Here is a 57,671-nt window from a genome sequence, read left to right on the forward strand (position 1 = left end):
AATAACCATTAAATAGGTTCGTAGTGAGGACTTCAGTCCGCATAAAATCAGAGGACTGAAGTCCGAACGATCGAACCTAATAACCATTAAATAGGTTCGTAGTGAGGACTTCAGTCCGCATAAAATCAGAGGACTGAAGTCCGAACGATCGAACCTAATAACCATTAAATAGGTTCGTAGTGAGGACTTCAGTCCGCATAAAATCCAAGGACTGAAGTCCTCACTACGAACCTAATAACGGTATTTTTACTATAAAATATCTCTCCCAAAATATAACTCACAAGTCTCTACCTCGGAGTAAAAACTGCACTAGGATAAGCAATCCGCTTGTGATTGAACTGTTCCCAAACCCGCACAAAAATCTCCGCAATTAAAGACATATCCTCCCGATTCAAACCCGAATCTAGCAACTGATTATCCTGCCAGCGAGCCCGCAAAATCCGATTAACCATATTCAAAGCTTCCTCATGAGTGGCATCCTTGAGCGATCGCAAAGCAGCTTCACAAGAATCAGCCAACATCAAAATTCCAGTTTCCCGCGACTGCGGAATCGGCCCGTCGTAGCGAAAATCCTGCTCTCTCACTTCCCGGGTTTCGATTGCTAACTTTGAATTATCCGCATCTGCCAAAGTAATATTTAAATTTTCAGGTTCTTTTGCAGCAATTTGCTGCGCTTGATGGTAGAAATAAGCAATTAACATTGTGCCTTGATGTTCAGGAATAAATGCCTGAATTGCCTTCGGCAATCGATGCTTGCGCGCCATCACCAAACCCTCAGTAACGTGCTTTTTAATAATTTCGGCGCTCTTCCAAGGGTTATTAATTGCATCGTGTTTGTTGCCCCCGCCCATTTGATTTTCGCAAAATCCGCTTGGGTCGTGCATTTTTCCAATATCGTGGTATAGCGTACCAGCTCTAACTAACTCAACATTGCAGCCGAGTTCCCTCGCCGCAGCCTCGGCCAAACTAGCCACAAACAGCGTGTGCTGAAAAGTCCCCGGAGCTTCGGCAGCCAACCTCTTTAACAGCGGGCGGTTGGGATTGGCAAGTTCCGCTAGCCGGATCGGGGTAATCAAGTCGAAAACGTGCTCTAAATAAGGGCTGATGCCGATCGCCACCACGCTCCAAGCCAAACCAGCCAAACTTTGGCAACCCACCGTACCGAGTACAACGTACCAAATCGCACCCGCAGCAGCGCTAGCAATCAAAGTCCCCACCAGATAGACACTGCCCTGAGCCAAGCCGACAGCCACGCCCAAAAGAGCCAATTCCTCGCGCGATCGCAATCTTCCGGCCATAAAAGCGCCCAGCAATCCCCCCGCCGCGCTAGCCACCAAATGAATCAACTCTACATCCAAGCCAATGGGTAGCAGCGCCGACAGCAGCCCCACCACAGTCACTCCCACCGCCGAACCGTAGAAGCCGCCTGCTAAAATCCCGATCGCCGGCAAAGTCGTCCAAGGCAGCCCCAAACTCACCAGCACCGGCGCGCTCAACGTCAGCAGCAGCAACAGCAAATGATCTCTCCGGCGCAAGCGGTAGTGCCTTTCTACCAGCAACACGATCGCAATTGCCCCCGCGACTAAACAAACAAAACCCGCCAGCCCCAACCAATTTACACCCCGCCGGCTCAAACCAAAATAGTCCAGCAATACAAAATCTTGCTGCGCGATAAGTTTTCCTTCTGCAACAATAATATCGCCCTTCTCTACGGCGATCGTCACCGGTTTCACCTTTTGCGCCGCCAATTCCGCTAGCTGTTTGGTTTCCTCGGGATCTCTCACCAGATTTGGCTGCAAAATCGCACTTAAAGCCTCAACCGCCAAAGCTTGGGACTCTAACGGCACTTCCTCTGCGACTTGCAGCTTCACAGCTTCTTTCAAAATCTCTTTTGGCAACCCCTGCGGGATACCTTGAGCCAGCATCATTTTTGCCACCCGACTCATACCCGTTTGGGTTTTCTGCCAAGCTGCATCCGACAAATCAAACAGGGAAGTATCATAAATTTTTCGGAGCGCGGAAACCGACGGTTTTTCAAGCGCCTCCACAGCATTCGCATAGCGCCGGCGAGCCTCGGAAATACTATCTGTCAGGCTTTGAAAATCTGCTGCCCGGACCGATCGGCTGTAAGCTTGCAATTGAGCGATCGCATCCTGCTGAGACTTGTTATCCGTCGGTGCAGCAATTGCCGGGGAATTCAAATTCAACCGCTCAAAATTTGCACTGTTGTCCCCTGCTTGCGCCAAAATCGATCGCCACTCCCACTCCGGACACCCCCTCAAGTAAACCTGAGCCGCATTTGAGAGCGCCGAGGGCGTCGCAAACGGAAACGGGCCTACCGCCCGCCGGAGTTGGCTCCCCTGTTGCCAAAATTGTTGCAATTCTCGCTCGATTTGTCGATCGACCGCGCGATCGAGCATTAATATCGGTACAGCCCCGATTCGTGCTGATGAACGGTGTTCTTCAGTAGTTTTGCGATCGGGAATGCTAACACTAGCAGGAGCCTTAATCGTCTGAGGAGCTTTCGTCCCCACATCCAATTTCGGCTGGTTGTAGAAGCGGTGGCCAAGAGTGCTGCTGAGGGAAACTACTGCTACCAGGGCCAACATCGGGGAACGAGCCTGATTTTTGAGGCTAGATTTTGAGGTTTTACTTGTCAATCTAATAAAAGTCTCGGGCCCAGGCCATTTCTGGCGCAAAAAACGGCTCAGGAGAGGCCCGCCAGGGCGATCGGCTGTTTTACTGTCACCATTTTGCACTTGAGCAATGTGTTGGCGCAGCGAGCGCGTAGCCCCTAACTGCTCAATCTGTCGCATTAATGAGGAGAGCGTATTCATTTGTGTCGAAGATATATCACTGTTACTCAGCAGCTTTGTCAGAAATTCTGACTGTGCATCTTGATTGAGTTTATCCGAACTACCGTACCTGAATATTCTAAACAAGCAGGCTAATTTACCAGACACTCGACAGCCGATCGATTTTCTATCTAAGTGTCGCCAACAACGCCAGCAGTGTCCTCAAGCTTCTGCTGCTTATTTCCTGCCTTTGTCTATCTCAAACAGCTCTCGTGCGGTGTGGCTAAAAACCCGCTTTCTCGGTCGATTCCTAGTTTCCCAATCCTATACTCTCCTAGAAATCTGGTTTGAGGAAGCAAGCGCCTCCAATTTAAGTTGTTACTTGTTGATTTTTAATTGTCGCTCTCCTTTGGCTGTCACTTGTGACTTGCTAATTGCTAATTGCTAATTGTTAACTGCTAATTCTTAATTGCTATAGCGGTTTTCACAAAGATTCGCGGACGTTGTTGGGAAGAGAGCCCTCTTGATTTCAGCGGTTATGTAAGCTGTCAGCCATACCTCATCTTTTTGAGAAAGGCTATAGTTTCTGCTTTCCCCTCCTGTTCAAAGCTCCCAACTTTATATGTTTCGAGGTCTAATGACATAAGGTGCAGCCACTGCGCGGGCTAGGGCTGCGGAATCCGGCTCCGCCGAAGGGTTGTAAACTCCAGCCCAAACAGCAAACAGGTTGCTTGCTAACTCCAAAATTTTTGCATCGCTGCCCGTTCCCCACAGGGAGGGTTCTCGCCCCTCGACTAGCGGCTGCGATTCAACCGCCGACAATACTTGTCGCCATTCTACAGGAATCGCAGCAGCGCCGTTGTAGGCTCCAGACAAAGCTCCCGTCAAAGCGCAGGTGAGTTGTCCCGCTATCCCGCAGCGGGCTGCCCGCACTACTGACAAGCGTAGGTGTTCTGGGGTGCTCAAGAAGCAGTAGAAAGCTAGGGCAATGGGAATAAAATTTCCTGGATTGACAATTGAGTCAGTTTCTGATTTTTTCTCGCCCTCTTCTGGTTTTCCTCGCAACGCTGTGGCGCTTTTGCACAGGTGAGTGGTGGCTGTTTCTAAATCTGCTCCCTGTTCTAGTAGTATTTGCACTTGCCGCAGCAACTCGGTTAAGGCAGTATCTATGTTTAGGTAGGCAATGGTTTGTTCGATCGCTGTGGCGGGGTCAAGTCTTTGTTTGAGCGATCGGGCGATCGCATATCCTGTAGCTAACACTGCTGTCTGCAATTCTGCCTGATTTTCCTTGGGCAAAACATCTGTCGCCAGCATTATTTTTTCTCGCAGCTTGGCTTTATTTTCGTGAAAAAACATCACGCATGGCAGCGCAGCAACCGCAGCTTCACTAGGGTTAAGCAGGCTTTGAAACTCTGTATTTGGAGACTGGTAGATTTCGGACTTTGCCAATAATTCCCAAGTATCGCGCCAATCTTTTAAATCTAAACCATTACACCGAATTAAACTTTGAGTCCACGCTACTGCAAGTCTCCCGCATTCGGAGTATTTGCCCCTGAGTATTTTGGTGTTGGGAGAATTCAGGGCTAATGTTGCCCCACTCAGGGTCAATAGTTGGTGTTTCGTCAGTTGTAAAATCGGCTGCAAGTCTTCTGTTTGGGGGGGGATACCCGCTAGTTGCCTCTGGTATTGCAGGCCTATAGAGTCTCCTAAAAGTGCCCCCAGGATGGTTCCTTGAAACTTGCTCAACAGGGAATGCCGCATTTGAATTCAACTCAAGTTGCTAGTAATTGGTAATCGGTAATTAGTAGGGAATTGGGAATAGGGAATTGCGAATTGGTCAAACAGGGAATTGGGAATAGGGAATTGCGAATTGGTCAAACAGGGAATTGCGAATTGGTTATTATAAAAATCACTAACAAGTAACTATTACCCATTACCCATTACCCATTACCCGATGCCCGATGCCCTCTTTAGCCGATGCCCATTACCAGAAAGAATTGGTTGAAAGCCCCAAGTCTTTGAGGGAGAAATTAAAATCAGACTATTTATTACTCTAATTCTCGGACTTAATGGTAGAGGTTGCCTTCAAACTGTCAACTGTCAACTGTCAACTGTCAACTGTTGAACCATTCTTCTGATTAATTTTAATTAAACCCAAACATATAAGGGCTGGTTTTCCATCTAAAACCGGCCCTCATCCGATCGGTACGCATCTAATCGCCTCTAATAGCGGACAAGAGTGGAAAACCCATACATATAACCATCATTGCGGTGAACAGTTTTGCAGTATTTGTGACGCACGGGGCTAATTTTTCCCCAAGCTGTCCTTAAATCAAAGACTCCACTCTCTCTAACTGCCAACCTACCAACATGAGTACCTGCAAATTTCCCACTCGGCAAAACTGCTCTCACCATATCTCCAGTCTGGAACCCAAAAAAAGTCTTACACCTAGTTCTATGCTTGTTGGGAAACCCGTATTTATTGGGCGTACACATTTGACGGTTACCCCATCCTTTAGCGGTTATCAGTAATGGTTGCCTTGTCAGTATCACCAGTTGTTCGACTTCACCTACACAGGCAGCATCCAGCCAGTGACTTTTAGGCAGTCCCATTCGAGTTCGATTGTACTGAGTGCGCCCTCCCGTACCCGTTGTTACTGGCAAGCCTGTTTGTTGGAGTTTCTCAAACAGCGACCATCGAGTAGAATTCACTACTGCTGCATCTTTCAATGGCAAGCAAGCAAATTTTAAAACTCTCGATAAAATGTCGGGTTTTTCCGAGAGAAAATCTTTGATATCTCGATTGCATTTAGCCAGATTGCAGTTTCTACAGGCAAGAGTCAGATTCGACACCCGCGAACTTCCTCCCTTTGACTTAGGGTGAATGTGTTCGACTTCTAAAGGGGTATTTTTTACACCGCAGTAAGCACATTTTCTGCCCCATTTTTCTAACAAATATTGTCGGATTTCATAACCTGCTAGTTCGCCTTGAGTATATTCAATTCCTGATATTTCAGGAGCCAACATGGCTTGGGTGTCGAATTTAACTAACTCTTGAGATATAGCTGTTACAGGAACATACCGTCGCAATCGATTCACCCAAGTCACAATATTCGATACTCTTGAGGCTAAACTAGGTGGCAACCATCCGGGAGTGCGAGTACGATTGAGAAACCTAGGTTGACGGTATCTAGTCTTGCGATTCCTGCGGTTGCGACGAATTGCGGATCGGGATGCTAAGTCACCAGTGATGTGATTTCCCCGATGAGCTAACTCGGCTGCCCAGATTACCTCGTCACCTTGCAGTAGTGCTAATCCTGTGGTTTTCGAGCCGGGATCGAGCTTAATTTCGTGTGACTTTGTTTGCGGTTTGTCACAGGAATACTTCAGGATTATTGTGAACGGATAACGTTTGTAAACTGCTGCTTTACCTTGAGTTAACATCCGTCTGGCAAGACCTGAAGTTACAGGATCTAACGGTTGTTTGTTTGTGTCTAAAACGAAGACAAAATTAGACATAATCGTCCTCCGATTGCTCGGGTAATGTTTTCCTCGCCAATGTTTTCAGGGCTTGTTGAGTCAACCGCACTTCTTTAACCAAATACAGATGTTTAACGATTGACGACAGAGCCACAGGCTGGAAAGTACCTGTAGGTGTCATCACCCTGAAAACGTAGTTGTAACTGAGGCTGGCTATCTCTTCACCTTTAGTTAATGGTTGTCCAGTTATGTCCGGTGATTGGTGGATAGCAAAAATCGGTGAAATTTTAATTTTTAATCAGATAACTAACTAGAGCTTGCAGCCCCAGCCGATAACTTTCTGAGCCAAAACCGCTGATTTGCCCGATCGCCACCGCTGCGATATACGAGTGGTGCCGAAAAGCTTCCCGTCGGTAAATATTGCTCAAATGAACTTCCACCGCAGGGATATTCACAGCGGCGATCGCGTCTCTAATTGCCACACTCGTATGAGTATAAGCTCCAGCGTTAATCAACAAGCCTTGGTGCTGCCCTAACATCGAGTGAATTGCATCCACCAAAACCCCTTCATGATTCGACTGCTGAATAGAGACTTGCACCTGGAGGGCTTGCGCTTCTCGTTCTAGCAACTTGTTGATATCATTTAAAGTCGCAGAACCATAAACTCCAGGTTCTCGCTGACCCAATAGATTCAGATTAGGGCCGTGAAGTACCAGGATATTTAACAATTTTAAAAATTCCAGCGCAACAAAGTTTAGGAGATTTATGAGAATTTTGACTTGGGATTTAGAACCAGCCTTCAACCTCAAACCTCAAACCTCAGATTTCACATCTAGTCCCGACTACCGGCGATGCCTGGGTTGGTTGACTGGAATAGGAATCGGTTCGAGTTCCGGTTGAGCTTCTGGATTCAGCAGTCCTTCTATCAGCTTGCGAACCCATTCTTTAATTTGTTCCAGCACCTTTTCAATGTCTTCCATTGAACGGATAGCTCCTTTTTTTATAGTCTAGATTGCTAAACCGACGGCTAAATCTCTGAAAATAAGCAAGCACGACTTTGAAATCCAAGGTCAAACTTGCTTTCTCGCTTGCTGGTTGTTGGGAGCAACGCTTTTAAGCAAAGCAGAGAGTCAGTATATTTGCCAATCAGCCCTATCTTATTATCATAACGAATCTTTACAGATAATCAATAGGCAAGGGGAAAATTACTGAAATATCTCGGATTGCAATTATTAAATAAAGCTTAAGCTTACGGCTGAGTATTGACAATTGACAAAGTGTTAGAGGTTTTCTATGCTTTTGCCAATAATAATTTACGCCGCAGCCGATCGAGCGCGGTACAGCTACTGAGATTTCTAATCCAATCGCGAGTGCGGGCATAGCCGAAGCGGTATTCAAAACTTTCAGCCTCGCCGTTGGGGCCCGCTAAACCGATATAAACCAGTCCGACAGGTTTAGCATCGGTGCCGCCTCCTGGCCCAGCGATGCCTGTAATGCTCAATCCCCAATCAGTGTTAAGGCTAGCGCGCACTCCCGCAGCCATTTGTTTTGCCACGCTGGTGCTGACTGCCCCAAATTCGGCTAAATCTTGGGGATTAACACCTAATAATCTTTCCTTAACCCGATCGTCATAGGAAATTACCCCGCCCAAAAAATATCTCGAACTGCCGGCAACACCAGTCAGCATCGCTCCCAACCCACCTCCCGTGCAGGATTCAGCCACGCTAAGAGTTTCGCCAGCCAACAGCAACAATTTACCGACAGTGGAGGCGAGGGTATCGGTATCGGCACCGTAACAGTCTAGGCCAGCAATCTGGAGCAACTGTTGTTCGATCGGCTCAATTAACTTTTTCGCCGCCACTTCCGACTCAGCGCGGGCGGAAATTCGCAGTTTGACCTCGCCGTGATTGGCGTAGGGAGCAACAGTAGGATTAGTTAAATTTAGAAAACTATCTACTTTTTCCGCGAGTGCAGACTCAGCAATTCCCCAAAATTTCAACGTGCGACTGCAAATAGTTGAGCTGCACCAACCGTTATTTTTCAAGTAAGGAACAGCTATTTCTTGCCACATCAAGTGCATTTCCGTCGGTACGCCGGGAAATGTCATTATTGTGACGTTGGGAACAGGCTGCCAAATAATCCCCGGTGCAGAACCTGTGCGGTTTGATAGAATGTCCGCACCTTCGGGGATTAAGGCTTGTTTGCGGTTGCTCTTGCTCATGGTGCGTCCCCGTTGAGCAAATTTTTGTTCGATATCGGCGATAATTTCCGGCCTTTCGATGAGAGGAACACCAAAATAATCGGCGATTGTTTCGACTGTGAGGTCGTCTGGTGTTGGGCCCAGGCCTCCGGTGAAGAGCAAAAGTTGCGATCGACCTATAGCTATTTCTATCACCTGTTTAATGCGATCGGGATTGTCCCCCACTACTGTTTGATAGTAGTGAGGAATTCCCAAACTCGCTAATTCTTTCGCTAAAAACTGGGAATTGCTATTAAGAATATCGCCTAACAGCAATTCAGTACCAACACAAATAATTTCAGCAACCATTATTGGATTTTAGATTGGGAATTGGGCATTGGGAATTGGGAATTGGGAATTGGGCATCGGGCATCGGGCATCGGGCATCGGGTATTAGTGATTGGTGATTGGTGATTCTTACTAACAACCGTCAACCGTCAACTGTCAACCGTCAACTGTCAACCGTCAACTGTCAACTGTCAACTGTCAACTATCTTGCGTGTCTCCAAACTTTCCAGCTAGCGTATCCCAGCAAACTTGTAGCTCCCATAGCGTAAACTATGCCGCTTGGAACCGAAAAAGCTAGGGCTAAACTTCCTACCCAAAGAGTCAGCGAGTAAATAAATAAAACCGCAAATCTATGGGATAGTCCGGCTTCTAGGAGTCGGTGGTGCAGGTGGCGTTTGTCAGCAATAAAGGGTGATTTGCCGTTACGGAGTCGATCGAGAATCACCGCCGACATATCTAAAATCGGTACAGCTAAGATTAAATATGGCAGCAACACAGAAGTAACAGCCGTAGTTTTAACTAACCCAATTACTCCGACTCCAGCCAGAGTAAACCCGATAAAATAAGCCCCGCCATCTCCCATAAAGATTTGAGCCGGATTGAAGTTGTAGCGCAGAAATCCCAATGCCCCCCCAGCTAAAGCTGCTGCAATTAAGGCAGCCGCCGGTTGGTGCATCGACAAACTGACAATCAGCATTACAACTGCTGCAATCCCAGAAACTCCGGCTGCTAAACCGTCCAAACCGTCAATCCAGTTGATGGCGTTGGCCATACCGACAAGCCAAATCACCGTAATGGGCAAGCTCAGCCAGCCAAGATCCGTCAGTCCTAGGGAAGGAACTGTTAGAAACTCAATTTGTACTCCTGCCATCCAAACGATGGTGGATACGCCAACTTGCATGAGCAAGCGTTTTATGGCCGAGAGCGAAAATAGGTCGTCTGCTAAACCGATGAGGAAGAATCCGATGCCGCCGAGGGTGACTCCCCAAATTTCGTATTCGTCTTTGGGATTGAGAACTTGTCCGTTAGCATCGATGAAGCCTCCACAGATCCAGACAAATAACAGGGCAATCAGAGTGCCGAGAAAGATAGAGACTCCTCCCAAGCGTACCATGGGGCGCTGGTGGACTTTTCGCTCGCCTGGCCGATCGACTCGCCCGCTTTTGAGACCAATTTTTTTAACTATTGGCGTACTCCAGAGGACGACGCTTGCAGAAACCAGAAAAGCTATTACGTGGTACAGATACTGATACGGCATCTGAAATCAATTTTAAATAGTGCGGGGCAATTAGGGTGTCAGGCAGAGTCTACTACATTTGGGATGGCTTATCACAAGCAAACATCTTTAAGAGCGACTGGGGGTTTGGGAGGCGGAGATTTGCCGGAGTGGAAGTTGCTGGGACGGGAATTGTCCGGTTTTTAAATGATGACTCTCGAATTAATCGTCTTTCAATCGCAATGTCGATCGACTTTTTCGATATCGATACTTGCCAAGCGAGCCGAGTTGAGCGGTATCTTTCGCGATCGACAAATACCGTTAATCAAACCAGCCCCGCTCGACAAATATTTTTAGTAAAAACTGCCTTTTGCGATCGAGATTTTCGATAAAAACCGCTTATCAAGATCGCAACGAACAACTCTCAATCTTTTTCAGATCTTTTACTCTTTTACCCCTAAAAATTAGGTCTAAAGCCTCCCCCTAAACGGGGGAAATCAAACAAAATGATTCATTGATCCAATCCTCTTCTATCGATGGAAGAGGTAGCTGTCAACTGTCAACTGTCAACTGTCAACTGATGAACCGTACACTTCCAACTACCAATTCCCCATTGCCGATCAGGAAAATTAAGCTAATGCCGGCACTTTTAAGAACAAGTGCGGGTATAACGGGAAGCGTGAGCACAGTGCTGCTACTCGTCTCAGGCATTCAGCGGCGACGCTTTCATCTTCGGGATTCAGGAGTCGATCGGCAATAATATCACCAATCTCGGTAAATTCTGGAGTTCCCATTCCCCTCGTCGTCATCGCAGCCGAACCGAGTCTCAAACCGCTGGTGACAAAAGGCGATGCCGGATCGAAAGGCACGGTATTTTTATTAGCAGTAATATTCACACCGCTGACTAATTGGTCGGCTCGCTTGCCTGTCATGTTTGCCGATCGCAAATCTACTAGCATTAAATGATTGTCGGTGCCGCCGGAAACGAGTTTTAAACCCCGCTGCTGCAACTGTGCAGCTAAAGCCCGCGCATTTTCAATTACTTGACCGGAATAAGTTTTAAATTCCGGTTTTAATGCTTCGCCGAAAGCTACAGCTTTGCCCGCAATCACGTGCTCTAAGGGGCCGCCTTGAGTGCCGGGAAATACTGATTTGTCGAACTTTTTGCCCAGTTCGGGGTCATTGGTCAAAATCAAGCCGCCACGGGGGCCGCGCAGGGTTTTGTGAGTGGTGGTGGTGACTGCGTGACAGTGGGCGAGGGGGCTGGGATGGTGGCCTGTGGCGACTAACCCGGCAATGTGGGCGATGTCGGCGAGCAGGTAAGCTCCAATTTCGTCGGCGATCGCTCTAAACTTTTCAAAGTTGATAATTCGCGAATATGCTGAATAGCCGCAAATCAGCAATTTTGGTCGGTTTGCTTTAGCCTGTGCCAAAATTTCGTCGTAGTCGAGCTGTTCTGTTTCTTGGCTGACGCCGTAGTGAAAAGCTTTAAACCATTTACCGGATACATTAACCGGCGAACCGTGAGTCAAGTGTCCGCCGTGGGACAAATCCATGCCCATAATTCCGTCCCCTGGCTCTAGCAAGCTCAAAAATACTGCAAAGTTAGCTTGAGCGCCGGAGTGAGGTTGGACGTTGGCGTGGGCTGCGCCAAAGAGTTCTTTAGCGCGATCGATCGCGATTTGCTCGATGCCGTCAATAAATTCGCAACCGCCGTAGTAGCGTTTGGTTGGCAATCCTTCGGCGTATTTATTGGTCAAAACTGAGCCTTGAGCAGCCATTACGGCTGCGGAGGTAAAGTTTTCGCTGGCGATCAGTTCTAGGTGATCTCGCTGCCGCTGGAGTTCTTGCCCGATTAAATCGGCAATTAGCGGATCGGTTTTGGAAAGGAAGTCTAAGTTAGTGTCCGTCACAATAATCAACCTTTTGACAATTTTGGGATTGGGAATTGGGGATCTTTTAGCCTACTACGGATTTCGCACCATTGACAGAAATATTACGTTGTGTTCAGGTTAAGCCGTTTGTCCCAAATTCCTGACATACAATGAAATTACTGGTGTGAAACCTGCCGGAGGTATCAAATGTTAGTCATTCTAATGGAAAATCAGATGCTTGCCCCTCAGTGTGTTTGCCAAAGTTGTGTGCTTGCCGATCGCACTGGCCAACCGCGCTGGAGCGGTGGAGAGCTTCGCTGCGGTCATCCAGTTGCCAAACCTACGGAAAATTTGCCCGATCGATACGAGTGTCAAATGGGCTTCGTCATTGCCAATATTAAATAATCATCGGCCAAACAGGGCATGGGGCATGGGCCAAACAGGGCATGGGGAATTGGGCAAAGAGGGCATCAGAAATGGGGCATCGGGAATGGTGACTGTTGAACCCGACTTGATATAAGTACCCCTGAATCTACTCGGCTGTGGGTGTGGGCAAATTCCGGGCGAGTCGGAACGCTTGCCTGCTGCTGCGTTATCCTGAGTTTAATGGGAATTGATATTTAGTCGATCGACTCAGGAGAGTTCATTATGACTTGGCGCGGATCTACGACTGTTCCAGACCGGATTTTTGCTTCTTTGCCTTACTTGCTGCCGCTGATTGACGGGCTTGCCTTTGGTAGGTTTCTGTTTACACAGTTTCCTGTCCTGCAACTGTTGTTGATACCGCTATCTCCATTGATGCAAATTTATAGTTTGCCCTTTGCTAGCTTGGTTATTTTCTTTGCCCTGTATTTAGGAGTAGTTAGAAACGAAAACATCAGTCACTTCATTCGCTTTAATGCGATGCAGGCGATTCTTTTAGACATTGTTTTGATGCTCTGCGGTTTGGTTTTGCCAATTTTTGCAAAAGGCTTCCAAGTCGCATTTATTGCAGAGACTCTGTATAATATGGTGTTTTTAGGCGCTTTAGCTGCATTTTTCTATGCAGTGGTTCAATCGGCTTTGGGACGCTATGCAGAGATTCCTCCCATTTCTGATGCTGTTTATATGCAGGTACGTTAGTAAGTAGTTATTGGTTATTTGTTGGTTGTTATTTGTTGGTTGTTATTTGTTGATTGTTATTGGTTGGTTGTTATTTGTTATTTATTCGGATCAAACCTAATAACCAATAACCAATAACCAATAACCAATAACCAATAACCAATAACCAATAACTAATAACCAATAACTACGATATTTTCAAGACTGCCGATGCCTTCAATTTCAATGCGAACTCGATCGCCTATTTGCAGCGGCCCAACTCCTTGGGGTGTTCCAGTTAGTATCACATCGCCGGGATTTAGGGTCATGATTTGACTGATATAGGAGACGAGAAAGTCTGGGGAAAATACCATGCGATCGATCTGAGATGACTGTGTCGGTCGATCGCTCCCATTGACAAAAGTCTGTAACTGTGCAGCAGGACTCAATTCGCGCACAATCCAAGGCCCCAAAGGACAAAACGTATCAAACCCTTTGGCTCTCGCCCACTGGTTGTCTCGCTTTTGCAAATCTCTGGCGGTTACGTCGTTGGCTATTGTGTAACCCCAAATTTTGCCATGTGCTTGTTGGGGAGTGCAGTTGGTACAGTGTTCGCCAATTACCAGGGCCAATTCTCCTTCGTAGTCTACCCTTTCCGACTGCTGCGGATAGCGAATCGCTGCACCTGCTGCGATGACAGCGCTGGGAGGCTTGAAAAACAGCAGCGGTTCTTCGGGTACTGGCGTTCCCATCTCGGCGGCGTGATCGACATAATTTTTGCCGACGGCTACAATTTTTGAGGGAGAGCACGGGGCGAGAATTTGGTAACTATCTGGTGAAAGTTCCAAATCTGTTGGTTGTCCTTTTAACCAGGGTGGTGCATCAAATACTTGAACGCTGCGGCTAAGTTGCAGCAAACCGTAGTGGATGTGTCCTTGTGTTGTTTTAACTCGAACGTAGCGCTGGGCCATAAATTATACCATTTTAGATTTTGGATTTGAGATTCTAGATTAAAAGGATAGCGGAATAGGACTTGCAGTACGATGTTCTCTCAACAATCGTCAGGGTTACTACAGGAAATAATGGTAGTAGAGCGCCCGTGTGTCAGCCCTATTTCCCCAAGAGGCGACCTGTGCCTTGATGTCATGGTTTCATGATAATTATGTTGTAGCAGGGATTCAGTGAAAATACTGAGTTGAGCGATCGCGCTTGCTTACCCAACGCCATATTTACGATAAAAAAATCAAGTTTGTGTGAAGTAATAGTAAAGAACCGGTTTTTTTGCGGGTAAATTAGCAGTTGTACTTAGATATTTATACAAGATTTTAGGAGTGCGTAATTAGCGCGATCGCACCAATGAGAGAAATTAAGGGCGATCGGGGGGTTACATGGTTTCCCTAAACGTAGTTTTGGTGTAATTTTGCTAGTAAATACGAATTAGTCTCAGTTCGGAAGAAAAACAGAGAGCGATCGAAGTTACGCAATTTCTATTTTGGGGGTGCATGAGAATGATTATTGAAATGGTTTAGGGAAGGGCGTGCTTGGGAATTTTCCAGGGGCGTAATTTGGTGTGGCTAGTTTTTTTGTAAAGTTTTGTAACAAAACCCGAGATTTTGCATAAAAGTCGCGGGCTGAGACTGACATATACACAGAGGTTACAAATTTTCTATTTTGGGGGTGTTTGGAGATTGATATTAAAGATTTTAGCGAAGGGCGCACTGGGGAATTTTCCAGGGGCGTATTTTGATGTCACGGGCTTTATGCAAAGTTTTGTAACAAATTCGGCAAGGCGGCATAAAAATTAGGGGTTCACCCCGATAGGTATACAGGGCTATTTCATTCTCTTGTAGGGGCGGTGCCCCCGTGCCCGCCCGAACTCTCAAACACATACAAAATGTCGGGGAAGAGGGTCGGCACGGGGATGCGATCCCTGCAAAATTATCGTTTTCTTGAGAATGAAATAGCCCTGGATAGGTATAATAGGGGTTCAGCATTCGGGCGGATAACTTACCGCGAAAAACCGATGTTTTGTACCCGAATGCTTCGCCCTCCCAGGAGAAAGAAAACACCTTCTAGCACTATCACAATCAAAATTGTGAACTATCTCCTAGTTTCTCTTGCTATTCTACTTTAAACTTACATAATTGAGGAAAGTAATATGCCAAATTCATCTGTTAATCATGCAACCAAAGAAGTCATAAAAACGGAAAATTTATTAATAAATTCTTTATTGTCTAATGAAAAATGGTCAGATAGCAATATTACTTACAGTTTTGTTACCCCTGAATCCGCAAAACTTTATGTTGGAGAATTCATGAGTGAGACTGAGGAAAAAATCACTCCTTTGTCATGGGATATCCAAAATTCTATTACTAACATTCTTGCTGGTATTAGTTCGTATGTTCCCCTCAACTTTTCGATCGTCGATCCAGAAAATGTTAGGAGAGATACTTGGGATAACCCTATAGAAACTGTTAAATATGGAACTCTCCGGTTTATGTCAAGAAGCCCTTTTTTTCAGAAGAATAAGGATGGAAAATTAGAAAAAGTAGATGGAGCAGGAGTATTTCCAGGAGCAAAGCCACCAAACGATAATCCTAGTTTCTTTCACATAAATGGTGATGTATTTTTAGACACGAATGCTGTTAATTTTTCCAAAGGGTATGGCAGTTTGGGCTATTCAGCAATAATCCATGAAATAGGTCATATTTTAGGATTAAAACATCCATTTGATGGGGATAATAAATTACCTGGTGCTGAAGAAAACAACAGCAATACAGTAATGACATATAACTTTCAACCTTATAATTGGAAATATTTCGGGCCTCAAGCTGCATATAATGGTTCCCATGCTGTGTCGTTGATGCCCTATGATATTCTGGCATTACAATATATGTATGGAGCACGAGCTAACAATCCACAAGATTATTACGTTTATTATAATAGCATACCCAAGGTAAAAAAGACTTTGTGGGATACCAAGGGCATAGACACATTAGATTTTTCTTCTCTTGTAGCTAATGGCAACACAATAGAGAAAAATACTAGAGAGATATACAATTCTATCCCTCGGAATGATAAAATTCCTTTAGACTATATTTTCGATATGAAGCCGGGCGGGTTTCTGACTGAAGCATCGGCTTATAATACAGCGACATATTATGCCTTTAATACAGACAATAAAAAATACAAAACTCATGCTTATGGTATTGCACTTGCTTACAATCCTCCCTATGTCCCTGGTATTCCTACATTGGATGCTACTATCGAAAACCTAAGAGGTTCACAGGGAAATGACTTCATTATTGGGAATCAAGCAGCAAATGTCGTATATGGCAACAAAGGTCGTGATCTTATAGCTGGAGGAAAAAATAACGACATTATTTATGGCGGTCAAGATGATGACAAATTGTATGGCGGCGGAGATTTTAAGGACTTGCAACAGGGAGACGAAATTATTCCAGCTTCTCCCAAAATTGCTAGTACAAGCACTCCATCAAGTGCTTTCCTTACTCCGGCTGAGGATAACAGCCTAGATAACAACATCCCTGTTGATAGTACACTCAATGACAACGCCGATGATTCATTGACTATCGAATTTGATTCGAGTTTACCCGATGGTAATGATAGCCTTCATGGTGATAGTGGTAACGATCGAGTGGATGGCGGGAATGGCAATGACTATCTATATGGCGATGCCGATAATGACACTCTGTTAGGTGGCATTGGTTCAGATAATCTCAATGGTGGCAATGACCAAGATCAACTTTTTGGTCAAGAGGATGCTGATATTTTGAATGGGGATGCAGGTAATGACTTCCTATATGGTGGCAAAGACAATGACTTTCTATCTGGTGGAGATGATGCTGACGAACTCTACGGCGAACTAGGGAATGATGTAATCAACGGAGATGCAGGCAATGACAACCTCTACGGCGCTGAAGGAACAGACCTCCTCAACGGTGGTAATGATAATGACTTCCTGAGTGGTGGCCTCGACAACGACACCCTCAATGGAGATAGTGGTAACGACATTGCCTATGGCGAACAGGGAAACGATTTCCTCAACGGCGGCGATAACAGCGATTCCCTTAATGGCGGTGAAGGGTTTGACCTATTAAACGGAGATTCGGGTAATGATTTCCTCTACGGAGGAAAAGATAACGACATCCTCAATGGCGGTCAAGATGCCGATGAACTATACGGTCAACAAGGGGACGACCAACTAGCAGGCAATAGCGGAAATGATATCCTCTCAGGAGGCGATGGCCAAGACTTACTCAATGGCAACGAAGACAACGACCTCCTGCAAGGCGACAGCGGAAACGACCTCCTACACGGCGACACGGGCAACGACTCCCTAAATGGTGGCGACGGTACCGACAACCTCTACGGCGACGACGGCGAAGACCTACTCAACGGTAATGCAGGCAATGACAGCCTCTACGGCGGCGAAGGTGCCGATCGACTCAACGGTAACGAAGACGACGACCTCCTAGAAGGCGGAAACGGTAACGACCTCCTCAACGGTGATGCAGGTAACGATCGCCTTTTCGGTCAAATCGGACAAGATAACCTCAACGGTGGCGACGGTAATGACCAACTCTTCGGCAACGAAGACAACGACATCTTGAACGGCAACGCCGGCGACGATTTCCTCAACGGCAACACCGGCGACGATATTCTCAACGGCAACGACGGGGCCGATCGACTTTTCGGCGAACAAGGCCGAGACATCCTGCACGGCGACGCTGGTAACGACACTCTCAGCGGCGGTGACGACAAAGACGTACTCTACGGCGACGGCGACAACGACGTAATGGCCGGCGACAACGGTAGCGATACCCTCTACGGCGGTACTGGCAACGACGAAATGAATGGTGGCGAAGACACGGACACCCTCTACGGCGAAGATGGCAACGATCGATTAGCAGGAGACAACGCCGAAGACCTGATCTACGGAGGTAATGGCACCGACACCCTCAGCGGTGGCAACAATGCTGACCTCCTCTACGGCGATGCTGACAGCGACATCATGACCGGCGACAGCGGTAGCGATACCCTGTACGGCGGTGGCGGCAACGATCGAATGAATGGTGGCGAAGATACTGACACCCTCTACGGCGAAGACGGCAACGACCAACTAGCAGGAGACAACGCCGAAGACCTCCTCTACGGCGGTAACGGCACCGACACCCTCAGCGGTGGCAACAGTGCCGACCTCCTCTACGGCGATGCTGACAATGACATCATGGCCGGGGATGCCGACAGCGACACCCTCTACGGTGGCAGCGGTGACGACCAAATGAGCGGTGGAGATGCGATCGACCTGATTTACGGCGAAACCGGCAAAGACACCCTACACGGCGATGCAGGCGACGACAGCTTATTTGGAGGCGAAGATAACGATCGCCTTTACGGAGACAGCGGCAATGATTTTCTCGTCGGTGGCCCCGGTGCCGACTTCCAAGACGGCGGCACCGGAGACGACACCGTTTCCTACTTTGACTCAAAATCACCCGTATACGTTCACCTGCAACCAGGCCGAGGCGTAGGAGGCGATGCCGAAGGCGACAGAATCGAAAACGTCGAAAACCTGGAAGGTTCCAACTACAACGACACTCTCATCGGCGACAACGGCCCCAACGTCATCAGCGGCTTAGGTGGCAACGACATCCTCGATGGCAAAGTCGGCGAAGACACTTTGATTGGCGGTAGCGGCGACGACGACATCGACGGCCGCGAAGGCAACGACTTCTTACTCGGTGGCGACGGCAAAGACACTCTGTTAGGTCGTTCCGGCGACGACAACATGGACGGCGGCGGAGACGACGACATCCTCGAAGGCAGTTCCGGCAACGACACCCTCGATGGCGGTGCAGGTTTCGACCTGATTCAGGGGGGTGCAGGCAATGACACCCTCTTAGGTAACGAAGATGGTGACACCCTCTACGGAGACAGCGGCGATGATTTCATCCTTGGCGGCAACGGCAACGACGTAATCTACGGCGAAGTCGGCAACGATAACCTCTATGGTGGTGGCGGTCAAGATATCTTCATGCTTTCGCCCGGTGAGGGAGTAGATATCATTTGGGATTACGCGATCGGTCAAGATAATCTAGGTGTGGTGAAGGGACTGAGAAATGACGAATTAGAGTTTACCAACGGCACCGGTGAAAATGCCAAAGATACCTTAGTCTGGCGTGGCAAAGGTAAAAATAACGAACTTCTGGCCATCCTCAAAAACGTGCAATTCGCTTCGCCAACAACACCCACACCATCGGTAACGCCTGCACCTGCGATCGCACCAACGCCTGCGGAAACACCCACGCCAGGGAAAAAACCAACGCTTGCGGAAACACCCACGCCAGGGAAAAAACCAACGCCTGCGGAAACACCCACGCCAGGGAAAAAACCAACGCCTGCGGAAACACCTGCACCTGTGGAAACACCAACGCCTGCGGAAACACCAACACCATCGACAACACCAACACCTGCGGTAACACCTGCACCTGCGGTAACACCAACACCTGCGGTAACACCAACACCATCGGTAACACCAACACCTGCGGTAACACCAACACCATCGGTAACACCGACACCATCGACAACACCAACACCATCGGTAACACCGACACCATCGACAACACCGACACCATCGGTAACGCCCACACCATCGACAACACCGACACCATTGGTAACGCCCACACCATCGACAACACCGACACCATTGGTAACGCCCACACCATCGACAACACCGACACCATCGGTAACGCCCACACCATCGGTAACACCGACACCATCGGTAACGCCCACACCATCGACAACACCGACACCATCGACAACACCGACACCATCGACAACACCGACACCATCGGTAACGCCCACACCATCGACAACACCGACACCATCGGTAACGCCCACACCTGCACCTTCCCCCGTCCCTGGTATCCTCCTAATAGGTAACTCAGGCTCCAGTTCCCTGATTGGCAATGCAGGTGATGACACCCTGATTGGCAATGCAGGCGATGACACCCTTCTCGGTGCTGCTGGCAACGACAGCCTCAACGGCGACACGGGCAATGATTACCTCGACGGTGAAGCCGGCAACGACACCCTCACCGGTCAAAATGGCACTGATTTCCTCTTAGGTGGATCTGGTGATGACTGGTTAGACGCTGGGGCTAACAAAGACACCCTCACGGGCGGAATCGGTGACGACACCCTCACGGGCGGAAACGGCCAAGACTTATTTGTTTTTGCTTCTGGAAACGGAGTTGATACTTTACTTGACTTCACTTCCACAGGTGGCAATAAGGATATTCTGGGCTTGACGGGCGGCTTGACATTTGCTCAGCTAACTATTGCCCCAGACTCCAATCTTGCTAATACCATCATCAAGGTAACTGCTACCAATGAAGTCTTAGCGGTTTTAACTGGCGTGCCAGCAGCTTCCCTCAACAGTTCCCATTTCCTGGCTATCTAGACCACCGGGGCCGCGAGGCGAAATTATCAATGCGAATCGAGGTTTGAGTGCCTGTTCAAACCTCGGTTTGCGATCTGGTTGAACTCTGTCAAACGGCTCGATTCAACTCTGGATAATAACGATACAAATCAATAACTGTTATAGACTTAATTGCGAAAAATTAATTTGTTTATGCCCGTTTAAGATTTCTGCTGTATCATTTTTAACCCACTTTCGGTACAAATTCCGTGCAGCCGTTTGTCCCAGGAGTCAACCGGTAGCTGGGCTAGCAAGGCAAATTCAAAGATTGTGCCGATCGCCATTTTTGATTCCCACTCAGCTAAACTGAACATTCGATCGTAATAGCCGCCACCGTAGCCCAAGCGATAGCCGCGAACATCGCAACCTACAGCGGGTACGAGGATTAAATCTACTTCTGAATCCTCTATTTTTGGAGCATCCGGCAGTGGTTCTAGGATGCCATAAGCTCCAGTATGTAAAGCATCTCCGGGCTGCCAGACGTGCCAGGATAGCTCTTTGCCGACACAGCGGGGAAATCCCCATTTTTTAGGGGTGGCAAATAGGGGACTTAAATCTGGTTCTTGGCGAAAGCTAAAGTAGGCGAGGATTGTTTTTGCTTGGGTAAATAGGGGCGAGTTGTGCAGGTGGTTGCAAAGGATCTCGCTCTTTTGTGTCCATTCTTGGGCTGGTAGGGATTTGCGGGTGTTTAGGAGCGATTTTCTTAATTCGGTTTTAGTTAATGAAGGTTCAGGAGTGTTCATCATACAGTCATAAAAAATTGTTGGTAGTGAGGACTTTAGTCCTTGAATTTTAAGGACTTGCATTCCGAACGATCGAGCCAATCTTATGATGGTAGTTTGATTTGTCTAGGCTTTGCGATCGAGACGAATCGCCTGTTCTAAAGCAGTTTTTTCCCTGGATCTGCGCGCGTAAGGCTGCAACTTAGCAGCATCCCACCCAGTCAATATCTGCATATCTTCCAAATTCATACCCCGCATTAACATCTCCACGCACCAGGTTTGTTGAGTTTGTTCGATCGCGATCGCCTCTGCTTCAACACCAAGCAATCCCGCAGTCATTTCTTCCCACAACTGCACTAACTCATTTTCCGACAGCCGTTTTCCAGTTCGATTTAAAAACAAAGCTGATTCGCTGTCTTTGCGGCTTTTCAACCACTGAGTTAGCGGGTTGTTAGTATAAGAACCGTAGCGCTTGCCCAAAATCCACTGATTTACGGGAACTTGCCGCCCCAAACCTTGGGTGACTTGCAGCAATTGTTGGCGAGAATCGCTAATGTGGTGCGATCGTCCCAAGTCAACAATCTCATTGGCACTCAATCCCGATCCAAACAAAACGTATGCTAAAGCATATTCTTGCATTCCCAGCTTTTTAGCCCGCTGCAAAATGGCAGCGACTAAATTTGCGGGCAAATCCGACACATTTTCCCCAGCAGTTTTTTCGATCGCTAACTCCGATTTGACAGCAAATTGATTTTGGGCCGGGCTGTCGCGAATTTTGGCGCCAAACCCTCCAGATGCTGGCCAAATCTCAGATTCCACCTGTTGGTTCGCACTCAAAAAATTAACATTCTCCTGTTGTTCTCTTTGGGCCTTTGCGGTGACTCGATCGAACTCAACTTCAGACTGGACGCGATCGGCAGACGATACAGCCCCGTGCAAAAACAGCGCGAGCAAATTCTCCAAAAAATCCTCCCGATCCTGCCAAAGTTCGTGAGACTCGCTAGTAAACTCAATCACCGCGTATCCCAGCAACATTCCGTTGAGCAAACTAGCCAGCTTGTCGGCAGTCACATGGGCGTGCAACTGTTCGCGATCGATCGCAGCAGCAAAATATTCCGCTGCGTAGCGGTTGACTTCCGTAAAGCCTCTACCCAGCGCCGCACGGTTTTCTGCCGGGTACTGTCCCGCTTCGCCCACCACCGATCGCACGACTTCCGGAACCCGTTCTAGGGCCTCTAAACAGGCAATAGCGTAGTCATTGAGCGCTTGGTGGATGTTGCTAGTCTGATTTGCCCGATCGACCAAAGTTTGACCCAACTTAGCAAATACAGCAGCCTCTTCAATGACCGACAAAAGCAAGCCCTGCTTGCTTCCAAACTGACGAAACAGAGTTACCTCATTAACTTCTGCTAGTTCTGCAATTTGCTTGGTGGTGGTTTCGGTAACTCCCTTAGAGGCAAATAACTCTAGCGCTGCACCGATTAAACGCTGTCGAGTTGGATTTCGTTGAGCGGGCATAATATATTGCAAGTTGTACTTGCACAAAAAAGAAACGCCTGTTAAGCTAAATATGTAAGTAAAACTTGCACGCAGCGTTCGGCCTGTAATCGTATGCTTTCACAAGCGTCAGTTTTAACCAGTGTACAGGGAAGGTCGATCGATGTTTTGTCAGCAGATCGCCGTTATCTAAAATTAAGGACTTTCATGAATTCTAATTCCGTCGAAACTGCCCTTGAGGGCAAACAGCCGATCGCGTTTGACTGGACGACTGCGGCATTTTTTGGGGCAATACACGGCTTAGCATTATTAGCCCCTTGGTTTTTTTCTTGGTATGCTTTAGGTGTAGCGATATTTCTGCACTGGCTGTTTGGCAGCATTGGCATTTGCTTGGGATATCACCGAATGTTAACTCACCGCAGTTTGCAAGTGCCTAAATGGCTAGAATATGCGATCGGCACAATGGGTGCTTTAGCATTACAAGGCGGGCCGATTTTTTGGGTTTCCGGACACCGCCAGCATCACCTCTACACAGAAGATAACAATAAAGATCCTTACTCCGCGCGGCGCGGTTTTTGGTGGAGTCACATGATGTGGATATTTTACCCGCACCCAGAGTTTTTTAATTACGAAACTTACAAACAGTACGCTCCCGATTTAGCTAAAGATCCTTTTTACCGCTGGTTAAATCGCAACTTTCTGATATTGCAACTTCCTTTAGGAATCTTGCTGTACCTAATTGGCGGTTGGTCATTTGTAATTTACGGCGTATTTGTCAGGGCAGTTTTGCTGTGGCACAGCACTTGGTTAATCAACTCTGCCAGCCACATGACAGGCTACCGCACCTTCAAATCCCAAGACAATTCTCGCAACCTTTGGTGGGCAGCAATTCTCACCTACGGAGAAGGCTGGCACAACAACCATCACGCTTATCCGAACGTAGCAAAAGCTGGATGGAAATGGTGGGAAATTGACATGACTTGGTGGGCAATTAAAATTTTAAAAGTGCTGGGTTTAGCTAAGAAAGTTGTGCTACCACCGCGAATTGCTGCCAGTTCAAAGTTTTAATTATTAGACTTACAAGGTTCGTAGTAAGGACTTCAGTCCTTCTTTTTTTCAATATTCAACTCCTGACGCTCAAACAGATTGGTTCGTAGTAAGGACTTCAGTCCTTCTTTTTTTCAATATTCAACTCCTGACGCTCAAACAGATTGGTTCGTAGTAAGGACTTCAGTCCTTCTTTTTTTCAATATTCAACTCCTGACGCTCAAACAGATTGGTTCGTAGTAAGGACTTCAGTCCTTCTTTTTTTCAATATTCAACTCCTGACGACGCACCAAATTTCTTCAAGATAGATATTTGTCATCCTGCAAAAGTTGTTAAATGAGTTGGGAGCATCTCAGTTTTGCATTTATAGCGCGGACAGCACTCAAATAAAAAATACTTTTTACAAAAATGAGATGTTCCCAATTAGTCATTATTCATTGGTAATTAAGCACTTTCCTGAATTAAATCAGCTTCCGCATCCCGCCGTCTCCCGATACCTTTTTCAATGCTCGTACCCACCCAAATCCGTTTCATTTCCCGGATTTGTGCAGCAATTCCCTGGATATCTTTTTTCGGCACTAAATCGCGGATTGCACGCATTTCCCGGCGGCGGTTTCCCTCCATACTCGGGCCGCGATTGAACACCAAACTTACCAATCCTCCCTGAACATCTACCGGCAATTCTTCTAAACCTGGAAAGGCTGCTTTTGTCTGATTGTAAAATTTCGGTACTGTGACAATATTAAAAACATCCCATGCTAATTCCCAAGCAACAATAATGTCTCGAACACTATCTAAAAGGTTGTTCGCAGCTTCTCCTGTTAACTCGCAGCAGTCACTCAAACGCTTGCGCTCAACATCCCCTAATTTCTGCCAATCTTGGTTGAAAACTTCTACTGTGTTGTAACCTAGATCGTAGCCGATGCCGATCGTAATTCCCGATGCTCCTTCCGGCCAAGTTGGACGCTGCAACAGCTTTTCGTAATATTTCCGCCCGCCGCCGACCTCGAATTCTAAGATTAGCTCGATCGCCCTGTATGATAAAAGTGACGACCCCAAAGGTTCCCCAGGGAACAAAGCAGCTAGCGTTTCCGGGCCCGCTATGCCGTTTGCCAAAAATTTTTGATTGGTTTGAAACTGTTTGAGAGAGGCTTCTGTTTTCGGCCCAAACTTGCCGTCTGCACTCCCCGGATTCAACCCTAACTCCAGCAAGCGTTTTTGAAGTTTCACAACATCGGAACCCGATGCACCTAATTTTAGAGTTTGCACAACCTGTTTTCCTGTAATGCGATCGGCACAATAATTTTTGCTTGATATTGTACCACAACCAGGATTTCCCAAACTATGAGATTAATTCTGCCTCAGTCAGCAGGGCAAAATCGCGGGGATTGTTTAACACGAAACCGTCATTTTCTTTAATTAAATCACCAAAACAGGTGACAGGCGATCGGGCTTCATAAGCTTTGAGGGCCAACTGATAATCTGAGTCGCTCAATTCCAGATTAATTTTTCTCAGTTTCCCCACCACAAATCCCATTAATATAATTTTGCAGGTTGCCGATTCTTCCTCGTGTACTTTATTAATCCATCCCGATATTGCAACATTAGGTAAAATCGTGATTAAATCGCTAAGAATATCTAGCTGAGAGCGATTTTCTACCACTTCTAGCGTCTTGAAAGCTTCAGCAATAAGCTGAGGAGCATCAAATTCTTGTCTCACAGGCTGCTTGATTTCAAAAACCTGACCAGCATCATTCTTTTTGTGCCAAATCCAAGTATTTTCATATACTAAAGCAACTTTTTGCCAACCATTTGCCTCTAAGTGTTCCCCTAGCACATTTGGATCTATAGTTTGGAAAATTTCCTTATCTTTTACAGTTACTTTCACGGTAAATCTCCTTGACTGAGACGCTGCATAATAGACTTGAGAGCCTGTACAGTGAACTGATTAGAGCGGGATAACTCAACTGTTACATTCGCTGTATTGAGTCTTTCTGGCTGTCCCCGCAGCGACACCCAGTAGGCGCAATACCTCATGCACATTTCGTCTTCAGACTGCTGCAACCAGTTTTCTAGATTTTCCGGCACTAAAACTACCACTAACAGGCGCGGAACCTGGGAATTGATTATCAAATCCCTGTAGTTTTTTATCCTTACCGGATATCGGATGAACTGCCCGTCCAGTAAATCCCTTGAGGTACATTTCAATTGTAAGTTAAGCTCAGGGGAAAAAACTACTCCCTCACCGCCTCTTGCCACGATTTTTAAATCAATGCTGTCGTCATCTACCTCTGGCTGACTGACAGAGAAACCTGCTACGGCTGCAACGGCACGTACATAAGCTTTGCTGAAAAGTTCTTTCTGCTGGTTCAGTTCCATTCTAAAATAAACATCTTGCGAAAATAATATATTTTACAATAAAGGTGTTCCACAAGTAATTATTGTAGGAGAGTTCTATTCGATAGGCGATCGATTGGTATAAGGAATGAGAATTAAATAACTTACAATTTTTATTGTTCTTGTGGGATGGGCCCAAAGAACCCGTCCTTTCTAGACCGGCTTTTTTGGCCCATCCCACAAATATGTGTAAATTATTTAATTCGCAATGCGAGCCTAATTTCTTATTCTTAGTCCGCGAAGGCGGACTTTGTTTGTGTAGTAGCGGTTTCAACCGCCGAGTATTATAAAGAAATTTTCTAAAAAAAATCCGGTTTCTTCAAGAAACCGGATTTTTTTACACTCAAACTGCGTGTTTTCGATACCAATCAATCGTATTTTTTAAGCCTTCCTTAAACTCGACTTCGGCTACAAAACCAAACCTTTCCTTAGCCCTTTGGGTGTCCAAACAGCGGCGCGGCTGACCGTTCGGTTTGTCTGTTTCCCAAACAATTTCTCCCTCATATCCCATCAATTCGCAAATCGTTTCTACTAAATTGCGAATTTTAACTTCGCTATTGGTTCCCAAATTAACTGGGTCAGATTCGTTGTAAGATTGAGCGGCCATCACAATCCCGCGCGCGGCATCTGTGGAATACAAAAACTCGCGACTGGGGCTGCCGTCTCCCCAAACTGGTAATGTTTTGTCTCCTCTTTCTTGGGCTTCGTGGACTTTGCGAATTAATGCGGGAATTACATGGGAACTTTTCGGATCGAAGTTATCTTCTGGGCCGTACAAATTAACTGGTAGCAAATAGATACCGTTGAATCCGTACTGCTGGCGGTAGGATTGTAGTTGCACTAATAAGGCTTTCTTTGCTATTCCGTAGGGTGCGTTGGTTACTTCGGGATAGCCGTTCCAGATGTCGTCTTCTTTGAAGGGAACTGGGGTTAAGTTGGGATAGGCGCAAATTGTGCCGACGCAGACGAATTTTTCGACTCCTGCTTCGTAGGCTGCATGGATTAGTTGCGCGCCCATCATCAAATTGTCGTAAAATAGTTCTGCGGGTTTGATTAAGTTTAAACCGATGCCACCGACGTGGGCTGCTAAGTGGATGATGATGTCTTGTTGGTCGGCGGCGCGCTTGCAGTTTTCCATGACGCGCAAGTCGCAGTCGCGCGATCGACTAACTGAAATTTTATCAGCATCGGCCCCTGCTTTGACTAATTGGTCGATTACCTGACGGCCGAGGAAACCGGCGCCGCCCGTGACTAGAATGCGTTTGTTGCTTAAATCCAAGCTTGTCATAATTTTATCCTCGGGATTTTCAATAAAGGTCGATCGACAATTTCCATTCTAAAATTGTTACTTTAGCAAAAAAGCTTTCCGCTACAGCAGGCGCTTGCTAGCAAGTCAGTTTTAGCTGTCCCAGATAGGGAAAAATTGCTCAGTTTGTACCCGAAAGTGAGATTTATGGGCTTGCGAGTCCTCAACGATGATTTTAATGTTTTTGCTGGCCCGCACAGGCGAAAATTTGGCCAGCAGTTAAGCTGGTTGTTGGAATGCCCGCACTAATAGCTACAACAATCCTCTCATCACTTGTAAACTGTTTGTATGGGTAATGCCCGGTACGCGAATCGGGTAACAGACGGGACACTACCCATACAAATTGTTAGCAGTCACCACACCTGGAAACGGATACAAGCACGTGACAGGATTCGGGGAGTGTCAAAAATTTTAGACTAAGAGTTCCAACTTTCAGATTCATCTGTGGAGTAAGTCCAAAATCTAAAATCTAAAATCTAAAATCTAAAATCTAAAATCGACTGACGGTTTAGTTTTGTGGATCAATCAAATCCATTGCCAGAACCTCGTTCTTGCTTTTTGAGCGATTTCATGTCAGCATCTACCATTAAATGCACTAACTGCTCAAAAGTTACAGAAGGTTCCCAATTTAATTGCTGGCGCGCCTTAGTCGAATCACCAATCAAGAGTTCGACTTCTGCCGGACGCAAGTAACGTTCGTCAAACTCCACATATTTTTGCCAATCTAAATTGACGTAAGTAAAGGCCAAATCTAGAAATTCTTTAATGGAATGGGTTTCGTTGGTAGCAATTACGTAATCGTCAGGCTTGTCTTGTTGCAGCATCAGCCACATTGCCCGCACGTAGTCTTTAGCAAAGCCCCAGTCCCGCTTGGAATCGAGGTTGCCCAAATAAAGTTTTTTCTGCTGGCCTGTGACAATTCTGGCAACAGCCCGAGTAATTTTGCGAGTTACAAAAGTTTCGCCACGGCGCGGAGACTCGTGATTGAACAAGATGCCGTTACAAGCAAAAAGTCCGTAGGATTCGCGATAATTTATTGTTTGCCAGTGACCGTAAACTTTGGCACAAGCGTAGGGACTTCTGGGATAAAAGGGAGTTGTTTCCTTCTGCGGAACTTCCTGCACTAAGCCAAACATTTCAGAAGAACCTGCTTGATAAAACCGCACTTCTATGCCTGTGCGATTCTGGTAGTCCCGAATTGCTTCTAGTAGTCGCAATACCCCCATCCCTACGGCATCAACCGTGTATTCCGGCGAGTCAAAACTGACTCTAACGTGGGATTGAGCGCCTAAGTTATAAACTTCTAGAGGCTGAACTTGTTCCAATATTCGGCGGAGAGTAGTGCCGTCGGTCAAGTCGCCGTAGTGCAGAAACAACTTTGCATCCTCGCTGTGAGGATCGACATAGATATGGTCAATGCGATCGGTATTGAAACTAGAACTGCGCCGGATAATGCCGTGAACTTCGTATCCTTTTTCTAACAGTAATTCGCTCAAGTAGGAGCCGTCTTGACCTGTAATACCTGTTATTAGCGCTCGCTTGCGTTGCGTCATCTGATTTTCCTTTGACAGGCTGTGTTAATTCACTTGGGACTTTTAGGGTAGAGGCTGTTGTTGCCTGCCCGTCGTATGCTCAAGCTCTACCTTAACTCACAATTCTTCGATCGGCATCAAGGAAGTGTTTTGTTTGAGTAAAGAGTTTGCCGCTTGCTGTCAGTAGTCAGCATCAGTGGTCAGTAACAAACAAAACTAACTACCGATGGCTGACTGCCGACAAAAATTAATATGCGCCGTTATTTTTGGGGAAAATCACAACTCCAATTGTTTTGAAAACAATCCACATATCCATCCAAAGGTTTTTGTCATTGGCGTAATAGAGGTCGATTTGGACTCGCCGGGGATATGGAATGTCGTTGCGACCGGATACTTGCCACAGGCCTGTAATTCCAGGTCTGATGGTGAGAATTTTGTTGATGTGACGGCCGTATCTCGGCAGTTCTTCTTCAACTAAAGGTCTCGGCCCGACGACGCTCATATCTCCTTTTAATACATTCCAAAACTGGGGGAACTCGTCTAAACTGGTCATTCGTAAAAATCTTCCAATCCAGGTAATTCGAGGGTCTTGTTTAAGTTTGAAATTGTCCTCAAACTCTTGACGCAAATGCGGAGATTTTTCCATGATTTCCAGCAATATGTCGTCCGCATTTTCCACCATCGTTCTAAATTTAAGGCAATAAAACATTTTACGGTTTTTGCCTACTCGTTCCTGTACGTAAAAGATAGGCCCGGACGAGCTTAAGGCGATTGAGAGAGCCAAAAGCAGGTAAACCGGAGCAAACAGGATTAGAACCGATAAGGAAAAGAGAATGTCAAATAACCGCTTGAAAAATTCTCCGTCGAGTCTCTCTAGAGAACGACTGATAAGTCTATCTCCTTGCAGGACAGGCGCAAAACCGCGTCTTGCGATCGCTCGAATTACCTTGCCGGAGATTAGTTGGCTGTCGGCAGTCATCTTACTCCTTCACTTCACACCACACACAGTCACGATCATAAAGCCTCAAGACGCTTTGTTCTCTGAATTATGTTTCCAATACTCAATTTTCTGTCTTCGGAAGAAGCAAGTAGCAAGAAAAAATCAGGCAGAAGGAAGCCGGAAGAACCGACAAAGCACTTATGCAGAGAGGCTTTCAGGGATTCTGAAGACCTTCGGAATCACGAATCTGGAAGTCGGAATAATGGACAAAGCAATTATGCGGAGAGGTTTTCAGGGATTCTGAAGACCTTCGGAATCAGGCTTCGGAATCAGTAAAAACGAAGGTGATAGAACCGATAAAGCACTTATACAGACAGACTTTGAGCGCTTCTGAAGCCATTTTGAACAATGAATGTGTTGCCCTCTCCCCCTCTCCCCCTCTCCCCCTCTCCCCCCTCTCCCCCAACTGTCAACTGTCAACTGTCAACTGTCAACTGTTGAACCCCTCTCTCACCTCCCAGACTTGGTAAAGTTGACTGATTGAAATTCCTGATAGGAGTGTTCCACAAAAGCTAGATAGCGCTGCTCAAAGACTTCTGGGGCAAACTGGGAGGCGCGCCAGCGTGCCATTTCTGGCTCAAATTTGCCTTGCAACTGCTCAAATTCTTCGACAGCTTCGACTATTGCTGCTGCGGTTTGGGAGGGGAAAAATAAACCTGTCCCAGTCTCTGGGTGTTGGCGAATGTCGAGCACTGTCTCCAAAGCGCCGCCTGCTGCATAGGCAATTACTGGTGTCCCGCAAGCTTGAGCTTCTACTAAAGCGATGCCAAAATCTTCGCAAGCTGCATACACAAAGGCTTTTGCTTGGGCCATGTACTTTTCCACTACGGAGGCGGGCTGCCAGCCGAGTAGTTGCACGTTGGGTTTGGCGATTTGCCGAATCATGTCTAATTCTGGCCCGGTGCCGATGACAATGAGAGTATGCCCGAGTTGATTGAATGCTTGGACGATCGCACTTACGTTTTTGTAGCTTACCAATCGGCACACTGTCACGTAAAAGTCTTGTTTTTGCCGCATCAAGGAAAATCTCTCGATATTTACCGGCGGATAAATCACCTCGGCGCGCCGTCGGTAGCACCGCCAAATTCGGCGCGCGGTGTGTTGGGAGTTGGCGATGAAATAATCGACGCGGTTGGCTGAAAGTACATCCCACTGCCGCAGTCGGTGCAACAAATATCGCGTCAGCAAGCCCGGGATGCCCCGTCCGGCTTTGCTGCTGCGTAAATAGTCAAAAGTTAAGTCCCAGGCGTAGCGCATGGGCGTGTGGCAGTAGCAGACGTGCATTTGCCCTGGACTGCTGAGGATGCCTTTGGCGACGGCGTGGGAGGATGAGAGGATGATGTCGTATTCTCGCAGATCGATTTGTTCGATCGCGATCGGCAGGAATGGCAAATATTTTTGCACGCCGCTGCGGGCCTTAGGGAAATGCTGCAAAAATGTCGTGCCAATCTGTCGCCCGAACAGATAGCTTTCGGGATTCGTCGATTCAAAGTCAATGAGGGCATAGATATCAGCGTCTATGTATTTGAGGATTTCGGCAACTACGAGTTCTGAACCGCCGGTAGCTAAGGGCGTCAACCATTCATGAACTAGGGCGTATTTGAGTTTTTTCACTTGTTATGTAGTCGATCGAACGATTTGTGAGCGCCAGTTCTGTCAATATTAGTCTTACCGAGGGATCGCTTACGCACCCTCAAGCCATCAACCGTGTTTCTACGCAGGCAACTGGATTTTAGATTTTAGATCTTAGATTTACTCGATGGATTAATCTGGGATTTTGAATATAAGTCTTAAATTTTCGACTCCACACTCACGAGCGTCGCGTGTTTGTAGGAATTTTTGTTGGTGCTTCAAACCAATAATTTTTGGCAGCAACCAGTTTTTGTCAAATCGGGGATAGCAAAACCCAACTTTGCGACAATTTCCCGCCGATTGTTGACAAAAAATACTATTAGGCGGAATACTGTAAGGGATTTGCGATCGCCCAAATGTGTGGAACGGGCGATCGAACTAACGTGGTGTGAGGAAAAAATGTCCAAATTTTTGTGGAAAGGACTTTTAGCAAGTCCCGCTGTACTAGCAGCAAGTTTATTAGTCTCTTCAACTGCCCTAGCAGCAGAGCAACCTGTAGAAATTGCCGCAGCTCAAGCCAATCAATTGGAATTAGCAGGTGCTGCAACCGAGGCAGCACAGCCTGAAATAGCAGCAGTGACGGCCGAACAAACGTCACTAGCTACCAACTTAACTGTTGACACTATTGATAAAAAAAGTATTGCAGCGAAAGTAGCCCCAGTTGCCGAACCAGCCGCATCAGCGGAAAACAACGCAGTTGCAGCAGCAGACTTAAGCGAAACCAAACCCGCAGTCGCGCCCGCCAACCTAAGTACCGAACCACCTGTCGCGGAGCAAATACCCGCAGTCGCGCCCGCCAACTCCAGCGAAAGGCTACCCGCCACGCCGACTAATTTAAGCGCCGAAAAAGCAGCCCCACAACCCCAGCAGATTTCCCAATCAACTCCTCCCATTCCGCAACCTCAAGCGCAGTCAAATGTTTTAGAACAAATCAACCAATACAGCGCAGAAGGCACCAGCGAAGATGCAGTTGGCCAAGTAACCTCCGTTTCGCAACTTTCCGACGTTCGGCCCACCGATTGGGCATTCCAAGCTTTGCAATCCCTAGTAGAGCGCTACGGGTGCATTGCCGGCTATCCTGACGGCACCTATCGCGGCAACCGGGCGATGACTCGCTACGAGTTTGCAGCGGGTTTAAATGCCTGTTTGGATAAGGTGAACGAACTGATTAAAAGCGGTGGCAGAAATCTCGCAACCAAAGAAGATTTGGCTGCTGTGCAAAAACTGCAAGAAGAGTTTGCAGCGGAATTGGCAACTTTGCGCGGCCGCGTCGATGCTTTGGAAGCGCGCACCTCCGAATTAGAAGCCAATCAGTTTTCGACTACGACTAAACTCAACGGCGAAGTCATATTTGCATTGACAGGTATCGCCAGGGGAGAGGATGCTGACGGCCGCGACGCTGATAGAAGCACGGCTTTTGGTAGCAGGGTTCGTCTCAATTTCGACACGAGTTTTACCGGCAAAGATTTGCTCAGAACTCGACTGCAAGTTTTGAATCTAGGTGCGTTTTCTACTAATAATACTAAAACTGCTGAAGGGGAATTGCGGTTTAATGCTGGGCCTTTTGGAACAGCTAGCAATACAGTCGGTTTAGATGCGCTGTTTTATCAATTTCCCCTCGGCAAAAGCACTACTGTAATTCTCGAAGCCAATGCCGGTGCCGCTGACGATTTTACTAACACTGTCAATCCTTACTTTGACGGAGATGGCGGCAGCGGTGCTCTTTCTAACTTCGGCACTCGCAACCCGATTTACTATTTGACTGCGGGTACTGGTATCGCTGTGCGGCAGCAATTGGGAGAAAAACTTGAGCTGAGTTTGGGATATTTGGCCGGCAACGCTGCAAGCCCGACGCAGGGTAACGGTTTGTTCAACGGTTCTTACGGCGCTTTGGCTCAGTTGACTTTCAAACCGACAAGCACTATGGCTCTAGGTTTAACTTACGTCAATTCCTACAACTTCGTCACCGGTACGGGCAGCAACGCTTCTAATTTCCCGGTACGTCTCGGTTCCTTCGGCATCGACAGCGACAGCAATCTGCCAGTTTCTAGCAATTCCTACGGCGCACAGGCTTCGTGGAGAGTGCGGCCTGGATTGGCAATTGGCGGTTGGGCTGGTTACACTAACCAGCGCATTTTATCTAACTTGGCTACTCCTACCGGTTCTGTGCAGCGCGGAGACCAAAAAATCTGGAACTGGGCTGTTACTGTGGCTTTTCCCGATTTGTTGAAAGAGGGAAATGTGGCGGGCTTTCTGGTAGGTATGGAGCCGCGAGTAACAAGTTCTACTAATCGGACTTTGCCGGAAGATAAGGATACTTCCCTTCACATTGAAGGGTTCTATCAGTTTAAGTTGAGTGACAATATTTCGATCACTCCTGGTCTGATTTGGCTGACTGCTCCTGACCACAATAAGAATAATTCTGATCTGGTGATTGGGGTGGTGAGAACTACGTTTACTTTCTAGGCTCAGCATTTGGAATTTGGAATTTGGGATTTGGGATTTGGGATTGGCAGTTTTAATCTCAAATCTCAAGCCGCCAATTTCAAACTGGTTGAAAAACTCAGATTCTGTGGCACCCGTGCTTTATTGAGAGTTGCTATAGATGGCAATAAACAATATTGGTTAAGATTGTAGACGGGCATTTCTTGCCAACACTCGCGACAAAACCAGTACACCTGATGCTGGCGAAAGTGACGAAGCATCGGATTGGAGCAGCAGGGACAGTCTGTATTCTGGTTAACTTGACCGAGGATTTGATTTGAGCTGCCTGCGTTGTCTATCATAAAAACCTCTTTTTTAACTCAGATTTATTTCACTGTTGTGCGAAAGTGCTGTAAGCTGGCTTGAAGTACCAACGACATCACTGTAAAAGTGAAAAGTAAAGATTTGGTGAAAAATATAAGGTTGTTAAGGAATTGAGTTGATTTTAAATATTTCGCAACAATAGTCAGACTTGTTAAAAAAAAATGCAGGTTGAGGGAAGCTTCAAACTCTTATGCAGTAAGTCATTCCCTATTCTCAAATCTCAAATGGTATTGTCTCCCACATCGGCAGAGCTTCAACAGTTGACAGTTGACAGTTGACAGTTGACAGTTGACAGTTGACCATGGGAGAGCGACCTCTACCCTTAAGTCCGAGGATTGGAGTAATGAATAGTCTGATTTTAATTTCTCCCGCTCCGGCGGGCGGGCTTTCAACCAATTATTTCTGGTAATGTCACCTCTGGGGTTTGAGAATTATCCGCAATTTAGATTCTGCTTTTAAAGCGCGTCATTATACCATTTCTGTCAAGTCTTGTTAAAACATAATTGTTGGGCGAAGTGAATGTCCGGGTTGTTTTGACTCGGCTCCCGCACAGCAGAGGTGCGTCGCTATGAAATTGTTGATTTTTAGGCGAGAGATTTTTACTGGCGACGCACCCTACGGCTACTAAGGAATGAGAATTAAATAACTTACAATTTTTATTGTTCTTCTGGCCCGTCCCACAAATATGTGTAAATTATTTAATTCGCGATCCTAAGGCTGAGGGATGTGAGATTTTAGTGTAAGTCCCAGCCTAATACCTGAGCAATCTGAACGGACAGCATAGCTGGATCGAGGGGATTTACAATCACTGCTGCTATTTTATCTTGTGGGAACAAGGTCTTTTGTAGATCGACCCATTTCGCTTTGAGAGTTAACAGCACAACCGGAATTCCTTGGGTGGTGGGTAGTGTTCTTAGTTCTTTGAGAAATAGGAATTCATCCATGGCGCCGGTGGAAATATCCAAAATTATGCTATCGGGCTGGTAGAGTATTGCTTGTCGCAAGCCTTCTAGGGTTGAATTGGCAACTCGCACGTTCCAACCTCCTAAATCGGTTAAACAAGCTTTTACTACTTCCTGCATATTTGGTTCTTTGTAAATCAGTAAAATTGTTTTGGTGGTCATAGCAACCACTTCCAAGGCCTTCATTGAATTAGGATTCAAATATAAAGTGTTGGGTTGCTAATTGAGTGTTGTGTTCACTTTTTTAGCGATCGACCAAATTGGCAGTTGGGAGTTCAATCGAAAGTTTGGATTGCGGAACTCTCAACTGCTTAGCAAACAGAATTTCCACACCGTCGGGCTGGATCTGGGTGGAACAGGTTTCAGGTTGTACGGCGTGCGGCAAGGGGATGAGACTTTCAAATCCACTAGGACGAAAATAACCTTCAACTTGACTCGCTGCGGTGGGTTGACCTTGAATTAGCAGAGTTTCTGGAGTGATTTGGAACTTCAGGTTGACCAGATGAATGTCAGAAATGTCAACTTTCAGTATCAGTGTTGTTTCCATGTCGTGAACCGTAATGGATGCGATCGGCGTTTCTTCTGTATTGCCAATCCAAAGTGTTGATTGCTGAGTACGATTGAGCAAACTGGAAAATAGGCCATCCAGATACGGGTTCAGCTCCTTCGATGTCTGAAAACCATTCATTCACTTTTCTCCTATACCACCTGTTTTTGGTTCGATAGTAGGAGAGTAGATAGTAACGGTAAGGAATTGGTAAAGATTCTGCTATCGTTACAAAACTTGACAAATAATCTTAAAATTCTTCATCCCACCCCAAAATCTCTGCGACTTCTACCGTGAGGCTGGTGGGTTGGATTGGTTTGGCAATTACCCCTGTGACGCCCATTTCGGCAAATTTTGCCCGATCGCTCGGCAGGACTTTTGCTGTCAGCAGAATCACCGGAATCGATCGCGTTTTGGGATCGGATTGAAGGCGCTCGTAGACAGCAATCCCATCCATTCCCGGCATAGATACATCGAGCAAAATGGCTGATGGTTGTTGTGTTTGGACTATTTGTAAACACTCTTCTCCCGATCCGGCTACCAGCGTTTCCCATCCGCCGAGATCTTCTAAACACGCTTGCACCAATTCTCGGAGGTGTTCTTGATCGTCAACTACTAGAATTAATCTGTCACTCATGAAATTTTAGATTTTAGATGTTGGATTTTAGAAAGTTGCGATCGCAACTGGCACTAAATGGTTTAGGTACGTTGTTGGGCTTTAGCCCTCTGGGTTTAGTGGTTTTGTAAGCTGTCTGTCATACCTCATATTTTTGAGAAAGGCTATACATACCTTTTTGGTATCTGGCTGCGATTGAGGGATCTGGATCGAAGAGCGCCCAAGCGCAACAACGTACCTTTTTGGTATCTGGCTGCGATTGAGGGATCTGGATCGAAGAGCGCCCAAGCGCAACAACGTACCTTTTTGGTATCTGGCTGCGCTGGAGGGATCTAGATGAAAGAGCGCTGAAGCGCAACAACGTACCTTTTTGGTATCTGGCTGCGATTGAGGGATCTGGATCGAAGAGCGCCCAAGCGCAACAACGTACCTTTTTGGTGACAGTTATTCGATCGCAGGTAAGGGTAGTGTAAAGAAAAACGTGCTGCCTTCACCGAAGATACTTTCAACCCAGATTTTTCCACCGTGCTGCTCAATAATACTGCGACAGATGGGCAATCCTAACCCGGTTCCTCCTTTTTCGCGAGAATCTGAGGCATCGACTTGCTGAAATCGCCCAAAAACGAGTTCTAATTTATCGGCTGGAATGCCCCGCCCGCGATCGCGAACTTGGAAGAGCACGCAGTCTGTTTGCTTTTGGGCACTCAGGTAAATGGCGGAACCGACATCCGAGAATTTAAGAGCATTACTAAGTAAATTTGTCAAGGTTTGGAGGATGGCATCTGCTGCGGCCCAGACTTCTGCATCGGTGGGGGTAATAATTAATGAAATCTGGTTTTGAGTGGCGATCGCCTGGAGGGCATCTACTACTTGCTGCATCAAATCTGCGGCTTTGCAAACGGTTTTATCCAAAAATGCTCGCCCGGACTCCAGCCGTTCCAAATCTAAAATATCATTAACCAGGTTTACCAAACGATTGGTATCAATTAGGGCAATTTCGATCATGCGCCGGGACTTTTCTGGTTTTTTATCGTAAATTCCTGTTTTTAATAGTCCCAAGGACATTTGAATTGCTGTCAAAGGAGTCCGCAATTCATGGCTGACAATGCCGATGAATTCATCCTTAATTTGTTCGACTTTGTTTCGTTCGGTGATATCTTCGCCAATGTTGATACTGCCGATGATGGTTCCATCTGAATCTTGTAGCATTGTATTGTTCCAAGCAATGAATCGTTCTTCGCCGGATTTGGTCAAGATGACATTTCGATAATAGGGATGAGCATTGTGAGTCAAGAGTTCCAAGAAGTCGGCTTCAGTTGATTGTTGACTAGAGCTAGGCAAGAAGTTTTCAAACCAGTTATTGCCTAAAACTTCTTCGTTAGTATACCCCGTGAGACCGACAAAAAATGGATTTACGTAATTGATATTTCCCGACGCATCGAGTCCGACAACAATCAACTGCACATTCTCCAAAAGCGATCGCCAGCGACGTTCGGCTTCTCGGATTACGGCGGTGGCTTGTTGGCGTTCTTGCAATTCGAGTTCGAGTTGGGTGTAGAGTTGGGATTGCTGAATGGCGATCGCCAATTGGCTGCTAATCTGTTCGAGCAATTCAATTTCCCAAGATTGCCAATTGCGAGGTGCAGTATTTTGGTAGATGATTAACAATCCCCAGAGCAATTCTCCCGAAAATATGGGAACTGCCAAATATGCCTTGGCTTGAAATTGTTGCAAGAGTTGGATGTGACAGGGATGAAGTCCAGCTTCGTCAATATCGGCGATCGCAAAGGTTTCGTGATTGCGGAAGCGACCTCCTTTGGTTTCTTGCAGGTAGACATCTTCACAAGCTTTTTGAATATTGCATTCCACCAGTTTTACCCACTGCGGATCGACTGACTCCACCACAAAATCTCCACTCCAATCGGGAGTGAAACGATAAATCGCAGCGCGATCGACTTGTAATGTTTGCTTGACTTCTGTGACGGCAGTATTCAGAATGTCATTGAGGTCTAAAGATTGGCGAATCGCTTGAGTAATAGTCCAGAGCAAATTTTCCTGGCGAGATTTCTGTAGTAATGCTGCTTGGGCTTGTTTGCTTTCAGTGATATCTTGTTGCACTGCAACCAAAACATCCCCGTATTCGGGATGCTTGAATACAGAGCAAGTTGCACTGCACCAAAGCAAAGTACCATCTTTCTTGACATTTTCGACTTCATAGCTAAATTCACCGCCGTGTAAAACAGCAGATCTAATGGCTTGATATACATCTTCAGGACTTAGCGATTCGCGGGCATAGTTGAGAATCGAAACGTGCTTACCGTTGAGTTCCTCGCAGTCATAGCCAAACATCTGCTCAAATTTAGGATTAGCATAAACAATGGCTGCATTATCGGTTCTCACCAAGCAAATACCTTCCGCCATATTGCGGGTAATCACAGCCTGAAGCTCTAGCGTTTGTTGTACCTGTTTGAGTTGAGTTAGATCGCGCAGACTGATGATAACGCCGGAATTTTTTTCGCCTGCATCGCAGAAAGGCGTGTAGGTAACGCTCAAAAATTGCGGGACTAAATTGGGAGAGTCAAACCATCTTTCATACTGAATTGTTTCTCCCGCTAAACATCGATCTAACAAAGGTTGAATGAAGTTATCGAACAAGTCCGCACCCAGGATATTCTTAACGAAATTTCCCACAACTTCGCTTGCGGATTTGTTGCACCAAGTCAAATAACCTTGATTAGCTATCTGATAAATATAGTTGCGATTTATCAACGCAATCCCATCTTTGGTATTGGATACAATGCGCTCGTATTTTCGGAGGGCTTCTTCAGCACGTTTGCGATCGCTAATATCGAGGAGCACGCCTAGAGATCGCACGGGTTTCCCCAATTCATCATAGATGCCTTTGCCGCGCCCCAGTATCCAATGAACAGAGCCATCGGGATGCACCACTCGATATTCGGCTTCATAATAAGTACGGTTTTCCAACGATTCTAAAAACTTTTGTTCGACCCAACTCAAATCTTCTGGATGTACGCGCTCGCGCCAAAGCTGATAGGTTGCTTCCCTATCATTAGTAAAACCCAGTAATTTAAAGAGATTATCATTCCAGATTTGGCTTTTGGTGGCTGTGTCCATATCCCAAAAGCCAGTATTAGTTAAATCTAGTGCTAGTCGGCGGCTTTCTTCGCTTTCTCTTAGAGCTAATTCGGCTTGTTTTCGCTCGATTTCGATCTGTTTGCGATCGCTAATGTCAAACATACTGGAGCGACTCATTAAAAAGTTACCTGCATCATCTTTGATGGCGCTGGCATTTAGGCTGATCCAGCGCGTCGAGCCGTCTTTATTCAAGATCTCAAACTCCAAATTATCGATCCATCCCTGTTTTTTGAATAAGGGAAAGTTATCGTAAAAAATCTTTTTGCTATCTTGCTTAAGTAAATCTAAAAAATTCTTTTTATTCACGATTTCATCGCGGTCATAGCCCAACCATTTCAGTTCCGTATCGTTAATCCGAACTATAGTTCCTACTGCGTCTAGGGAGTGATAGCCGCATGGAGCTTGATTGTAGAGGTCTTCTATTTCATGGATATATTGCTGTAAGACTAATTCTGCTTGTTTTTTTGGGGTAACATCATGATTGATTTCTAGGATTTTAATTGGTCTACCTGCATCATCTTTTTGGACGACCCAACGGCTAGATACAGTAATTTGGTGCTTGTCCCTAGTGCAATGAATTAGTTCTCCTTCCCAGTAACCTGTTTCAAACAGTTCTGCTTTAATTTCTGCCAAGGGCTGGGGAAATTGGGTTTTGAACAAACTGTGCAACTCTTGTCCGAAGACCTCGGCTTTTGTCCAGCCATACATCAACTCGGCTCCCTGATTCCAAAAGCTGATGACTGAGTTTAAATCCCAGGTGATAATACTGTCGTGGGCGAGATCGAGCAGTTGTGCTTGTTCTTTGAGCAGTTGATAGGCGTGGTCTTTTTCGAGTAAGGTAACTAGCAGGCGATCGTTGACTTCGGTGAGTTCAGTTGTTCTTGATGCTACCCGTTTTTCGAGTTCGGTATTGATTTGTTGGAGGGCAATTTGTGCTTGTTTGCGATCGGTAATATCTTCAGTGAAGAGAATGATGCCACCAACATCGCCATTGCTGCGATACCAAGGGTGAATTTCCCACCGCAACCATTGCTGCGAGCCATCTGAGTGCACAAACCGATCTTCATCGCATTTTTCAATGAAACCTGCTAAACCGCGCTGGTGGAATTGCTTCCACTCGTCTGGAATATTCGGAAAAAGCTCGTAGTGCGATCGCCCAATTATCGATCCTAGGTCATCCATCTGAAATTCATCAACCCATCGCTGGCTGGCGGCTAGGTAACACAGGGAGCGATCGAACATCACAATACTGGCGGGAGCATATTTGATGAACAATTGCAGTTTTTCCTGAGTCTCCTGTAATGTTAGTTCTGCTTGTTTGCGATCTCTAAGTTCGGTTTGTAGCTGTTCCAATAAATCAGCTTGTTGGATGGCAATACTAGCTTGTGCAGACAACTGTCGCAGCAATTCTATTTCTGAAGCTTGCCATTCTCGCGGCGCGACGCAGTGATGAGCAATTAGCAAACCCCAAAGATTTTCACCTTGGAGAATCGGCACGACTAAGTTTGCCCTGACTTGGAGATTTGTCAGCAATTCTAGGTGACAGGCTGCAATTTGTGCCTTATAAATATCTGATTTAGCAGTGACTAAGCCTTGTCTGAAGGGTTCAAAATAGCTTTCACTAAGGCAAGGATCGTGTATCTGAGTGGATAGGATTGGTGTCGCTTCTGAACCAACTGACTCTACCACAACCCTGCCGCTCCAGTCTGGGGCTAATTGAAAGATAATGACGCGATCGCAGAGCAGAATATTTCTAATTTCTGTTACCGTGGTGTTGAGAATATCTTCTAATTTCAGGGAATCGCGGATAGCAAGTGCTGTTTTAGCCAGGATTTGCTGTTGCTGTCGCTGCCATTCCCGCTCTCTCATTAGTTGGCTGTGTCGCAGGACATAGCTAATGGAACGCTGCAAAACTTCTGGGGTAATCTGGCTTTTTTCTAAATAATCCTGAGCGCCGCTTTTGAGTAAATCAACGGCAATTTGGAGATTTCCCTGCCCTGTAAGCACGATCGCGGGAAGGGTATTTCGCCCACTCTGTTGCAGCAGTTCCTCCAACAACTCTAACCCATCTATATCGGGTAAATAGTAATCTAGTAGCAAAATATCTGGGATCTGGTGCTGGCACCATTGCAGCGCATCTTCACCGTTATTAAATTCCACAATATTGTAGGTGCGATCGCTATCTTGCAACAAAAATCGGCGGTAGGTAGCGCGATCGACTTCTGAGTCGTCTACGAACAGAATGGTGTATTGGCCGGTTGCTTCAGGGCGGGTGGCTAAACCCAGAGAGTCCGGGAGGGTTAAGGTTGCCACTCCCGATGCTATCTGCGGTAGCCCAGTTGCGGATTGCGATCGTCCAGCCTGCTGGAGAGCCGCCACTTCTGAGCGCAACAACTCTAATTCAGCAATCAGTTCGTCTTTAGTTTTGTCGATGTCTTCCATACTATTTAATGTTTTTGAAAGTGGTGATAAATAAAATCAGATTATGATAATTTTGGTAAAATTGAAAATTCAAACCAATATCGAAATAAAGTGTGTATCGTCTCGGTCAAAGTAGAGATCCCCATTTGTTTCAAAATATAACCATTCGCCCCTTGTTTGTAGCATCTAGGTAAGTCTAGTTCATTCAGTTGACAGTTGACAGTTGACAGTTGACAGTTGACAGCAACCTCTACCTGGAATTCCGAGGATTGGAGTAATGAATCCTCTTCTTTTAATTTCTACGCCAAACCCAGAGGCTTGCAACCAATTATTTCTGGTGAATTGTCAACAGTCGTTTACCCTACTAATAATGTTGCATGATTTTTTCATGTTGGTATTACTGAGAAAGTCGAAAAATGTTAGAATGAATGGTTTTAGTAAGTTTAATTATTTCGCGACTTCAGGTTCGGAGCGGTGCGTTTGATGCGGCTGAGTACCCGTGTCACGAGTTCTGGCCCTAGCACTGGTTTGGTAATGAAGTCATCGGCTCCGGCTACAAAGGCTTGGCTGAGGGAATCTGCATCGGTGCGAGCAGTTACAACTAAGATTGGCAAATCTCCCCACTGCGTATCCTGCCGCACCACCTGGCACAAGTCTAGCCCGCTAATTTGTGGCATCTCCAAATCGAGTATGACTAAGTTGGGTGAAGTTGTAACCAGCACTTCCCAAAATCCTTGAGGATCGGTTAATTTTACCACGTCCAAACCCCAAGGTGTTAGCAGTGCAGATAAGTGAGCTAAAATCGCAGGATCGTCGTCAACAATTAATACTTTGGCTTGTAATGCTTCTGTTTTGGTTAAGATACGGGATATGGCTTGAAAAATTTGGTCGGTGGTGGCAGGTTTGTGTAAAAATTGTTTGGCACCTAGGCGAGATACTGCTAGCCGATCGCCCAAACTGTCGCGCCCTGTAAATACAATTACGGGTAGGTTGGGCGATCGCTCGTTGAGCTCTCGCAGCAGGGTTAATCCATCTTCTTCGGTGTCGGGAAAGCTTAAATCTATTAAAATCAGATCGGGCATTGACATAGCCAAGCGCGATCGGGCAGTAGCAACATTCGGAGCAATTTTCATCCGAATTTTCCAACTTTCGGATTCTGCTTTTAAGCATTCCGTCAAAGCAGTATCATCGTCAACTACTAGCACTCGATGAGATACTGCGGTAGGCACTGATGAAGTGGTTGATGCAACTTTTGGTTTGGCTAATTCCTGCTCTAATCCTGTCACCAGTTCCGAAAATCGTGTGATTTCTTCAGCAGTGAAAGGGCGAAGAACACCAGAGGGGTTGACTGGGCTAACGGAGATTAGTAAATGCTCTGCCGATCGCGCTAATTTCGATCCTTCTGGATATCCAAAGGATGCCATAGAGCCTGCTAATTTATGCGCTTCTTGCTTAGCCGCTCGATATAATTCGAGTTCCAAATTTCCGGCAATCAGAGCGGTTTTTGCTTCCGACAAGACGGCAATTTGTTGCTGAAATACTCCTCGAAACCGCTCTAGCACTTTGTCGAGCGCAGACGGATCTCCAGCGCGAGATTTCTGTTTGTTGGTGCTGTTGGTGCTAGAATTGTTTGAAAGCAGCGGTGCGGGTTGGGGACGTGTCTTGAGTCGATAGCCCATGCCATAAACTGTTTCGATCATTTCTTCAGTCAAGCCGCCTGCTTTGAGTTTTTTGCGGATATCCTTAATATGAGTGTTTATGGCGCGATCGGTTGGTGCATCGTCAAATCCCCACAGGCGATCGAGAATGGCGCTGCGGCTGAAGATGCGATCGGGATTTCGCATAAACAATTCCAGCAGGTTGTATTCTTTCGCTGTCAGTGAAATAAGTTGTTCGCCAAAGGTTACTCGGCCTGAATCCATGTCTAAACAAAGATTTCCCCAAGTCAATGTAGTGGATGAGTCTTTAGCAAAACTCCCAGGAGAAACTGCTTTAGAGCGCCGCAATAATGTGCGGATTCTTGCTAGCAATACTTCCGTACCGCAAGGCTTGTTGATGTAATCATCGGCTCCGGCGTCGAACCCTGCTACCACATCGGCATCTGAATCGTTTGCTGTCAGTAACAAGATTGGTTTGCGGTAGTTTTGCGATCGCAGTTGCCGGCACAGACTAATTCCATCTAGTTTTGGAACCTGCACGTCGAGCAAAATCAGGTCATACTCAATCAATGTTGCCAAGTCTAAGCCCGCTTGTCCGTCGCTGGCGCGATCGATCGTGTAGTCATTTGCTTCCAACACCTTTGCCAGTGTCGCACTCAGTAATGTATCATCTTCTACTAGCAGAATTCTGATCGGAGACTTGTTCATTGTGGTTGTAGGGTGCAATTCCGATGCGCTCAAGGCTTGTTGTGTAAGGTATAGGCCTGTCTTCTCATTCAATCGTAGGTTTGAATTTTAGAATATTTCGGGCGATCGGACTTATTGACAATTTATTCATGCTAAGAGAGAATTAGTTGTGGGTCAGATTAATTTTAATTGATTGTATTAAAAAAAATTGCCTTTTTTTTAGGGTTCACACCTTGACTGCGAGCATTCAATCAAGTATAATTAAATAATGGAAATATTGGCAAAATTAAATTTTAAGTCACCACTTCCATTATCTAAAATATACCCCGGAAGTCGAGCAAAGTCAATAGGTAATAATTCTTTTTTAGGGCGAATTTTTTTAGAAAAAGCGATCGCACTAATTGTAGTTTAGCTAGTATCGGCGGCAAGAAGGGCAGCAGCGATTAGATAGGAAAAAATGACGGCAAATTACATAAAATTTAGATTTGAGTTGCGTAAATCTTTGATGCAGGAAGAGAAAACCGCGGATTAAGGCAAATAATTTCTAGAAGATAAAGCGAATGAAGAGGTATTCAAGTCTGTTGTAGAATGCGACCTTGAGTTTCAAGTTTAAACAGAAACGACCAGCTTTAGCAAAGCTGGTCTGCAAAATAGTTAAATCCGTTGTGTTTTTTCCCACAGTGTTTTTCTCACAGTGAGGAAACCCAAGTTGCACGTTTCTTTGCAGCGGGTTACAAGAGCAATATCATCCCTCTTCAGCGGTATTTTAGCAAGAAAATTTATTTTTTGCAATAAAACGTTACATGGGAGACAGATTTTTATCTTCGATGGTTCGGACTTCAGTCCTCCGTTATTGGATGCGGACTCTTCGTCCTCACTACGAACTTGCTGGGGCTTGCTGCGGCCGACCCCAGACAATGCGCTCTTGCTTGTACACAACCATACCAGGCTTAGCACCCTTGGGCTTGTAAACATATTTCGGTTCGGTATAAACCACCGGAACTTGTTCGCTGTGACGGGCGCGACTGTAGTATGCAGTCATGTCTGCCGCATATTGCAAATCGGTTTCTTCAGCAACTGTACCGGGTGTGAGGCGCAGCAAGGCGTGACTTCCGGGAATCTCTAGGGTGTGAAACCACAAATCGTAGTCGTTGGCTGTACGAAAGGTGAGTTGGTCGTTTTGGCGGTTGTTGCGCCCGATTAATAGTTCAAAGCCGCTGGGGGTTTGGTAGCGGTGAAATTCGATCGCAGCATTTTTGTCACTGCCACGGTAATCTGATACAACTAGATATTTTTGCTGGATTAGTTCTTCGCGGATTTCGGCGAGGGTTTGCAAATCTTGGGTGTTGCGGTAGGTTTCCAATACCGAAAGTGCGGCTTCGACTTGTTCTAAATAGTCGATTTCTTCTTGTACGGCGGCTAATAAAGGTTCTACTGCAATGCGAGCTCTTTTAAGTTTTTGGTGTTTTTTGTAGATTGCTTGAGCGTTTTGAACGGCGTTTTTTTCCACGTTTAGCGGAATGACAACTGGTTTTTCGGTTTCAAAGTCTGGGAGGGAAATTGATTTCATTCCCGGTTCCCAATGCTGCAAGTTTGCCATTAACAAGTCGGCTTGGGATTTGTGAGTATCTGCATCTGCCGATTGCTGCAAGCGTTCTTTAAATGTGTTGGCTTTGAGGCGCAGTTTTGCTAGAACGTTGTTGAGTTTTTGGGTAAGCTGATGTCGCAGTTGGGAAAATACTTGTTGGTTGATTTCGCCTGTGTAATAAATGTTGAGTAATTGTTGGACGGAAGGGTTCGGCAGCGGATTTTGTTCTGGATGTAACGGATTGGGGGAATTAGATTCGTTTTCAGATTCAGATTCGGGCTGTTTTTCGTCTGGTTTTGGCCAGTCGATGACGCTGTAGCCTTCGGGGGTAAAACTCGGTTGAAATTTGGAGTTTTCTAGGCATTGCAACCAGTACAGCCAGCGCTGAAATAGTTGCTGCCATTGGTGGGGATTTAGGCTGTCGGTGGATTGTTCGGGGTCGAGATTTGCCGATCGAATCATCGATACAACTAAGACCTTACTCAACCCTCGGTAATTCTTCAACAGATTGGTCTTTATTTGCCCGGGAACCAGGCTAATTCGTTCTTGCCAGCGATCGAGAGATTCGATCGCGCTTGGCACTGCATCGGTCAAAGATGGGGGCAATTCGTAGGGTTGCCCGGTTTGGATGGGACGCACGCTGGACTGTTTGGCGCTGACTTGGTGGGCGCAGGTGACAACGAGATTATCTTCGGCGGTGAGGATGACGTTGCTGTACTTACCCATGATTTCGGCGTAGAGATGCCAGAGGGCTGGTTCGCCCGGGCGTTTGGCGAATTGCAAGTCGATGACTCTTTCCCAAGGAGACACGGGGGCGATGGAAACTAAGGCTAAACCGCTGAGTTGGTGTCGCAGTTGTTCGCTGAAGGTGAAGGTGTCGGGAATTCGTGGCGGGGAGTCGCCGACGCAGATGCGGGATGCTGCTGGATGGGATGAAATGTCGATCCAGCCGCGTTGGTTCATGGTTCGCAGGGCCAGGGACACGGTGAATCGATCGCGCTGGTAGACTTGTTCTAAGCGCGCTGGCAGCCATTGGGCTCGCAGTTCGCTGCAAGCTGCGGTTAATGTTGTAAAGTCTACGGGTTGCACGGTGGCCTCTTTGCGATCGATCTATGTATTTCTATGCTGACAGATATTGGTCGTATTTAACAAATTCTATCAAAGTTTTGTAACCTAATATCGTTTCTGGTTGGATCGGAATGATTTAACCGCAGAGGACGCAGAGGACACAGAGAGAGAATAAAGAGATTAATATAGGACGATGCAACCGGATTTGATATATTTTGAAAATCCGCCGATCGCAAATCCGAGCGCAAGAATGTGCGATCGCATTTTAGCAAATACAGGACACAACACATAGGTTTGATCGTTCGGACTTTAGTCCTATCTAAATTTGATGCGGACTTTAGTCCTCACTACGAACCTATTTGTTATCTGGTTTGATCGTTCGGAATGCGAGTCCTCTGATTTGGATGCGGACTAAAGTCCTCACTACGAACCTATGTACGTTTATTTGCAGTATTTTATTCAATAAGTCTAAGATTTTAAACCGATATCCCGCAGCATTGCTAAATGTTTGTGCAGGGGTGCGATCGTATTAGCTGCGATCGCCCCGCTAGCAGCAACAGCGCATCAAGAACTTGTCGCAGCGGATTCGCAGAGGGGCTGTAGGTTGACACTCCTCGACTATCTTTGAACCCGTGTGCTGCCCCGCCCGCGATCGAATGGCTTTCGCAGACAATCACATCAAAGCCATAGCTGGCAAGCATTGCACCGCAACTCGACCCACCGATACCGCTGCCGATGATGATGATTTCTGTATCCGTGGGGGCGATCGTCACCATGTTGTTCTCCGCTACCTACATCCCCTAATATTATTACAAACCCCTCTCTTTCCCTCTCCCTCTGCGGCCTCTGCGGCCTCTGCGGTTCATTACCTCAAAAAAATCCAATAGCAAACGAACCTTCCTATATTACTGTTAGTTAAATGGAAAACATATCAATTCTAGAACAAGCCGCCAAATCCAATCCTAAACCATCATCCACCACCGTAGTCGCAGCCCTCCTAGAAGCTGAGAAAAACGCCAAAAAAAATAAAACTCGCTATTCCTTAGAGCAACTAATCGGTAATTGGCGCTTGTGCTTTATAACTGGCACCAAAAAGACTCGACAAAAAGCGGGAATTGTGCTAGGCGCCGGACGTTACATCCCCGAATGGGTGGCGAAAATTCAAATTGCTTACTCAGTTGAACCTGTTGCTGAAGGCGAAAAGCCTAGTGAAACCGGCAGAGTGGAGAATTCGGTGCTCGTTGGTGCGATCGAATTAACTCTTTCCGGGCCGACGAAGTTTTTGGTCAATCAGAATATATTAGCATTTGATTTTACCAGAATTAGGGTGAAATTGTTGGGTAAAACCGTGTATCAAGGATTTATTCGCGGTGGTGAAGCGCGGGAAGCGGAATTTTTTAGTTTGAGTGTGGGGAAACAGGCATTTTTTGCATATTTTCTGGTAGAACCTGGGATAATTGCTGCTAGGGGAAGGGGCGGCGGATTGGCTTTGTGGCAGAGAGTTTCAACAGTTGACAGTTGACAGTCGATCCGTTGTAGGGGCGGTGCCCCCGTGCCCGCCCTCTACCCTTAAGTCCGAGGAATGAAACAGTGAATAATTTTGTTTTATTTCCCCCTCGAAGGAGGAGGCTTTAAACCCATTCTTCTTGGTGAACTCTGACTTATTTACTGGTTTTGTTGACTTCTTTGATATTCTCCAAAATACTAGATTCCAGCGCGCGATCGCCTATTTGTCGCGCAATTGCCAAAGCTTGGTTATAGTATTTCAAAGCTTCAGGCGGCTGTCCCATAGTCTGGTATACTGAACCGATACTATCCAAAATATCAGCTTCCTCAGAGCGATCGCCGACTTCTCGGGCGATCGGCAAAGCTTGGTTAAAGTATTTCAAAGCTTCTTCCAGCCTAGAAATAACGTAGTAGTTAAGACCAATAGCATTGAGTGCTATGCCTTCAAGTTCTCTATTTTTAAGTTTTTGTGCACTGGCTAAAATTTGCTGCCATATTTCGATCGCCTGTTGGTGTTTTTCTTGCTTTTGCAGTCGATCTGCTTCCTCTATCAGTTTCAGAAGTTCTTCACTCTGTGCATCTTGACTTTGTGCCCAACTAGGTTGCACCATCACCGGCACAGTCAGAGGACTCAAACACGCACCCAAAACTAAAATAATACTGAGAATTTGTTTCATGTTTTTGATAATTCGCTATAGAGGATTAATAGAGTATATATCTGAATTTGCCACATCATGTCCGGTCGATCACTATAACAAACAACTGTTCGTAGTGCGGACTTCAGTCCGCAATATGCTGCGGACTGAAGTCCGCACTACGAACGGATATTATCGCGGTCAATCGACCGGACACGATATGATTAGTCGAGTTGACTTTTACTGGCTATTATTTTAACCCCAACAACCAAGCGACAGGGACAGGTTTGAACATATCACTGTCGCTATAAAAAACCAATTCGCCTAATGACAACTGTCAACTGTCAACTGTCAACTGTCACCTGTCAACTGACTATTGACTAATCAGCAAAGCTGCGGGAAAGTAGCTGAGAGCATCACCAATGAGCAGCTTACCGTTACTTTCAACAGGCTGATTGGTAATCGCATCCTTCCAAACCGACGGCATTTTATCCGACAATTCCAGATTAGTATCTTTCCAGACTTGTTTGCCGATCGGCATTTCTTCCGGTTTCACAATTCCCGTCAAGTATCGAGGAGCGATCGCAATAACTGTAGTATCTTCAAATTTGCGAGCAAAAGCAATCACGTTATCTTTAAAAGTGCCAACTGCGTGCAGTGGTTGATAATCGCCAGATTGAAAAACTTGCAAGTATTTTTTTCTAGCTTCTAGGACTCTTGCCGTCAAAAACAACTTAATTCTCGCATCTGCCCGCGTCGCAATCAAATCTTCAACCAGTTGCAAAATATCCGTCTCAGCTTGCTGTTTAATTTCCCGCAAAACCTCAATTCGGCGGTCAAAATCCACTGGACGGCGGTTATCTGGATCGACGTGGCTTAAATCCCAAAATTCCGTGCCTTGATAAATGTCAGGAACCCCAGGTGCCGTAATTTTTAGCAGCGTTTGAGATAAAGAATTGAAAATTCCGTAATCAGCTACTTTTTTCCAGAAAGGTAAAAATTTCTTGAAAAACTGATTTTGTTCTGAAGGTTCGAGAACGCTATCGATAAAGGTCATAAACCCAGTTTCGTAGTCGTTATCAGGTCTCAGCCAAGCTGTATAAACTTTTGCTTCGCGGACGGCTTTGATCGCATAATCTTTGACGCGAGTAACATAATCAGTGTTTTCAATTTCCTCAAATGGAAAACTGCCGAGCAGAGTTTGATACAAGAAGTATTCGTCGTTAGTATCGGGAACCATTCGATTCACAAAGTTGACTTTTTTAGAAGAGTTTACCTCTCTCCAAGACCTGACTTGTTGTTCCCATTCCTCAGGAATTTCTGACAAAACATTAAGTCTAGCTCGCACATCTTCGCCGCGTTTGGTATCGTGGGTAGCTGTAGCATTCATTTTGTGAGGCCAAGCTACTTGCTGCTGCTTGTTGAACTCGTGAAAATCCGCCAGCGAAACGCCGAACTGACTGGGGTTTCCTCCGACTTCGTTGAGGGATAAAAGGCGATAGTAGACGTATAGCAACGTGTCTTCAACGCCTTTGGCCATCAGGGGGCCTGTCAACTGCTGTAGTTTCATGACAAAGTGCCTGCGCTCCTCTTTTTGTTCGGCTGTGAGGGTTTCTTCTTCTTCCAGTAACAGCACCGTTTCGATAAATTTCAGTTCTTTGAGGAGTCGCGGTACTAATTCTTTGGCGTGGGCGATCGCATATTTGACGTAAATGCGATCGGACTCTCGCAAACCGTCTTGATTAATGTAAGTTCTGTACACTGGAAAAATCGTCAAAACCGCAGCCAGCGCTTTTTCCAAACCCGGACGAGTAAAGTCATTTCCCTGTCGGGATTGACCGGAAATATTCTTCAAAAGCTGAGCCAGATTGTCTACATCTCCCGCCAAATTTTTCTCAACAATCAGCCCTTTTTTATCTAAAAACAACTGTTCGTAAGGAACATTCAAGCGAGTAAATCTCTGATAAATTTCGCTAAATTGCTGTTCGCGATCGCACCGACAAAAAACGCCGTTTACGTAGTTCAAAAAGTCGTAGCCACTGGTTCCCTCAATCGGCCAATAGGACGGCAAATCTTCCTCGTGTTCCAGAATCTTTTCCACAGTAATGTAAGTGTCCCCAACTCTATCGCGGAGCCGTTTCAAATATTCTGTGGGGTCGTACAGTCCGTCGATGTGGTCGATTCTCAATCCGGTAAACTTTCCCTCATCCACCATGTCGAATATCAGAGCGTGGTTTTTATGGAAAACTTTAATCTCTTCAACTTTTACCGAAATCAGTTCGTTGACCGTAAAAAACCTGCGGTAGTTGATTTCTTCGGCACCCACTTTCCAGAAAGAGAGACGATAAAATTGCTCCGAGAGTAAACTATCTAACAAATTAAAGCTTTCTGGATTGCCTTTTTCTCCGTTAAAAAAATTGATATTTTCATCAATAAATTCCTGGACGATGGGATTTTGATTGTAGAGTTCCCACAGCAGCCCTTTGACAAAAGCTATCTGATCGTATCTGGCTTTACCTTTAGCTTCAGAAGGTGTATTCTTAATTAGATAAAGAATCCCCAAGAACTTGATAAAATCTGGATGGCGCCTGCCTAATTCCCTGCCTAAATGCCCCAAATTATGACCGATAAAACTAGCATAAGATTCAATTTTTACAGGCAATTGTAAGCTGTAGTAATTGATAGTTAGCCCAATTTCGCTGTATTTGAGTTGAATCTCGCCATTTTCCAGACACTCGCCATAAAAATTGCCCAGCAGCGGAGCCAGCACTCGACCTCTGAGATGTTCGTAAGCGTGATTCCATTCAATATCGAAGTAATCGAAATAGTCGGAATCCGGCCCGTGTTCTAATACGTCTAACAGCAACAAATTTTGAGTGTCGTAAGCCATGTGGTTCGGAACAATATCTTGCAGCCATCCCATGTTCAGTTTATTGATTTCGTAGGTGAGGGCTTCAAAGTTTTCTGATGTTCCCAATTCAGGATTGATTTGATTTGAGTCAACCACATCGTATCCATGACTGCTGCCTTTTCTGGCTTTGAATATCGGTGAGGCGTAAAGGTCGGTAATTCCTAATTCTTCCAGATAGCTGAGGATTTGTTTAGCGGCTTCAAAGTTAAAACCTGCATGAAATTGAATCCGATAAGTGGTTGTGGGAATTCTCATCATATTGATTTTACTCCTAATTGATTAGTCGATCGGGTAGTTGACAGAAATTACGCAAACAGTGGCTGGACGCGAGTTATAGCGGTTCTCTGAAATATCGGGTACGTTGTTGGGCTTTAGCCCTCTTGGTTTAATTGGTTATATTGGTAGAGTGCAAAACTATGCGGTTTAACAGTCAATTCTTGCTTAGAATTGATATTTTCCGGCAAGCTAGAACCTGAACCCATCCATTTTACATCAGCAGAGTCTAAAATTTTGTGACCATTCCCTTGGGGAAGTGCGGTCGTAACAGCGACCTCTTGGTTGTTGAAGTTGAGAATGCAGAATATCTGGCTGTTATCTGTCCACCGACGGAGAAACAAGATTTTTTCTGCTTCAATGCTGGAAACTTCTAGATTGTTTTTGTCGAGTTTTTTCAGGGCGGGAATTGTTCGCCGCATTTGAATCAAATGTTGGTGCCATTCCCAGAGGATTTTGTGTTTTCCTGCTGTTGATTTTTCCCAGTTTAACTTGCACTTTTGGAAGCTCTCAGGACTCTGGGGGTCTTGAAATTCGCCTCTGTCTTCAAAAGCTTTAAATTCTTGTTGCTTGTCTTTGCGAATCGCTTCAATTAAGTCAGGATCTGAGTGGGAAACAAAGTACAGAAACGGCGTTGTTTCTCCGTATTCTTCTCCCATAAATAAGAAGGGAATGTAGGGAGAAATCAAAACTGTACCGGCTGCGAGTTTCAGCGCTTCAAAGTCCACTATTTGCGAGAGTCTGTCTCCTAAAATCCGGTTGCCGATTTGGTCGTGGGTTTGGGAAAATACCAGAAATTTCTCCCCCGGTTCATCTTTGACAGAATTGCCGTGTTTTCGCTTTCTGTGAGGTGCATACTGCCCGGAGTAAACAAAGCTTTCTTTGAAGGATTTTTCTAGGTGTTCGCACTTGCCAAAGTCTTGGTAGTAGCGGTCATTTTCTCCGGTAAGCAAGGCGTGCAGTGCGTGGTGGAAATCGTCGCACCACTGGGCGTCTAATCCGAAACCGCTGAGTTCTTTGGGACGTACTGTGCGGACATCGTTTAAGTCACTTTCTGCGATTAAGTAAAGTTTCCTGCCGATTTCTTGGGAAATCTCGGCGGTGGCGTCGGAGAGTTCTTGCAAAAACGGTCTGGCACCTACTTCAAATATTGCTTGAATTGCATCTAATCTCAGACCATCGATGTGATAGTCTCGAAACCAGTAGAGGGCATTTTGAATAAAGTAGTTCCGCACGCCGTCGCTGTAGGCGTCGTCGAAGTTGAGGGGGTCTCCCCAAATCGAGCCGTATTTTGAGGTAAAGTAGGGGCCGAAGTCGCGGAGGTAGTTTCCTTCGGGGCCGAGGTGGTTGTAAACGACATCGAGTATTACTGAGATGCCGTGTTCGTGGCAGGCGTTGATGAGTTTTTTGAAGCCTTCTGGGCCGCCGTAGGAGTTTTGAACGGCGTAGGGATATACGCCGTCGTATCCCCAGTTGCGATCGCCTGGGAATTGGGCAACTGGCATAATTTCGATGACATTAATCCCCAATTCTGTGAGTTTTTTGAGTTGGGGAATTATTGCTTCAAATGTTCCGGCTTGGGTGAATGTGCCGACGTGCAGTTCGTAGATAATCATTTCCGACAGTGGCACGCCTTGCCAATTTTTGTCTGTCCAAGCAAAGGCATTTTGATCTATTACTTGCGAGGGGGCGTGGACGCCTTGGGGTTGATATTTTGATGCCGGGTCTGGTCGGTCGGTTTTTCCTTCGATTTGGTAGGTATAAAGGGTTCCGGGTGCGATGTCTGTAGCGGTGGTTTGCCAGTAACCTTCTGCGGATTGTTGCATGGGTATCTGGCGTGGCTCTGGGGAAACAATTTGGACTGCTATTTGTTTGATTGTGGGCGCCCAAACTGTAAACTCACATTGCTTGTTGCCGAGGTAATTTGCTCCTATCTTCACTTTGAGTGGTTCTCCTTATAAAATAGGTTGGTTGTCCGATCGCCCTTGGGACGCAATCAAATGCTGTGTTCTTGAGGTGAGAGCGCCTCTGATGGTAAGATTACTTAAAATTACAAACAACTAACTCCAGACAGAGCAACGGTTAGAATTATCGCTGGGGCAAAAGTAGCGGTTCGTTATGTATAAATTAGAGCATGAATCTGCATCCTTAGCGATCGCCATTCTTGGCCACCTGCCAGAGTTAATATTTCTGGTTTATAAGGTCTAGAATATACCTAAAGGTAGATAGCAAATCAGCGCGAGCGTGTATCCTATGGTTATTGCTTTTGGACGGGAAATCTGCTGCAATCTCGACTCGGCGGAGTCTCGCGAGTGGTTGGTGACAAACGGAATCGGCGGTTATGCTAGCGGGACGATCGCAAATCTCCTCACCCGCCGCTATCACGGGCTGCTGGTTGCAGCGCTCAAACCCCCGCTGGCACGGACTTTGATGCTCGCCAAGCTGGACGAGACGGCCGTGTATGCCGATCGCGCCTACCCGCTTTATACCAACCGCTGGGCCGACAGTACGATCGAACCCCACGGCTACAACTGCATCGAAAGCTTCCACCTCGAAGGTACGACGCCTGTTTGGAGGTATGCCCTCGCCGACGCTATCCTCGAAAAGCGGATTTGGATGCAGCAAGGTGCTAACACAACATATATTCAATACCGCTTGCACCGCGCCTCACAACCGATCGCGATCGCAGTCAAAGCCCTAGTCAACTACCGCGACTACCACCACATGACAAGCGCGGGCGACTGGCCTGTGAGTCTGGAAACTTTGACACAAGGGGTTTGCGTGACGGCTTTTGACGGAGCCGCACCCCTGTACCTGCTGACAGATGCTACTCCAGAGGCTAAATTTCGAGTCTCTACGCCCTTATACAATTGGCACTACGGATTTAATTTGGCAGCCGAACAGCGGCGCGGGTTGGACTACTGCGAGGATCACTTGCACGCGGCGACTTTTCACTTCGCGATCGCACCAGGACAATCTCTGACACTGATCGCGAGTACCGAGAAAAATCCCGAGCTCAACGGCGACACAGCTTTAGAATTGCGCCAAGCGGGCGATCGAGCGCTGCTGCAAAACTGCTCAAAAATCAGCGAATCTCCCGACTGGATCGAGCACTTAGTGCTAGCAGCCGACCAATTTATCGTCAACCGCCCGCTACCAAAGGAACCCGAGGGTAAAACCATTATCGCCGGATATCCGTGGTTCAGCGACTGGGGGCGCGATACAACGATCGCCCTGCCGGGTCTCACAATCTGTACCGGGCGGTGGGAAATTGCCCGATCGATTTTGCGAACATTTGCACGGTATGTCGATCGGGGAATGCTGCCAAACCGCTTCCCGGATGCCGGGGGCGCTCCGGAATACAACACCGCAGACGCCACGCTGTGGTACTTTGAGGCGGTTCGCGCTTACTGCGATTGCACCGGAGACGACGAACTTTTGGCGGAACTCTGGCCGACACTATGTGAGATTGTGGATTGGCACGTAAACGGAACTCGGTATAACATCCGCGTCGATCCTGACGACGGTTTAGTCTACGCGGGGGAAAGCGGCGTGCAACTGACTTGGATGGACGCGAAAATCGGCGATTGGGTGGTGACTCCTCGGATCGGTAAGCCGATCGAACTTAGCGCGCTTTGGTACAATGCCGTGCAAGCAATGACAAGTTTTGCTCGAAAACTGGGCAAGCCTCACCATGAATACCAGCAGTTGGGCGATCGTACCGCCACCGGATTCGATCGCTTCTGGAACGACTCAACCGGTTACTGCTACGACGTTCTCGACGGCCCCGACGGACACGACATTTCCCTGCGGCCCAACCAAATATTCGCCGTTTCCCTGCCCCTGGACTCAATTCCTGGGTACGAGGGCAAGCGCCAGGAAACCCGTTATACACCGTTACTCACGCCCGTACAGCGCCGCGCCGTCGTGGACGCCTGCGCTCAGGGGCTTCTCACTTCCCACGGCCTGCGGAGCCTATCCCCACAACACCCGCAGTATCGCGGCGCCTATGAGGGCGACCAATTGCAGCGCGACAGCGCCTATCACCAAGGCACAGCATGGGGCTGGCTGATCGGCCCGTTTGTCTTGGCGCACTTGCACGTATACAAAGACCCAGCACAAGCTCGCCAATTCCTGGCACCGATGGCACATCATATAACGGCTGGCGGAGTTGGCAGTCTCGGCGAAATTTTTGAGGGCGACGCCCCCCACTCGCCCCGGGGCTGCACGGCTCAAGCTTGGACTGTGGCCGAAGTGTTGCGGGCTTGGTTGGCAGTTGACAGTTGACAGTTGACAGTTGACAGTTAAATAGTAGCCAAATCAAACCGTTTCTCGATCGCGGGGTCAGGGATCTATAGTTGTTAATAGTGATAAGTAGGTTGGGTAGAACTGAGATGTTGCACCATTCTCAACAAGCCTTTTGCTGACAATGATGCAAGATGTGAGGTACAACGAAGTGAACCCTACGCTTCGCTGGATCCAACCTAAAAATTATTGGTTTAACAGTGGACAATACTGTCAACTGTCAACTGTCAACTGTCAACTGTCAACTGTTTTATCGGAGGTTTATGGCATTATTATTAGCGGGCGATATTGGGGGAACTAAGACAATTTTGCGCTTGGTAGAAAGGACTGCTGATGGTGCAATGAATGCTCTTTACGAGTTTCGCTATCCAAGCGGGGAGTTTCCCGATTTAGTGCCGATAGTTCAACAGTTTTTGACGGAAGCTGCTACAAAACTCGATTTAGCACCGCAGCCTGAAAAAGCTTGTTTTGCGATCGCAGGCCCAGTAGTCAACAACAGCGCCAAACTGACAAATTTGCCTTGGCTGCTGGATGCAAAGCGTCTGGAACAAGAATTAGGAATCTCCCGTGTTAGTTTGATTAATGATTTTGTAGCGGTTGGTTACGGCGTGTGTGGTTTGGAAGCTACAGATTTACACACCTTGCAAATAGGAAAACCCAGTCAGCACGATCCAATTGCTGTGATTGGTGCGGGTACAGGTTTGGGACATTGTTTTGCAATTCCCGAAGCAAATGGGATCAGGGTTTTTTCTTCGGAAGGGGGACACGGTGACTTTGCTCCTCGCTCGGAGTTGGAGTTTGAATTGCTGAAATATTTGTTAGCAAAACATGACATTCAAAGAATATCGATCGAGCGTGTAGTTTCGGGACAAGGGATTGTTTCAATTTACCAGTTTTTGCGCGATCGCAAGTTTGCTCCTG

39 protein-coding genes and 1 pseudogene (1 of these 40 only partly in view) are annotated in these 57,671 nt (G+C 46.5%); 11 read left to right on the forward strand and 29 right to left on the reverse strand.

Annotated elements, in window-relative coordinates; all coding sequences use genetic code 11:
- Positions 1-287: 287 nt before the first annotated feature.
- Positions 288-2,816 (reverse strand): HDIG domain-containing metalloprotein, encoded by a 2,529-nt coding sequence (locus QZ938_RS04180; protein ID WP_293363197.1) that lies wholly within the window; start codon positions 2,814-2,816, stop codon positions 288-290.
- A gap of 85 nt (positions 2,817-2,901) precedes the next feature.
- Between QZ938_RS04180 and QZ938_RS04185 the strand changes: the two genes are divergently transcribed.
- Positions 2,902-3,243: a hypothetical protein gene (locus QZ938_RS04185; protein ID WP_293146940.1), complete on the forward strand. Its 342-nt coding sequence runs from the start codon at positions 2,902-2,904 to the stop codon at positions 3,241-3,243.
- A 170-nt stretch (positions 3,244-3,413) separates the two neighbouring features.
- Here the strand turns inward: QZ938_RS04185 and QZ938_RS04190 are convergent, their stop codons facing one another.
- The 6 genes from QZ938_RS04190 to QZ938_RS04215 form a co-directional block, all read right to left on the reverse strand.
- Entirely contained in the window at positions 3,414-4,556 is a 1,143-nt protein-coding gene (locus QZ938_RS04190) for an ADP-ribosylglycohydrolase family protein (protein WP_293349563.1), read from the reverse strand.
- A gap of 462 nt (positions 4,557-5,018) precedes the next feature.
- Entirely contained in the window at positions 5,019-6,314 is a 1,296-nt protein-coding gene (gene iscB / locus QZ938_RS04195) for an RNA-guided endonuclease IscB (protein ID WP_293349566.1), read from the reverse strand.
- 248 nt (positions 6,315-6,562) lie between these two features.
- The gene (gene aroQ / locus QZ938_RS04200; RefSeq protein ID WP_293146934.1) at positions 6,563-7,003 is read right to left on the reverse strand and encodes a type II 3-dehydroquinate dehydratase; all 441 of its coding nucleotides are present in this window, start codon (positions 7,001-7,003) and stop codon (positions 6,563-6,565) included.
- Positions 7,004-7,117: 114 nt separating this feature from the next.
- Positions 7,118-7,255 carry a hypothetical protein gene (locus QZ938_RS04205; protein WP_293146932.1) on the reverse strand — a complete coding sequence of 46 codons (138 nt, stop codon included), beginning with the start codon at positions 7,253-7,255 and terminating at the stop codon, positions 7,118-7,120.
- 311 nt (positions 7,256-7,566) lie between these two features.
- Positions 7,567-8,823, reverse strand: a complete 1,257-nt coding sequence (locus tag QZ938_RS04210) for a competence/damage-inducible protein A (RefSeq protein WP_293349569.1) — start codon at positions 8,821-8,823, stop codon at positions 7,567-7,569.
- 181 nt (positions 8,824-9,004) lie between these two features.
- Entirely contained in the window at positions 9,005-10,060 is a 1,056-nt protein-coding gene (locus tag QZ938_RS04215; RefSeq protein WP_293349572.1) for a glycosyltransferase family 4 protein, read from the reverse strand.
- A gap of 35 nt (positions 10,061-10,095) precedes the next feature.
- On the opposite strand from QZ938_RS04215, the gene QZ938_RS04220 reads away from it, so the two are divergent.
- The gene (locus QZ938_RS04220) at positions 10,096-10,410 is read left to right on the forward strand and encodes a hypothetical protein (protein ID WP_293146926.1); all 315 of its coding nucleotides are present in this window, start codon (positions 10,096-10,098) and stop codon (positions 10,408-10,410) included.
- 237 nt (positions 10,411-10,647) lie between these two features.
- Here the strand turns inward: QZ938_RS04220 and glyA are convergent, their stop codons facing one another.
- Positions 10,648-11,931 carry a serine hydroxymethyltransferase gene (gene glyA, locus QZ938_RS04225; RefSeq protein WP_293349575.1) on the reverse strand — a complete coding sequence of 428 codons (1,284 nt, stop codon included), beginning with the start codon at positions 11,929-11,931 and terminating at the stop codon, positions 10,648-10,650.
- 168 nt (positions 11,932-12,099) lie between these two features.
- On the opposite strand from glyA, the gene QZ938_RS04230 reads away from it, so the two are divergent.
- On the forward strand, positions 12,100-12,297 hold the full coding sequence (locus QZ938_RS04230; RefSeq protein ID WP_293133771.1) for a hypothetical protein: 198 nt from the start codon (positions 12,100-12,102) through the stop codon (positions 12,295-12,297).
- A 243-nt stretch (positions 12,298-12,540) separates the two neighbouring features.
- Complete coding sequence (locus tag QZ938_RS04235; protein WP_293177999.1) at positions 12,541-13,014, forward strand: Tic20 family protein; 474 nt, start codon at positions 12,541-12,543, stop codon at positions 13,012-13,014.
- A gap of 152 nt (positions 13,015-13,166) precedes the next feature.
- On the opposite strand, the gene QZ938_RS04240 is transcribed toward QZ938_RS04235, so the two are convergent.
- Positions 13,167-13,943, reverse strand: a complete 777-nt coding sequence (locus QZ938_RS04240) for a fumarylacetoacetate hydrolase family protein (protein ID WP_293349578.1) — start codon at positions 13,941-13,943, stop codon at positions 13,167-13,169.
- 1,187 nt (positions 13,944-15,130) lie between these two features.
- Here QZ938_RS04240 and QZ938_RS04245 point away from each other — a divergent pair.
- Complete coding sequence (locus tag QZ938_RS04245; RefSeq protein WP_293349581.1) at positions 15,131-20,458, forward strand: hypothetical protein; 5,328 nt, start codon at positions 15,131-15,133, stop codon at positions 20,456-20,458.
- 179 nt (positions 20,459-20,637) lie between these two features.
- Here the strand turns inward: QZ938_RS04245 and QZ938_RS04250 are convergent, their stop codons facing one another.
- Together QZ938_RS04250 and QZ938_RS04255 are read right to left on the reverse strand one after the other, a co-directional pair.
- Positions 20,638-21,219 (reverse strand): 5-formyltetrahydrofolate cyclo-ligase, encoded by a 582-nt coding sequence (locus QZ938_RS04250; RefSeq protein ID WP_293349658.1) that lies wholly within the window; start codon positions 21,217-21,219, stop codon positions 20,638-20,640.
- Between the two features lie 105 nt (positions 21,220-21,324).
- The gene (locus tag QZ938_RS04255; RefSeq protein ID WP_293349584.1) at positions 21,325-22,716 is read right to left on the reverse strand and encodes a TetR family transcriptional regulator; all 1,392 of its coding nucleotides are present in this window, start codon (positions 22,714-22,716) and stop codon (positions 21,325-21,327) included.
- A 186-nt stretch (positions 22,717-22,902) separates the two neighbouring features.
- On the opposite strand from QZ938_RS04255, the gene QZ938_RS04260 reads away from it, so the two are divergent.
- Positions 22,903-23,763 carry a fatty acid desaturase gene (locus QZ938_RS04260; RefSeq protein WP_293349587.1) on the forward strand — a complete coding sequence of 287 codons (861 nt, stop codon included), beginning with the start codon at positions 22,903-22,905 and terminating at the stop codon, positions 23,761-23,763.
- Between the two features lie 423 nt (positions 23,764-24,186).
- Here the strand turns inward: QZ938_RS04260 and QZ938_RS04265 are convergent, their stop codons facing one another.
- The 7 genes from QZ938_RS04265 to QZ938_RS04295 form a co-directional block, all read right to left on the reverse strand.
- Positions 24,187-25,011, reverse strand: a complete 825-nt coding sequence (locus tag QZ938_RS04265; protein WP_293349590.1) for a peptidoglycan-binding protein — start codon at positions 25,009-25,011, stop codon at positions 24,187-24,189.
- A 73-nt stretch (positions 25,012-25,084) separates the two neighbouring features.
- On the reverse strand, positions 25,085-25,630 hold the full coding sequence (locus QZ938_RS04270; protein ID WP_293349593.1) for a hypothetical protein: 546 nt from the start codon (positions 25,628-25,630) through the stop codon (positions 25,085-25,087).
- Complete coding sequence (locus QZ938_RS04275; RefSeq protein ID WP_293146910.1) at positions 25,627-26,121, reverse strand: DUF4365 domain-containing protein; 495 nt, start codon at positions 26,119-26,121, stop codon at positions 25,627-25,629. Before QZ938_RS04275 ends, QZ938_RS04270 begins: the two co-directional genes overlap by 4 nt.
- Before the next feature lie 361 nt (positions 26,122-26,482).
- On the reverse strand, positions 26,483-27,427 hold the full coding sequence (locus QZ938_RS04280; protein WP_293146908.1) for a GDP-L-fucose synthase: 945 nt from the start codon (positions 27,425-27,427) through the stop codon (positions 26,483-26,485).
- Positions 27,428-27,966: 539 nt separating this feature from the next.
- Positions 27,967-28,998: a GDP-mannose 4,6-dehydratase gene (gene gmd, locus QZ938_RS04285; RefSeq protein WP_293349596.1), complete on the reverse strand. Its 1,032-nt coding sequence runs from the start codon at positions 28,996-28,998 to the stop codon at positions 27,967-27,969.
- 226 nt (positions 28,999-29,224) lie between these two features.
- Positions 29,225-29,956: a sugar transferase gene (locus QZ938_RS04290; protein ID WP_293146904.1), complete on the reverse strand. Its 732-nt coding sequence runs from the start codon at positions 29,954-29,956 to the stop codon at positions 29,225-29,227.
- A 471-nt stretch (positions 29,957-30,427) separates the two neighbouring features.
- The gene (locus QZ938_RS04295) at positions 30,428-31,591 is read right to left on the reverse strand and encodes a glycosyltransferase (RefSeq protein WP_293146902.1); all 1,164 of its coding nucleotides are present in this window, start codon (positions 31,589-31,591) and stop codon (positions 30,428-30,430) included.
- Between the two features lie 231 nt (positions 31,592-31,822).
- On the opposite strand from QZ938_RS04295, the gene QZ938_RS04300 reads away from it, so the two are divergent.
- On the forward strand, positions 31,823-34,075 hold the full coding sequence (locus QZ938_RS04300; RefSeq protein WP_363318786.1) for an iron uptake porin: 2,253 nt from the start codon (positions 31,823-31,825) through the stop codon (positions 34,073-34,075).
- 65 nt (positions 34,076-34,140) lie between these two features.
- Here QZ938_RS04300 and QZ938_RS04305 read toward each other — a convergent pair whose 3' ends face one another.
- The 8 genes and pseudogenes from QZ938_RS04305 to QZ938_RS04340 all read right to left on the reverse strand — a co-directional run.
- The gene (locus tag QZ938_RS04305; protein ID WP_293146900.1) at positions 34,141-34,395 is read right to left on the reverse strand and encodes a hypothetical protein; all 255 of its coding nucleotides are present in this window, start codon (positions 34,393-34,395) and stop codon (positions 34,141-34,143) included.
- A gap of 756 nt (positions 34,396-35,151) precedes the next feature.
- Complete coding sequence (locus tag QZ938_RS04310; protein ID WP_293146896.1) at positions 35,152-35,541, reverse strand: response regulator; 390 nt, start codon at positions 35,539-35,541, stop codon at positions 35,152-35,154.
- 82 nt (positions 35,542-35,623) lie between these two features.
- Complete coding sequence (locus QZ938_RS04315; protein WP_293349599.1) at positions 35,624-36,067, reverse strand: Hsp20/alpha crystallin family protein; 444 nt, start codon at positions 36,065-36,067, stop codon at positions 35,624-35,626.
- Positions 36,068-36,176: 109 nt separating this feature from the next.
- Complete coding sequence (locus tag QZ938_RS04320; RefSeq protein WP_293349602.1) at positions 36,177-36,563, reverse strand: response regulator; 387 nt, start codon at positions 36,561-36,563, stop codon at positions 36,177-36,179.
- A gap of 423 nt (positions 36,564-36,986) precedes the next feature.
- Entirely contained in the window at positions 36,987-42,140 is a 5,154-nt protein-coding gene (locus tag QZ938_RS04325) for a PAS domain S-box protein (RefSeq protein WP_293349605.1), read from the reverse strand.
- Positions 42,141-42,562: 422 nt separating this feature from the next.
- Positions 42,563-44,485, reverse strand: a complete 1,923-nt coding sequence (locus QZ938_RS04330; protein WP_293349608.1) for a response regulator — start codon at positions 44,483-44,485, stop codon at positions 42,563-42,565.
- An 856-nt stretch (positions 44,486-45,341) separates the two neighbouring features.
- Complete coding sequence (locus QZ938_RS04335; protein ID WP_293349611.1) at positions 45,342-47,141, reverse strand: NFACT RNA binding domain-containing protein; 1,800 nt, start codon at positions 47,139-47,141, stop codon at positions 45,342-45,344.
- A gap of 536 nt (positions 47,142-47,677) precedes the next feature.
- Positions 47,678-47,896, reverse strand: a pseudogene (locus QZ938_RS04340) (NAD(P)-binding protein); the annotation flags it as partial.
- A gap of 143 nt (positions 47,897-48,039) precedes the next feature.
- Here QZ938_RS04340 and QZ938_RS04345 point away from each other — a divergent pair.
- A complete protein-coding gene (locus QZ938_RS04345) occupies positions 48,040-48,642 on the forward strand; it encodes a hypothetical protein (protein ID WP_293146882.1) in 603 nt (200 codons plus the stop codon).
- Positions 48,643-48,781: 139 nt separating this feature from the next.
- Here the strand turns inward: QZ938_RS04345 and QZ938_RS04350 are convergent, their stop codons facing one another.
- A complete protein-coding gene (locus tag QZ938_RS04350) occupies positions 48,782-49,303 on the reverse strand; it encodes a tetratricopeptide repeat protein (RefSeq protein WP_293339041.1) in 522 nt (173 codons plus the stop codon).
- Here QZ938_RS04350 and QZ938_RS04355 point away from each other — a divergent pair.
- The gene (locus QZ938_RS04355) at positions 49,302-49,520 is read left to right on the forward strand and encodes a hypothetical protein (protein WP_293349614.1); all 219 of its coding nucleotides are present in this window, start codon (positions 49,302-49,304) and stop codon (positions 49,518-49,520) included. The two genes, QZ938_RS04350 and QZ938_RS04355, sit on opposite strands and share 2 nt — an antisense overlap.
- A 114-nt stretch (positions 49,521-49,634) precedes the next feature.
- On the opposite strand, the gene treY is transcribed toward QZ938_RS04355, so the two are convergent.
- Both treY and treZ read right to left on the reverse strand, forming a co-directional pair.
- The gene (treY, locus tag QZ938_RS04360) at positions 49,635-52,427 is read right to left on the reverse strand and encodes a malto-oligosyltrehalose synthase (RefSeq protein ID WP_293349661.1); all 2,793 of its coding nucleotides are present in this window, start codon (positions 52,425-52,427) and stop codon (positions 49,635-49,637) included.
- Between the two features lie 116 nt (positions 52,428-52,543).
- Positions 52,544-54,385: a malto-oligosyltrehalose trehalohydrolase gene (gene treZ / locus QZ938_RS04365; RefSeq protein WP_293349617.1), complete on the reverse strand. Its 1,842-nt coding sequence runs from the start codon at positions 54,383-54,385 to the stop codon at positions 52,544-52,546.
- Positions 54,386-54,698: 313 nt separating this feature from the next.
- On the opposite strand from treZ, the gene QZ938_RS04370 reads away from it, so the two are divergent.
- A complete protein-coding gene (locus QZ938_RS04370) occupies positions 54,699-56,732 on the forward strand; it encodes an amylo-alpha-1,6-glucosidase (RefSeq protein ID WP_293349620.1) in 2,034 nt (677 codons plus the stop codon).
- Positions 56,733-57,013: 281 nt separating this feature from the next.
- Positions 57,014-57,671: the 5' portion of a glucokinase gene (locus QZ938_RS04375; RefSeq protein ID WP_293349623.1), read on the forward strand. The gene runs 383 nt beyond the window's last position; only the first 658 of its 1,041 coding nucleotides appear in the window; it begins with the start codon at positions 57,014-57,016; its stop codon lies off the right edge, out of view.

It is taken from the genome of Microcoleus sp. CAWBG27, from assembly GCF_020883145.1.
Classification (GTDB): domain Bacteria; phylum Cyanobacteriota; class Cyanobacteriia; order Cyanobacteriales; family Microcoleaceae; genus Microcoleus.

Bases quoted from the DNA above. Each gene is read 5' to 3' on its own strand.
- QZ938_RS04180 (WP_293363197.1), bottom strand. From the start codon at position 2,816: ATGCGACAGATTGAGCAGTTAGGGGCTACGCGCTCGCTGCGCCAACAC.
- QZ938_RS04190 (WP_293349563.1), bottom strand. From the start codon at position 4,556: ATGCGGCATTCCCTGTTGAGCAAGTTTCAAGGAACCATCCTGGGGGCA.
- iscB (WP_293349566.1), bottom strand. From the start codon at position 6,314: ATGTCTAATTTTGTCTTCGTTTTAGACACAAACAAACAACCGTTAGAT.
- QZ938_RS04205 (WP_293146932.1), bottom strand. From the start codon at position 7,255: ATGGAAGACATTGAAAAGGTGCTGGAACAAATTAAAGAATGGGTTCGC.
- QZ938_RS04210 (WP_293349569.1), bottom strand. From the start codon at position 8,823: ATGGTTGCTGAAATTATTTGTGTTGGTACTGAATTGCTGTTAGGCGAT.
- QZ938_RS04215 (WP_293349572.1), bottom strand. From the start codon at position 10,060: ATGCCGTATCAGTATCTGTACCACGTAATAGCTTTTCTGGTTTCTGCA.
- QZ938_RS04230 (WP_293133771.1), top strand. From the start codon at position 12,100: ATGTTAGTCATTCTAATGGAAAATCAGATGCTTGCCCCTCAGTGTGTT.
- QZ938_RS04235 (WP_293177999.1), top strand. From the start codon at position 12,541: ATGACTTGGCGCGGATCTACGACTGTTCCAGACCGGATTTTTGCTTCT.
- QZ938_RS04240 (WP_293349578.1), bottom strand. From the start codon at position 13,943: ATGGCCCAGCGCTACGTTCGAGTTAAAACAACACAAGGACACATCCAC.
- QZ938_RS04245 (WP_293349581.1), top strand. From the start codon at position 15,131: ATGCCAAATTCATCTGTTAATCATGCAACCAAAGAAGTCATAAAAACG.
- QZ938_RS04250 (WP_293349658.1), bottom strand. From the start codon at position 21,219: ATGAACACTCCTGAACCTTCATTAACTAAAACCGAATTAAGAAAATCG.
- QZ938_RS04255 (WP_293349584.1), bottom strand. From the start codon at position 22,716: ATGCCCGCTCAACGAAATCCAACTCGACAGCGTTTAATCGGTGCAGCG.
- QZ938_RS04260 (WP_293349587.1), top strand. From the start codon at position 22,903: ATGAATTCTAATTCCGTCGAAACTGCCCTTGAGGGCAAACAGCCGATC.
- QZ938_RS04275 (WP_293146910.1), bottom strand. From the start codon at position 26,121: ATGGAACTGAACCAGCAGAAAGAACTTTTCAGCAAAGCTTATGTACGT.
- QZ938_RS04280 (WP_293146908.1), bottom strand. From the start codon at position 27,427: ATGACAAGCTTGGATTTAAGCAACAAACGCATTCTAGTCACGGGCGGC.
- gmd (WP_293349596.1), bottom strand. From the start codon at position 28,998: ATGACGCAACGCAAGCGAGCGCTAATAACAGGTATTACAGGTCAAGAC.
- QZ938_RS04290 (WP_293146904.1), bottom strand. From the start codon at position 29,956: ATGACTGCCGACAGCCAACTAATCTCCGGCAAGGTAATTCGAGCGATC.
- QZ938_RS04305 (WP_293146900.1), bottom strand. From the start codon at position 34,395: ATGATAGACAACGCAGGCAGCTCAAATCAAATCCTCGGTCAAGTTAAC.
- QZ938_RS04310 (WP_293146896.1), bottom strand. From the start codon at position 35,541: ATGACCACCAAAACAATTTTACTGATTTACAAAGAACCAAATATGCAG.
- QZ938_RS04315 (WP_293349599.1), bottom strand. From the start codon at position 36,067: ATGAATGGTTTTCAGACATCGAAGGAGCTGAACCCGTATCTGGATGGC.
- QZ938_RS04320 (WP_293349602.1), bottom strand. From the start codon at position 36,563: ATGAGTGACAGATTAATTCTAGTAGTTGACGATCAAGAACACCTCCGA.
- QZ938_RS04325 (WP_293349605.1), bottom strand. From the start codon at position 42,140: ATGGAAGACATCGACAAAACTAAAGACGAACTGATTGCTGAATTAGAG.
- QZ938_RS04330 (WP_293349608.1), bottom strand. From the start codon at position 44,485: ATGAACAAGTCTCCGATCAGAATTCTGCTAGTAGAAGATGATACATTA.
- QZ938_RS04345 (WP_293146882.1), top strand. From the start codon at position 48,040: ATGGAAAACATATCAATTCTAGAACAAGCCGCCAAATCCAATCCTAAA.
- QZ938_RS04355 (WP_293349614.1), top strand. From the start codon at position 49,302: ATGTTTTTGATAATTCGCTATAGAGGATTAATAGAGTATATATCTGAA.
- QZ938_RS04350 (WP_293339041.1), bottom strand. From the start codon at position 49,303: ATGAAACAAATTCTCAGTATTATTTTAGTTTTGGGTGCGTGTTTGAGT.
- treY (WP_293349661.1), bottom strand. From the start codon at position 52,427: ATGAGAATTCCCACAACCACTTATCGGATTCAATTTCATGCAGGTTTT.
- QZ938_RS04370 (WP_293349620.1), top strand. From the start codon at position 54,699: ATGGTTATTGCTTTTGGACGGGAAATCTGCTGCAATCTCGACTCGGCG.